Consider the following 56,301-nt stretch of genomic DNA (forward strand, 5'->3'; position numbering starts at 1 on the left):
CAACACGCGACGGGATCTGCGGCGGCGGACAAACCCGTTGGCATTGGAGGCGACACGATGAACTTGCAGGAACTGCCGGCACCCGAAATGACAGGGGCGGATCACTGGACCCGCGTAAAGAAGCGCCTTCGGGCCGAACTGGGCGAGGATGTGTTCTCGAGCTGGTTTGCCCGGGTGGATCTGGAAAACCATGCGGATGGCACGGTGCGCCTGTCGGTGCCGACCCGGTTCCTCAAGCAGTGGATCCAGTCGCATTACCACGAGCGTCTGGTCGGCCTCTGGAAGCATGAATGCGAGGATGTCCATCGCATCGAGCTGACCGTGCGCGGTGCGGTGCGGGCCCGGCCGGCGAATGCTGCAGCCGCCGCCAGGTCCCTGTCGCCGGCAGCGCGCCCGGTTGCCGGCTCCGCCTCGATGACCGTGGTCGATGGCGGCCGCTCTCAGCCCCGGCCGGTGAGCGCGGCCCGCCCGAGCCCGGCGCAGGAGACCCGTGACGGTCTGGAGGGCGCCTCGCTCGACCCCAAGTACACCTTCGCCTCCTTCGTGGAGGGCGAATCCAACGCGCTCGCCCTCGCCGCCGCCCGGCAGATCGCCACCGCCAGCGCCGTGACCTTCAATCCGCTTTACGTTCACGCCTCCGTCGGCCTCGGCAAGACCCATCTGATGCAGGCGGTCGCCGCCGAGGCAAAGGCGGCCGGACGCCGGGTCCTTTACCTCACCGCCGAGCACTTCATGTATCGCTTCGTCGCCGCGCTGAAGGCCCAGTCGGCTCTGGCGTTCAAGGAGACCCTGCGGACCATCGACCTGCTTTTGATCGATGACATGCAGTTCCTGCACGGCAAGCAGGTGCAGCAGGAATTCTGCCATACGCTCAATGCGTTGATCGATGGCGCGCGCCAGGTCGTGGTTGCCGCCGACCGTCCGCCTTCAGATCTGGAGACCCTGGACGACCGGGTGCGCTCGCGCCTGGCCGGCGGTCTTGTGGTGTCGATCACGGAACCGGATTTCGGCCTGCGCCGGGCGATTCTCGGCAACCGGGTGGAGACGGTGCGCCGCGCTCATTCCGGCTTTGCGATTCCCGAAAGCGTGCTCGATTACGTGGCGCGGCATGTGGGCAACTCCGGGCGCGACCTTGAGGGAGCCCTCAACCGGCTGATCGCCCATAACCAGCTGACCAGCCAGCCGGTCACCCAGGAGATGGCCGAGGCCACCTTGCGTGATCTGGTGCGCAACACCGAGCCGCGCCGGGTGAAGATCGAAGACATCCAGCGGGTGGTATCGAAGCACTACAATGTGTCGAAGGCGGATCTCCTGTCGGCCCGGCGCACCCGCACCATCGTGCGCCCCCGTCAGATCGCCATGTTCCTGGCGAAGATGATGACGCCGCGCTCGCTGCCGGAAATCGGCCGGCGGTTCGGCAATCGCGATCACACCACCGTGCTGCATGCGGTGCGCAAGATCGAGGAAATGAGCCGGGCCGACGCCAACCTGGCGCAGGAAATCGATCTGCTGCGGCGCATGCTTGACGCCTGACGCGCAAGACGGATGAGCGGCAGCCGGCGTGAGGTGCGAAAGCCCACGCCGGCTTGCCCTTTGTGGTGGCGGCCATGGTGTTGCAACCGCTCTTGCTTTTCCCTCAGCTTGCGGGCAGTGTCGATGCCCGTTTCGCTGTCGCGAACTCCTCCCCACATACGCGGCTTGTGAAGGCCGCCGCATCGGATGACGGACGATACAATGAAAGTGACTCTTGAGCGGACCGACCTCCTGAAGTCCCTGACCCATGTGCATCGTGTCGTCGAGCGCCGGAACACCATCCCGATCCTGTCCAACGTGCTGCTGCGCTGCGATGGTGGCCAGCTCGCCCTCAAGGCGACCGACCTCGATCTGGAGATTTCCGAGCAGATTCCGGCGCATGTGGAACAGCCGGGCGCGACCACCGTGCCCGCGCACATGATCTACGACATCGTGCGCAAGCTGCCCGAGGGCGCGCAGGTTTCGCTGGAGACCTCCGGCGACAATGCCACGCTGGAGCTGCGGGCCGGCCGCTCGCGCTTCGCCCTGCAGATGCTGCCGGAAGCCGACTTCCCGGACATCACCGCCGGGGAGTTCAGCCACGCCTTCACCCTGACCGGGCGGGATCTGCGGCTGATCATCGATTCGACCCAGTTCGCGATTTCCACCGAGGAAACCCGCTACTATCTCAACGGTATCTACATGCATACGGTGACGACCGACGCGGGAGAGCGGTTCCGCGGTGTCGCCACCGACGGACACCGGCTCGCCCGGGCCGAGGTTCCCGCGCCCGCTGGTGCGTCGGGCATGCCGGGGATCATCGTGCCGCGCAAGACCGTGGGCGAGATGCAGAAGCTGCTGGAGGATCCGGACGCCGAGGCGCAGGTGGAAATTTCCGAGGCGAAGATCCGCATCACCACCGGCAATGTGGTGCTGACCTCCAAGCTGATCGACGGAACCTTCCCCGACTACGGTCGGGTGATTCCGCAGAACAACGACAAGACGATGCTGGTCGACCGCGATGACTTCAAGGCGGCGGTCGATCGTGTCTCGACCATCTCGTCGGAGCGTGGCCGGGCCGTCAAGCTGGCGATTTCCGAAGGCCGGATGGTGCTGACCGTGATCAATCCCGATTCCGGCTCGGCGACCGAGGAACTGGCGGTCGATTATGAATCCGATCCGCTGGAGATCGGCTTCAATTCCCGCTATCTGCTTGAAATCACGGGGCAGCTTCGCGGCGACACGGCCAGCTTCTCCTTTGCCGATGCGGGCGCGCCGACCCTGATTCAGGATCAGGGCGCCGAGGACACGCTCTATGTGCTCATGCCGATGCGCGTCTGACGGCCGTTTGGCGTCGTGACGCGGCGGCCGACAGGAGGCGCGCCATGAGCGGGCCGGTCCATGTGGCGCTGCGTCGCCTCGCCCTGACGAATTTCCGCAGCTACGAGACGTTCTCGCTGACGCTGGATGCCCCGCTGGTGGCTTTCGTTGGCGAGAACGGCGCCGGCAAGACCAATCTGCTCGAAGCGGTGTCGCTGCTGACCGCCGGACGTGGCCTGCGCCGGGCGCCGCTGGGCGAGATCGCCCGCAAGGGCTCCTCCGGCGACTGGTCGGTCGCAGCGGTTGTCGATGGGCCGCAGGGCGAAACTCGCATCGGGGTCGGCCATCGGCCCGGCGAGACCGGCCGGCGTATTCGCATTGATGGGGCGGACGCGCGCAACTCCGAACAGCTTCTCGACTATCTGCGGGTTCTCTGGCTGCTGCCTTCCATGGATGGGCTGTTCACCGGCCCGGCCGGGGATCGGCGCCGATTTCTCGACCGGTTCGTGCTGGCGGTCGATCCGGGGCATGGCCGGCGCGTCGCCGATCTGGAAAAAACCCTGCGGGCCCGCAACCGGCTGCTCGATGGCAATGGTGCGCCGGAGTTTCTCGACGCGGTCGAGGCGCAGCTTGCCCCGCTGGCGGTGGCCGTGTGTTTCGCCCGGCGCGAAACCGTGGCGCTGCTCGCCGAGCGGGTCGCCGCCCAGGCGAGCCTGGGGTTGCCCTTCCCGCAGGCGGGCATCAGCCTGGATGGTCCCTTCGAAGAGGAGGCCGATGCCTGTGCCGCCGGCGATCTGGAAGACCGCTACCGCGCCCGGCTGGTCGAGACGCGCCGGCGCGATCGCGCCGCCGGTCGCACGCTCGACGGGCCGCACCGGTCGGATCTGAAGGTGCATCATCTGGCCAAGGATATGCCCGCCGGGCTTGCCTCCACCGGTGAACAGAAGGCCCTGTTGATCGGTCTGGTGCTCGCCCATGCGGAGGTGACCGCCGCCATGTCCGGAATGACGCCGCTGTTGCTGCTGGACGAGGTGGCGGCCCATCTTGACCCGAACCGGCGGGCGGCGCTGTTCGCCCGGCTTGCCGAGCTGGGGCCGCAGGTTCTGATGACCGGCACGGATCCGCTGCTTTTTTCCGCCCTGCCGCGCGAAAGCGAAGTATTTCAGGTCGCCAGCGGCAGCGTCACCCCCTATAGTCCGGGCTGAAAAATCAAGGACTGTCTCACCCCATGGATATCACCGCCCTGATCGTCTTCGCATCGGCGCTTTTCGTGGCTGCCGTCATTCCCGGACCGGGGATCGCGGCGATTGTCGCGCGCGTTCTGGCGCGTGGTCGCGATGGAGCCCTGGCCTTCTGTTTCGGTGTTGCCCTGGGGGATGTGATCTGGCTCGGCCTGGCCGTCGCGGGGCTCGCGGTGGTGGCCAACACCTTCGCCACCGTTTTTCTGGCAATCAAGTACCTGGGCGCTGCCTATCTGGTGTATCTTGCCTGGAAGATGTGGCGGGCGCCGGCCGATGCGGGCATGGCGAGCGTGGTCCGTCCGGCGAGTGAAAGCCGGCTCAATCTGGTGCTCGGCGGTCTGGCGGTCACCCTCGGGAACCCCAAGGTGATCGTGTTCTATCTGGCTCTCTTGCCGAACATCATCGCTCTGGAGACGGTGACGGTGCTCGGCTTCGTCGAGCTCAGTGCGGTCACCTTCGCGGTGTTGGCGGTGGTGCTTGGTGGCTATTGCCTGCTGGCGGAGCGGGCGCGGGGGCTGATGTCGAGCCCGTGGGCGGTCCGGCTGCTCAATCGCGTGGCAGGCTCGGTGATGGCCGGCGCGGCGGTGGCGATCGCCACCCGCTGACGCGGCGCAAGGGGCCGTCCTGCCGCCTTTGCAAAGCCCGCAGGGCGCCTTCCGGGCGCGTATCGGAAATAGCGGCGATGGTGGGCCGGGCTCGGCGAAAGCCGAGGTTGGTTGAACAGGTGTGTGAAGCCCGTATAACGGTTCTTCAACAGTGATCCAGCGAGAAACTGATTCGAATGAGTGATACCCCGATGACCGGCGATCCCGCCTCGCAGCCCGCCTCTGACGCCGATGACTATGGCGCCGGCTCGATCAAGGTTCTGAAGGGCCTTGATGCGGTGCGCAAGCGGCCGGGCATGTATATCGGTGACACCGATGACGGCTCGGGCCTGCATCACATGGTCTATGAGGTGGTGGACAACGCCATCGACGAGGCGCTGGCCGGTCATGCCGACCGGGTGACGGTGACACTCAATGCCGATGGCTCGGTCACCGTGAGCGACAATGGCCGCGGTATTCCGACGGACCTGCATCCGGAGGAAGGGGTTTCGGCGGCCGAAGTGATCATGACCCAGCTCCACGCGGGCGGGAAGTTCGACCAGAATTCCTACAAGGTTTCCGGCGGCCTGCATGGGGTGGGCGTGTCGGTGGTCAATGCCCTGTCGTCCTGGCTGGAGCTCAGGATCTGGCGCAATGGGCGCACCCATACCATGCGCTTTGAGGATGGCGAGGCGGTGGCGCCTCTGGCCGATGTCGGGCCGGCGGAGGGAAAGAAGGGCACCGAGGTGACCTTCCTGCCATCCTCGGAAACCTTCACCAGGACCGAATTCGATCTCGGCACTCTGGAACATCGCCTGCGCGAGCTGGCTTTTCTCAACTCTGGCGTTCGCATTCTGTTGACCGACCGGCGCGGGGTCGAGGAAAGCGTGGTTGAGCTCTATTACGATGGCGGTCTGGAGGCCTTCGTGCGCTATCTCGACCGGGCCAAGCACCCGCTGGTGGAGGATCCGGTGGTGATGCGGGCCGAACGCGATGGCATCACCGTGGAGGCGGCGCTGTGGTGGAACGACAGCTACCACGAGCAGGTGCTGTGCTTCACCAACAACATCCCGCAGCGCGATGGCGGCACCCATCTGGCCGGTTTCCGCGCGGCCCTGACCCGACAGATGACCGGCTATGCCGACCGTTCCGGTCTGCTGAAGAAGGAAAAGGTGTCGCTGACCGGCGACGACTGCCGCGAGGGGCTGACCTGCGTCTTGTCGGTCAAGGTGCCGGATCCGAAATTCTCCTCCCAGACCAAGGACAAGCTGGTCTCCTCCGAGGTCCGTCCGGTGGTGGAGAACGTCATCAATGCCACCTTGTCGACGTGGCTGGAGGAAAACCCCGCCCATGCCAAGACCCTGGTCTCCAAGGTGGTGGAGGCGGCCAGCGCCCGCGAGGCGGCGCGCAAGGCGCGCGAGCTGACCCGGCGCAAGGGCGCGCTCGATGTGGCCTCGTTGCCCGGCAAGCTCGCCGACTGTCAGGAGCGCGATCCCGCCAAGGCCGAATTGTTCCTGGTGGAGGGTGATTCCGCTGGCGGCTCCGCCAAGCAGGGCCGCAGCCGCGAGAATCAGGCGATTCTCCCCTTGCGCGGCAAGATCCTCAACGTGGAGCGGGCCCGGTTCGACAAGATGCTGTCGTCGAACGAGATCGGCACACTGATCACCGCGCTTGGTACCGGCATTGGCGCCGAGGAATTCAACCTCGAGAAGCTGCGCTATCACAAGATCATCATCATGACCGACGCCGACGTCGATGGCGCGCATATCCGCACGCTGCTGTTGACGTTCTTCTTCCGGCAGATGCCGGCGCTGATCGAGAACGGGCATGTGTTCATTGCCCAGCCGCCGCTCTACAAGGTCAAGCGCGGCAATTCCGAGCAGTATCTGAAGGATCAGGAGGCATTGGAAAACTACCTGATCGACGCGGGGCTTGAAGATTGCGCGCTCACCCTTGCCAATGGCGAGGTGCGCACCGGCCAGGACCTGCGCGATGTGGTGGAAAAGGCGCGGATTGTCTCCGGCATCCTCGATGGCCTGCATACGCGCTACGATCGCGGTGTCGTTGAGCAGGCGACCATTGCCGGTGCACTCAATGCCGACGTGCATCACGACCCGGAGAAGGCGCGGGAGGCGGCCGCCTATATCGCTCGGCGCCTCGATATCCTGGCCGATGAGTTCGAACGCGGCTGGGTCGGGGAAGCGCGGGAGGATGGCGATCTTGTCTTCACCCGCACCGTGCGCGGTGTGGAGGAGGTGGCGACGATCGACGCGGCGCTGCTTGGCTCCGCCGATGCCCGAAAGCTCGATGCCCGTGCCGCCCAGTTGCAGGAGGTCTTCATCAAGGCCGCCACCTTGTCGCGCAAGGGGGTGAGCCAGCCCATTCGCGGGCCCCGGGCGCTGTTGGAGGCCGTCTTCGCCCAGGGGCGCAAGGGGATCGCCCTGCAGCGGTACAAGGGCCTTGGCGAGATGAATGCCTCCCAGCTCTGGGAAACGACCCTCGACCCGAACGCCCGGTCCCTGCTGCAGGTCAAGGTGCGCGAGGCCGATGCCGCCGACGATATCTTCACCAAGCTGATGGGGGACGACGTGGATCCGCGCCGGACCTTCATTCAGGACAACGCGCTTTCGGTCGCGAATCTCGATGTCTGACCCTTTGCAGGCGAAGTTTTCGCCCGCAACGGCAAAGACCCTTTGACAAAGCCGGCCGCTGCCCCTATACGAAGCGGCCAAGACAGCAATCTCCTCAAAAACAAGCCGTATCGCACAATGCCGACAATCAATCAGTTGGTTCGCCAGAACCGCAAGCCTATCGTCAAGAAGTCCAAGACGCCCGCTCTGAACGGAAATCCGCAGAAGCGCGCCGTCTGCACTCGCGTCTACACCACGACGCCGCGTAAGCCGAACTCGGCTCTGCGTAAGGTCGCTCGTGTGCGCATGACCAATGGCAACGAAGTGACCGCCTACATTCCGGGCGAAGGTCATAACCTCCAGGAACACTCCGTCGTGCTCGTTCGCGGCGGCGGCCCGAACGACCTTCCGGGTGTGCGCTACCGCGTGATCCGCGGTGTGCTCGACACCCAGGGCGTCAAGGATCGTAAGAAGCGTCGTTCGCTCTACGGCTCCAAGCGGCCGAAGTAAGCACCAGCTTTTGTTTCTGGGTAGACCTGCTGCGATTTGCCCTCGGCTTCGGCCGGGGGTTTTTCGCGTTTGGCGGTAGCCTGTCGCGCGCTGCGTGCACAGGTTATCCGGAGCAGTGGCGGGTGAGGGGCCTTGCCGGACGTAAGGGGTCCGGAAATGCCTGGGGGGCGGGGGCAGCCTTGTCCAGCGTTAGTGGCTGTTCTCGTACTTGCGGGTGCCAGCCATCAAAAAAGCCGCCCACGCGATCCGCGGGCGGCTTTTTTGATGGTCGGTCTCGGCTTTCGGCCGAGCGCCGGAACGTCTTGTCGTCAGGCGGCGATGCGCTTCTGCGCCCGGAAGGCGACCGGGGCGTTCTCGCGATTGCGACGACGCTCTTCCGGCGAGATGTAGACAAGCGCGCGGTGCTCGTCGCAGTAGGAAACGCCCGGCTCGACGCGGTTGCTGCAGGGGAAGGAATAGTTGCCGCCGGTGCCTTCGGCCCATTTGCATTGCCCGGAGCGGGGCAGACGAAGATCGGTCATGAGTGCATCCCGTTGGTGTGGCCATCCGGCGGGGGTAAGCCCCGCGTCACGCCAACGGCGTGGGATGAGCGCTTGGACGACCGGCGAACCCTTGTGGCGCCAGTTCGAAAAAACCAGAGAGCTGTAATATAAGTGTCATGCTGCACTGCGGCAAGCTTGGCCTCGGTATAGGTGCCATGCTTGCACTGCAGTGCAACAATCCGACGGCGATGGGGAACGCCGGCAACCATAACGAGGAGCCTGGTCGGAGCCCTTCCGGCAAGATGGAAAGAACGCCAGCCCTTCTTGTTTGTGCAAGCTCCCGGGCGAAAACCGCCCAGGTTTTGCGGCGACAGGCGTCAGTCCTTGTTTTCCCGCAGGTTCGTGACCGTGCGCCGGTTCTGCGCCCGGCATTCCTGTTCGGGGCAATCCCGCACCTTGCGCTGGGTCCCATAGCCCTTGGCCCAGAGGCGGCGCGGGTCCACGCCCTTGCTGATCAGATAGGCCATGGTGGCGTTGGCCCGGCGCGTGGACAGGGCCTTGTTGTCGGCGGCGCTGCCCGGGTCGTCGGCGAAGCCCTGGATCTTGGCGTACCAGTGCCGGTTTTCCTGGAGCCACGCGGCCTGCTTGTCGAGCGTCATGCGCGCGGTGTCATCGATCTCCGCCGAGCCGGCGCTGAAATAGGTGCGCCGGCCGACGTTCAGCATGAAGGCTTCTTCGCTGCCGGGGGCGATCCTGGCGAAACCGACCGCCGGTGCGTTGGTCACATCCGGGGTCGCGACCTGCTCTGTGGTGTTGCAGCCGGCCAGCAGGGCAGCGCAAGCGGTCAGCATCAGGGCCCGTTTCACCCTGCTGGTGGCAAATGACGTCACGATGAAATGCTCCCTGAGATCGGTGGTCAGCCTTTGCTGGATTCGGGGCCGGACCCGGCGCCAAGGTGTTCCAGCACCAGAACGCGGGTGCCCAGCGGGCAGCGCTGGTACAGATCGACGATATCTTCCGGGAACATGCGAATGCAGCCGGACGAGACGTCCGAGCCGATGCTCCAGGGCTCAAGCGTGCCGTGGAGCCGGTAGCCCGTGTCGCCGCCCTTGTCGTTGTAGAGGTAAAGCGCGCGCGGCCCGAGCGGATTGTTCGGCGCGCCGCCCTTGACGAGCCGCGGCAGGTCCGGTTGACGCTTCAGCATGTCGGGTGGCGGCACCCAGCGCGGCCACAGGGCCTTGCGCTTGATCTGGGCGCGGCCGTACCATTTGAAACCGTCCCGGCCCACACCGACCCCGTAGCGCAAGGCGGTGTTGTTCTCCCAGATCCAGTAGAGATAGTGGTTGCGGGTGTCGATGACGACAGTGCCCGCCGGCTCTTCCGAATAGTATTTGACCATCTGCCGTTGCAGATGCGGCTTGATCACCTTGAAATTGGTGCGCCGGTAGGAAAAGCCGTTATCGGCAGTGGCGCCATCGAACCATTTGGACGACGCCAGTGCCGGCACCGGCAGGCTTGCCGCTGCCAGCAGGGCGCCGGTACCGGCAAGCACGCTACGTCGTGACGGATGGCTGCTCATGCCGTTCTCCCCCCTCGGCCGGATTGACTGCTCAACTCACGCGCGTCAATCGTGACCGCAATCGATCTCTGAGTCGCAGATATTACGGTTCATTCTGACGCAAAGGTCAATCCTTGGCCGTCTCCTGTCCGCCGGTTTTGGCCCCGGCCGCAGCCAGTTCGGCAGCGGTATCAAGGTCGAGCCGTGCCGGCGGGCCGATCTCCACCTCGGCGCGCTGGTCCTGGTGCCGGTCGATCAGCGCTCGGGCGCCGGTGTCGCCTTCCAGTTGCGTGAGCGCATCGAAGAAGGCGCGATCCCAGAGGACCGGATTGCCCCGTTTGCCTTCGGCGGTGGCGACCACAATGGGTTTTCCGGCCCCGGGCGCATAGGCGGCGATTATCCGGTCGATGGCCTCCGCCGTGATGCCGGGCATGTCGGCAAGCAGGATCAGCGCGGCGTCGGTGTCCGGCGGCAGCGCGGCGATACCGGTACGGATCGAGCTGGCCATGCCGTCCGCGTGATCCGGATTGTGCACGAGAATAGCGTCGAGGCCGTTCAGCGCCGCGCCCACCGCATCGGCCATATGGCCGGTAACCACGGTCAGGGAGGAAATTCCGCTGGCCAGTGCTGCCCTGGCGGCGATGCGCACCAGCGGTTCGCCATCGAGCCGGGCCAGCAGCTTGTTGGTCTCGCCGGCGCGGCTGGAGCGGCCGGCCGCAAGCAGGATCGCTGCGACCTTGCGTGGGATCGGTGCGGCGTGATCCATGGCGTTCCCGCCTGTCTCCGCTTTTGCTGCAGGCGCCGCCGCGCGCGGCTGTGGCCGGGTGCCGATCTCCATCAGCAACCCACCAACACCGAGACCGGTGATGTCCTCCGGCCGGACCGGCAGATCCGCCATCATCCGGTCGAGAACCCAGTCGAAGCCGTTTTCCCTGGGGCTGCGGGCACAGCCCGGGGCACCGAGCACCGGTAGGCCTGAGAGCGCGCCAACAAGCAGCAGGTTGCCCGGGTCCACCGGCATGCCGAAATGCACCACCGTGCCGCCGGCGGCCTCGATCGCGGCCGGGATCACGTCCTTGCGGTCGACAATGGCCGAGGCGCCGAAAACGAGCAGCATCTCCGCGCCCTGGGCGGCAAGCGCCGTGAGTGCGGCGGCGACCGCCGCCGGATCATGGGCGACGCGCTCCTCGCCGATCAGCGTCGATCCGGAAACGGCAAGCCGCGCCTCGGTGATCCGGCGGGTCTTGTCGAGAACGGAGGGCTTCAGATGCGGGAGCTGTGTGGCCACCAGCCCGACCTTGCGCGGGCGGAAGGGGGCAAGGCGCACGGCCGCTCGCGCCGCCGTCTCGGCCTGGGCGATGAGCGGTTCGGCGACGGCGAAGGGAATGATCTTGGCAGTCGCCACCATCCGTCCCCGGGTGACCCGGGCGAAGGCGGGCAGCGTGGCGAGGGTGATCGCCGGATCGATCCGGTTGGCCGCGTTGACGGCTGGGGGATCGACCAGGAGAAGGCCGTCTTCCGCCGCAAAGAGGTTGACCCGGCCGGTGAAGGGCGGGTCGAGACGCAGGCCGCCGCCATCGGCAGCCCGGGCAAGCCGCTCGGCAGCCACATCCTCGTGGCAATCGCCGGGCTCCAGCCGGGCAACGACGACCTCGGAAATGCCAGTGGCCGCGATCAGGGCGATATCGGCGTCACTCAGGCGTTGTCCTTTTCGGAAGGTGGCGCCCTCAAGGCGCAGCGAATGGGCGAGCAGCGCCCCTTCCGCCTCGATTGTCGCCACCGGACCGAATTTCACGACCCGGCCTCCGGTTCCTTGCGCAGCGCGGCGATGACATTCGCCAGCACCGCGACGGCGATTTCCGCCGGGGAGGCTGCGCCGATATCGGCACCGATCGGCGCGTCGATCCGGGCAAGGTCGGCGGCGCTGACGCCGGCCTCCGCCAGCCGTTCCGCCCGCTTGCCATGGGTCTTGCGGCTGCCGAGCGCCCCCACATAGAAGCAGCCGGCGGCAAGCGCCGCCTGAAGCGGGAAATCGTCAATCTTCGGGTCGTGGGTAAGAGCCGCCAGCGCGGTGTAGGCATCGAGCGGCCGGGTTGCCAAAACGTCTTCCGGCCAGTCGGCGCAAAGCGCTGTCCCGGGGAACCGTTCCTCGGTGGCAAACGCCGTGCGCGGATCGATCACGGTGACATCGAAGCCGGACATCGTGGCCATCGGCACCAGCGCCTGACTGATGTGCACCGCGCCGATGATGACCAGCCGGGGCGGCGGCACGCTGACCGTCAGGAACAGGCGCTGGCCATTGGCCGCCTCGATCAGCCCCGATTTTCCGGACCGGAACCGGCGCGCCAGCTCCGTTGCCAGCGGGTCGGCGGAGGGCTCTTCGCCGCGCCGGACAAGGCGCTGGGCGCCGCTGTCCAGATCGGTGACCAGAATGGCGGCACGGCGGTCCTCGCGCGCCTCGTTGAGCTGGGAGAGAAGGTGAAGATCCATGAATCAGATCCGCTCCGGCGCGTATTGCGGGTCGGGCTCGGCTGGCATTCTTGCGCCAGCGGCGGTCATGTCGGGGGAAAGGTGGGGGCGTGGCATCAGCGGCGTGGGCCGGGGGCCACCGGTTCCACATAAACGCGAATGCGTCCGCCGCAGGACAGGCCGACCCGCCAGGCGGTCTCATCGGCGACACCGAATTCCAGCACGGTCGGCGTGCCGCTCTCGATCACGTCAGCGGCTTCGGCGACCACGGCCCCCTCGACGCATCCGCCGGAGACGGATCCTTCGAAATTGCCTTCGGAATCGATAACGAGATGGGCGCCGACCGGTCGCGGGGCGGACCCCCACGTCTCGATCACGGTCGCCAGCGCAACCTTGCGCCCGGCGCGGCTCCAGCCTTCGGCGAGCAACAGCGGATCGTCAGGGGAAGAAATCTGGTCTGTCGGCATGATGGCATCCTCCACGCTCGCCAATATAGGCCGGCGTGCGCGTCGGGGACAGGGGAGAGATGCCGCAGGTTGTGAGGGCGCCCATCCGCCGAAGCCCGAGTGGGGCGGCGGATGGGCGGGGCCGATGTTACTCGGCGGCAGAGCGGATCGACGGCGCGGCGGCCAGAACGGCCTCGTCCACATGCGCCTCGAAGATCGCGAAGTTGCTGACGAACATGTCGACCAGCTTGGCTGCCTGCGCGTCATAGGCGGCCGGATCGCTCCAGGTGGAACGCGGGTCGAGGATCGCGGTGTCGACCCCCGGAACGGCGACCGGCACGGCAAAGCCGAAGTTCGGGTCCGTGCGCAGGTCCACCTTGCGCAGCGATCCGTCGAGCGCGGCGGACAGCAGCGCACGGGTCTCGCGAATCGGCATCCGGTGGCCGGTGCCATAGGCGCCGCCGGTCCAGCCGGTGTTGACCAGCCAGCAGTCGACGCCGTGGGTGGCGATCAGCTCACGCAGCAGGTTGCCGTATTCGGACGGATGGCGCGGCATGAAGGGGGCGCCGAAGCAGGTGGAGAAGGTGGCCTGCGGCTCGGTGACGCCCTTTTCCGTGCCGGCGACCTTGGCGGTGTAGCCGGAGAGGAAGTGGTACATCGCCTGGGCCGGGGTCAGCTTGGCGATCGGCGGCAACACGCCGAAGGCATCGGCCGTCAGCATGATGATGTTCTTCGGCTGCGGCGCCCGGCCCGTGGCGCTGGCGTTGGGGATGTAGTTGATCGGATAGGCGCAGCGGGTGTTCTCGGTCTTCGAGCCGTCGTCGAAGTCGGGAACATGGGTCACGTCATCGAGCACCACGTTTTCGAGCACCGTGCCGAAGCGCTGGGCGGCGGCATGGATCTCCGGCTCGGCCTCGGCCGACAGCTTGATGGTCTTGGCGTAGCAGCCGCCCTCGAAGTTGAAGACACCGTCCTTGCCCCAGCCGTGCTCGTCGTCGCCGATCAGCGTACGGGTCGGGTCGGCGGACAAGGTGGTCTTGCCGGTGCCGGACAGGCCGAAGAATACGGCGGTGTCGTCCGCGTCCCCCACATTGGCCGAGCAGTGCATCGGCATCACGCCTTCTGCCGGCAGCAGGAAGTTGAGCATGGAGAAGACCGACTTCTTCATCTCGCCCGCATAGGAGGTGCCGGCGATCAGCACGATCTTGCGGGTGAAGTCGCAGGCGATCACCGTTTCCGTGCGGCAGCCATGGCGCGCCGGATCTGCCTGGAAGCTCGGCAGGTCGATGATCGTCATCTCGGGGGCGAAATCGGCCAGCTCGCTCCGGTCGGGCCGGATCAGCAGATTACGGATGAACAGCGAGTGCCAGGCATATTCGGTGAAGACGCGCACCTTGATGCGCTGCTCGGGATCGGCGCCGCCATAAAGGTCCTGGGCAAACAGCTCCATGCCCTTGGCGTGGGCCTGCATGTCGGCCAGCAGCGTCTCGAACGCCTCGCCGCTCATCCGGGCGCTGTTGTCCCACCACACGGTGTCCCGGGTGGTGTCGTCCTCAACGACGAACTTGTCCTTGGGCGAGCGGCCGGTATGGACACCGGTCTCAACCACAAGCGCGCCCTGATCGGCAAGAACCGCCTCGCCGCGCCGGATGGCGTGCTCGTAGAGCGCAGGGGCGGTCAGATTGTGAAAAAGGCCCCCAAGCTCCTTCAGCCCGCACATGTCGTCGTGCCGCGAAGGAGACTCTACACCCTGTTCAGCCATGTTTCCGAAGTCCTTGTTTGCGTTTCACCGGCTTCGCCTGCGCTTGCGCGACATGCCCGGCCGTGGCCCGGCGCGGCGTTACCCGCTCCCCGTCCATAGGTGGATAGCCGCAGCCGGATGATCCAGCGCGGCGCCAAGTTTCGTTTTGAGCAATTCGAACCTAGAGGATGGGCCCTGCCGCAACAAGGACTACCGCGCTTTCATGCCGGAGGCTAAATCGATTAAATTTCGGGGATGATGAAATTTAGGGAGTTTACCCGGCAAACCGCCGGTTTTTGAGCCGGCGAATCCCGTCTTCGAGGGGGCTTGGGGAATGACCGGTGAGGCGGCGCCCTTGGCATGATCCATCAGTCTCAAATGGACTTGTGGGCGTTTGCGGCTTGTGGATACTGGCAGAAGCGCGGGTGGGTTGCGGGCTTGCGTTTCTTTTCTGAGGACATCCCGGGGATTGTCGGGGCGCTGGCCAAGACCGCTGACGATCTGCTGGCCGGTGTTGCCGTATCGCTTGCCCGTTTTTCCCGCCAGGTCGGCATGCGTGCCCTTTCTTCGGGCCGGTCCGGTAAGGCGGCGAGACGGGGATCGGGCGGCCTCTTGCGCAATGCGTCATAATTTGTGCGCATTTTCACCGCCAAGGCTGGTAAACCAAGACACGAATGGAACGAAGAGGATCAGGGCACCGATCATGGCGACGATCGCGCTTGTGGACGACGACCGCAATATTCTGACATCGGTCTCTATTGCTCTGGAGAGCGAAGGCTACCGGGTGCACTCCTATACGGACGGCGCGGCGGCCCTTGATCGGCTGATCAGCGAGCCGCCGGATCTGGCGATTTTCGATATCAAGATGCCGCGTATGGACGGGATGGAGCTGCTCAGGCGGCTGCGCCAGAAGTCCGACCTGCCGGTGATCTTTCTCACCTCCAAGGACGATGAGATCGACGAGCTGTTCGGCCTGAAGATGGGCGCCGACGATTTCATCCGCAAACCCTTCTCCCAGCGTCTCCTGGTGGAGCGGGTCAAGGCGGTGCTGCGCCGGGTGCAGCCGCGTGATGCCACCGCGGCCAAGCCGGAGAGCGACAAGCTCTTGGAGCGCGGCGATCTGGTGATGGATCAGGAGCGGCACACATCGACCTGGAAGGGAATGCCGGTTACGCTGACGGTGACCGAATTCCTGATCCTTTACGCGCTGGCGCATCGCCCGGGCGTGGTCAAGAGCCGCAATGCGCTGATGGACGCGGCCTATGACGATCAGGTCTATGTCGACGACCGGACCATCGACAGCCACATCAAGCGTTTGCGCAAGAAATTCAAGCTGGTCGATGACAGTTTCGATATGATCGAGACCCTTTACGGCGTCGGCTACCGGTTCCGGGAAAGCTGAGCAATCGCGTGTTTCCCCGTTTGGGGAAGGCGCGGGAGATCGTGAATGGCCATCGAGGCGCAGACAGGCGAAATGGACGGGACGCCCGGCCCTGACCTCAAGCGCGCGGATCAGCTTGACCGTGCTGCCGGGGGCGAGGCGGCGAGGCCGGCTGCCGAAGAGGCCGTGCCCACGGACGAGCGGCCGGCCGAAGCGGGCGCGCGCGCGCCCGGTGAGCGGTCCGGTCGCTTCCGCACCCTGGGCAATCGCCGGATCCGCCGCCGCTTGCTGAAGCGGACCGGCGGGCTGCTCGGGCCGTACCTGACCTCCTCGCTGACCCGCCGCATCGTCGTGCTCAACCTTGCCGGTCTGTGCGCGCTGCTCGTTGGCATCCTCTATCTCAACCAGTTCCGCGCCGGGCTGATCGACGCCAGGGTGCAGAGCCTTCTGACCCAGGGCGAGATCATCGCCGGGGCCATTGCCGCCTCCGCCACGGTGGAGACCGACGTCTTGATGGTCGATCCGGAGCAACTCCTGCAGCTTCAGGCCGGGGAGAGCCTGTCGCCGGCCGATGGCGCACGCCTGCTCGATTTTCCGATCAATCCGGAACGGGTGGCGCCGGTGCTGCGGCGGCTGATCTCGCCGACCAAGACCCGCGCCCGGATCTACGATCCGGAAGGCATTCTGATTCTCGATTCGCGCCACCTTTATGCGCGCGGCCAGATCCTGCGGTTCGATCTGCCGCCGCCGACGGCGGAGGAGCCGGGCCTTTGGGAAAAGGTCTGGGCCGATATCAAGCTGTGGTTCCGGCGCGGCGACCTGCCGCTTTACGAGGAAATCGGCGCCGGCAACGGGCGCGCCTATCCGGAGGTGGAGGCCGCGCTCGCCGGCTCGCCGGCCAGCGTGGTGCGGGTGTCGCCGCGCGGGGAACTGATTGTGTCGGTCGCCGTCCCGGTGCAGCGCTTCCGGGCCGTGCTCGGCTCGCTGCTCTTGTCGACCCAGGGCGGCGATATCGATGCCATCGTTCGCGCCGAACGCATGGCGATCATGCGGGTGTTCCTCGTCGCTGCCGGCGTCACCGTGATGCTGTCGATCCTGCTGGCGGGTACCATCGCCGGGCCGGTGCGCCGTCTGGCCGCCGCCGCCGAGCGGGTGCGTCGGGGCATCAAATCGCGCGAGGAGATTCCGCAGTTCTCTGATCGTCAGGATGAGATCGGCCATCTGGCGCGGGCGCTGCGGGAGATGACCAACGCGCTCTATAACCGGATGGACGCGATCGAGACCTTCGCCGCCGACGTGGCCCATGAGCTGAAGAATCCGCTGACCTCCCTGCGCAGTGCGGTGGAGACCCTGCCGCTGGCGCGCAATCCAAACTCCCAGGCCCGGTTGATGGAGGTGATCCAGCATGACGTGCGCCGTCTCGACCGGCTGATTACCGATATTTCCGATGCCTCGCGGCTCGATGCGGAACTGGCGCGTGCCGATGCCGGGCTCGTCGATGTCGCCGTGCTGCTGCGTGGTGTCTGCGATCTGGCCAACGAGCGCGGCGGGCCGGAGGCCGTGCCGGTGGAGGTGCACATCACGCCCTCGCGCCGCGACCACCCCTATCGCATTCTCGGGCATGACAGCCGGCTTGCACAGGTGATCAACAACCTGATCGACAATGCCCGCTCCTTCTCGCCGGAAGGGGCAAGCGTGCGGATCACCGCCAGCCGGGCGGCGGATGCGGTGGTGATCATGGTCGATGACGACGGGCCAGGCGTGAAGCCCGATCTTCAGGACCGGATTTTCGAGCGTTTCTATACCGACCGGCCCGAGTATGAGGAGTTCGGCAACAATTCCGGCCTTGGCCTGTCGATCTCGCGCCAGATCGTGGAAGCCCATCGCGGCACCATCATGGTGCGCAACCGGGAAGAGGTGGATCCGCGCACCGGCGAACGGCGGGTCTGCGGCGCCCAGTTCGTGATCCGCCTGCCGGCGGAGGACAAGTCATGAGGCCCACGGTCCATGCTTCTTGTGTGCTGGTCGGGGCGGCCGGGGTGCTGCTGCGCGGCGCCTCGGGCGGCGGCAAGTCCCGGCTGGGCGATGAACTGGTGTCACAAGCCGCCTTGTGGGGGTTGTTCGCCCGTCACGTTGCCGATGACCGGGTGATCCTGACCTGCCATGCGGGGCGGCTCTGCGCCGAGGTGCCCCCGCCGATCGCCGGGCGGTGGGAGCGACGCGGCGAGGGAGTCGCCAGGGTGGAGCATGAGCCCCGGGCGGTGGTGCGGCTGATTGTCGATCTGCGCGCGGGCGCGGATATTGACCGGTTTCCGGAGGCGGCGGCACGCACGGAACGGCTGTGCGGTGTGTCGGTGCCGCGTCTGGAACTTCCGCATGAGGATATTCCGCTGGCTGCCTCGCGCATTCTTGGCCACCTGCTGCGCGGCGGTGACGCTTCCTGGTCCGGATCGGCGGTCTAAGCGGCCCGTCCGGCCTCACGATGGCGGATAAACCGACATGAGGTGCCGATTTTCCTTGCACTGCGCGGCGGCCTTGCGGAAATTGGTCGCCCGGTGCACAAGGGCCCGGATGGCAATGACGGTCCCGCTTGGGACCCCAAAACGGACAGGGCATGATCGGTCTCGTACTCGTCACGCACGGACGGTTGGCGGAAGAATTCAAGTCAGCGCTGGAACATGTGGTCGGCCCCCAGGAACGGGTGGAAACGATCTGCATCGGTCCGGACGATGACATGGAGCGGCGCCGTCAGGATATTCTGGCCGCGGTTGAGGCGGTCAACGATGGCGCCGGAGTGGTGCTGCTCACGGACATGTTCGGCGGCACGCCGTCCAACCTTGCGATTTCCGTCATGGACGGGCTGAACATCGAGGTGATCGCCGGCGTCAATCTGCCCATGCTGATCAAGCTTGCCAGCGTGCGCGCCGATGTCGGTGTCGCCGAGGCGGTGGATGAAGCGCGCAAGGCGGGGCAGAAGTACATTTCCGTCGCAAGCCAGGTGCTCTCCGGACAAGGATGATCGCAACGCCATGACCCAGGTGGATACCCAGCCCGGCCTTCATCGCGAGCTTACCATCGTCAACCGCCGCGGCCTGCATGCCCGGGCCTCGGCCAAGCTCGTCAAGCTGGTCGAAGGGTTCCAGGCGGATGTGGTCGTCACCAAGGATGGCCAGTCGGTTGGTGGCACCTCGATCATGGGTCTGATGATGCTGGCGGCCTCGCCGGGTTGCTGCATCCACGTCTCCGCCACTGGCGCCGAAGCCGAACCGGCGCTGGCGGCGATCACCGAGCTGGTGGAAAGCGGTTTCGGCGAGACCGACTGAACGGATCGGCTTTCGCTGTTCATATAAAGAAATCTTTATATCATTATTGCTTTGTGTCGCCCCGGGGATTATAACCCGGCGGCAGGGTGCGCTTGCGCGCGCCTGTTGCCGTTTCATCGCATGTCCGGCCCGCCTCGGGTTCGGCGTGGGCAGGCTGGTCGCGACAACGGCGCGACCCAATTTCGAACCGAACGAGCGGATAAGACCTCATGACCACCGCAACTGACTATCTCGTGAAGGATATCTCCCTGGCCGACTTCGGCCGCAAGGAGATTGAGATCGCCGAAACCGAAATGCCGGGCCTGATGGCTTGCCGCGAGGAGTTCGGCGAGAGCAAGCCGCTCAAGGGCGCGCGCATTGCCGGCTCGCTGCACATGACCATCCAGACGGCGGTGCTGATCGAGACGCTGGTACATCTGGGCGCGGAAGTGCGCTGGGCCTCCTGCAACATCTTCTCCACTCAGGATCATGCGGCTGCGGCGATCGCCGCCAGCGGCGTGCCGGTGTTCGCTGTCAAGGGTGAGACCCTGGAGGAGTACTGGGACTACTGCGATCGGATCTTCTTCTTCCCCGAAGGTACGGCCAACATGATCCTCGATGATGGCGGCGACGCCAGCATGTACATCCTGCTTGGCGCGCGCGCCGAGGCGGGCGAGGACGTTCTGTCCAATCCGTCTTCCGAGGAAGAGACCGTCCTGTTCGCGCAGATCCGCAAGCGGATGGAGGCGAGCCCGGGCTGGTTCACCCGTCAGCGCGATGAGATCCGCGGTGTGTCGGAAGAGACCACCACGGGCGTCAATCGGTTGTATCAGCTCAAGGCCAAGGGTCTGCTGCCGTTCCCGGCGATCAACGTCAACGACAGCGTCACCAAGTCGAAGTTCGACAACAAGTACGGCTGCAAGGAAAGCCTCGTGGATGGCATCCGTCGCGGCACCGATGTGATGATGGCCGGCAAGACCGCCGTTGTCTGCGGCTATGGCGATGTGGGCAAGGGCTCGGCCGCCTCGCTGCGTGGTGCCGGTGCCCGGGTCAAGGTGACGGAAGTCGACCCGATCTGCGCCCTGCAGGCCGCCATGGACGGCTTCGAGGTGGTGAAGCTGGAGACTGCCGCACCGACCGCCGATATCGTCATCACCACCACCGGCAACAAGGATGTGATCACCCTCGATCACATGCGTGCGCTGAAGGACATGGCGATCATTGGCAACATTGGCCACTTCGACAACGAGATCCAGGTCGAGGCGCTGCGCAATTACAAGTGGACCAACATCAAGCCGCAGGTGGACCTGATCGAGTTCCCGGATGGGAAGCGTATGATCCTGCTGTCGGAAGGCCGCTTGCTGAACCTTGGCAACGCCACCGGCCATCCGAGCTTCGTCATGTCCGCCAGCTTCACCAATCAGGTGCTGGCGCAGATCGAGCTGTGGACCCGTCCGGATGCCTATGACAAGGACGTCTACGTTCTGCCGAAGCACCTCGACGAGCGGGTTGCCCGCCTGCATCTGGGCAAGCTCGGGGTCGAGCTGACCGAGCTGACCGAAGAGCAGGCCGCCTATATCGGCGTTGAGACCACCGGCCCCTACAAGCCGGAACATTACCGCTACTGATCGTTAACCGATCACGGTGAACATGGGCGGGCGCTTCGGCGCCCGTCCGCATTTTGATCCCCGATATCGGCGGATCGCAGCCCTCCGGTCCGTGGTGCAAGCGGGCTGTGGATGACGCACGTTCCGTTTACTTTTCGTCAACAGACTCTTCTTCGCGATTCTCAACTGAGTTATGGTCTTTGCGAATCGGTCAGTTCGTGAGGCAGAACTGAACCGGCGGGCTCCCTCGGGCTCGATGCGGCGGTAGAGGATCGAACGGATGCCGGGGAACGGCTTGGAACATGGACGCGGTGGCGTCACATGGCGGGGCGTGAGTCTCAAGGCCATGGTTCGCACCGGGACAAGCTGTCTGGCACTTTTGTCCGCATCGGGAATGGGACTGGCCGAGGAAGCCGGCGCGGCGCTGGCGCCTGTCCCTGCCGGGCATGTCGACCCGCTGATGGTCGTCTGGATCGCCGCTGTCGGCGGGACGGTCGCCTTTGCGGTCACCGCAGCCGTTGCGTCCATGCGCGGCAAAAGCGCCGCAAGCGGGGCTCTGGCCCGGGCGCGGGAAAAGGCCGCTGCCCTGACCGCCCGTCTTGATCGTCTCGAAAGCCTGATCGATTCCGATGATCAGCGGCTTGTCGTCTGGCATGGCGGCGAGGAGCAGCCGATGGTCACCGGCATGCTTGATGAGGCCTCCGGCGTACCGCGCTCTCCGGTCAGGTTGCTGGCCTTCGGAACATGGCTGGACCCGGATCAGGCAAGCGCGCTGGAGCGCGCGGTCGATGCGCTGCGCAGCAGGGGCGAGGCCTTTCACCTGACCTTGCCGACCCTTGGCGGCGGTCGGGTCGAGGCGCGCGGGCGGATCGCCGCCAGCGCCGCCGTGCTGCGGCTGCGCGATCTCACTGGCGAACGCCGCGCGCATGCGCTGCTGTCGGAGAAGCATGAAACCCTCACGGCGGAGCTGGACGCCCTGCGCGGATTGCTCAATGCGGTGCCCGCCCCGGCGTGGCTGCGCGATGGTGCCGGAAAGCTGATCTGGACCAATGCGGCCTATGATGCCGCCGTCGAAGCCAATGGTGGCGGGGCGCCGAGCGAGACCGGCGCTGAATTCCTCGATGCCAAGGGGCGGCGGTTGATCGCGCGCGATGCGGAAAGCCAGGGCGGGGTGGGGCAGATGCGCCTGCCGGCGGTCTCCGCGGGGGCGCGGCGGATCTTCGATGTTACGCAGGTCGCGCTCCCGCAGGGGAGTGCGGGCATCGCCATCGACGTCAACGAGCTGGAAAACATTCGTCAGGAGCTGGGACGAACCATCGACTTTCACGCCCGCACCCTCGATCAGTTGGCGACGGCGGTGGCGATCTTCGGCGCCGATCAGCGGCTGCAGTTCTACAATGCCGCGTTCCGCGGGCTGTGGGATCTCGACACGACTTTCCTCGAAAGCCAGCCGACCGACGGGGCGTTGCTCGATACCTTGCGCGCCGCGCGCAAGCTGCCCGAGCAGGCCGACTATCGCGGCTGGCGCAACAAGCTGCTTGAGACCTATACCTCCCTCGACGCTCGCGAGTTCTGGTGGTATCTGCCGGACGGCCGGACCTTGCGGGTGATCGCCAACCCGCATCCGCAGGGCGGCGTGACCTATATCTACGAGAACGTGACCGAGCGGCTGGATCTGGAAAGCCGCTACAACTCGCTGATCCGGGTGCAGGGCGAGACCCTCGACAATCTGTCCGAGGCGGTTGCGGTGTTCGGCTCCAACGGCCGGTTGCGGCTGTGGAACACGGCGTTCGAGACCATGTGGTCGCTATCCGGCGACCGGCTGGGCGACAGCCCGCACATCACCGATGTGGTCGACAGCGAGGGGCTTGAGCCGGGCGAGCGGGCCACCTGGAGGCAACTGGTGACGGTGGTCACCAGCCTTGCCGAGAACCGCGAGCCGGTGTCCGGCCGGCTTGAGCGCGCCATCGGCGAGGCAATCGATTTCGCGACCGTGCCGCTGCCCGATGGCGGCACGCTGGTGACCTTCGTCAATGTCACCGATACGGTGAACGTGGAACGGGCGCTCCTGGACAAGAACGAGGCGCTGGAGCAGGCCGATCAGCTCAAGAACGCCTTCATCCAGCATGTCTCCTACGAGCTGCGCTCGCCGCTGACCAACATCATCGGTTTTGCCCAGTTGTTGTCCGACCCGAAATTCGGGCCGTTGACGGCCAAGCAGGGCGAGTATGTGGACTACATCCTGTCCTCCTCCTCGGCCTTGCTGGCGATCATCAACGACATTCTCGATCTGGCGACCATCGACGCCGGCATCATGGAGCTGGACATCTCGGCGGTCGATGTCGCCCGCACCGTGCAAGCGGCGGTCGAGGGGCTGAAGGATCGGCTTGCCGACAGCGGCGTTTCGCTGAAGCTCGACATGTCCGAGGACGTCGGCATGATCGAGGCGGACGAGCGCCGGCTGCGCCAGGTGCTGTTCAACCTGATTTCCAACGCCTTGCGCTTCTCCGATGTGGGCGGAGTGATCGACGTCTCCTGCCAGCGCACCCGCGATTCGATCGAGTTCCATGTGCGCGATCACGGCTGCGGCATTCCTCAGGACATGCTTGATCAGGTGTTCGCCCGGTTTGTCGGTCGCGATGCCGGTGTGCGCCGGCGCGGTGCTGGCCTCGGCCTGTCGATCGTCAAGAGCTTCGTCGAATTGCACGGCGGCACGGTATCCATCGAATCCGAAGAGGGGGTCGGCACGCATGTCGTCTGCCGATTTCCCTTCTCGCCAGATGCCATCAAGCACGCTGCCGAGTAGTGTCGCCTCATGACCCGCACGCCGATTTCCGGGGCGCCGGCCGGCACCAAGCCTGAGCTGCTTCTCGATCTGACCCTGAAGGACGAGGCCGAGACCCGGCGTCTGGCCGAAGATATCGCCATGATCCTGCATCCGGGCGATTGCGTGCTGTTGTCCGGCGATCTCGGGGCGGGCAAGTCGGCCTTCGCCCGCGCGGTGCTGCGCACCCTCGCCGACGATCCGGAGCTTGAGGTGCCGAGCCCGACCTTCACTCTTGTCCAGACCTATGAGCTTGCGCGCTTTCCTGTCTCGCACCTCGACCTTTACCGGCTGGAGGACGAGGAGGAGCTGGCCGAGCTCGCGCTTGACGATCTGCTGGAGGAAGGCGCGGCGCTGATCGAGTGGCCGGAACGGGCCGGCGGCTTGCTGCCGGCGAACTGGCTGGGTCTGACCATCGAGTCTGGCGCCGACCCGGCCGCCCGGCGGGTCCGGCTCTCCGCCAAGGGGAGCGATTGGCCCGAGCGGCTCGCCCGCACCCGGCTGGTCAGGGCGTTTCTGGAACAGCATGGCAAGGGAACGGCGAGCCGGCGCTACCTGCAGGGCGATGCCTCGCCGCGCGGCTTCGAAACGATCCGCGACGCTGCGGGCTCCCTGATCCTGATGAACGCGCCACCAGTGCCCGGCGGGCCGATGATCCGCGATGGCCTGACTTATCGCGAAATCGTCCATCTGGCCGATGGGGTCCGGGCGGTGGTGGCCATCGGCGAGGAGCTGCGCCGGCGCGGCTTCCATGCCCCGGCGCTCCATGCCGTCGATCTGAAGGCCGGGCTGGTGCTGCAGGAGGATCTCGGCGCCGATCCGGTGGTGCGCGATGGTGCGCCGATTGCCGAGCGCTACCGGGCCGCCGTCGACCTGTTGGCCGATCTGCACAGCACCCCGCCGCCACGGACCTTCGCCCTCCCTGATGGCGGGGCGTACCAGCTTCCGCCCTATGACCCGCGAGCGCTGCTGGTGGAGGCGGAGCTGTTTTCCGACTGGTTCCTGCCGCACGTCGGTGCGCCAGTGGACGACGAGGGCCGGGCGCTGTTCGCCCGGGAATGGACCCGCCTGTTCGAGCTGGCCTGGCAACAGCCGCCGACCTGGGTTCTGCGCGATTTTCATTCGCCCAACCTGATCTGGCGCGAGGGCGCCAGCGGGCATGAGCGGATCGGCCTGATCGACTATCAGGATGCCATGTATGGCCCCGCCGGCTATGACCTTGCATCGCTGGCGATGGACGCCCGGGTGTCCGTTCTGCCCGCGCTGGAAGCGGAGCTGGTGGCGCGCTATATCGCCCGCCGAACCCTGCATGATGCTGGCTTCGACGAGGCGGTGTTCCGGCGCGACTATGCGATCCTCGCCGCGCAGCGCGCCACCAAGATCCTCGGGATCTTCACCCGTTTGGCGATACGCGACGGCAAGCCGGACTATCTGGCGCATCTGCCGCGCGTCCATGCCTATCTGTACCGGGCGTTGGCGCATCCTGTGCTGTCTGGCATGAAAGAGTGGTTCGAGACCTATGGAGCGCTCGAAAAGGGGATCGGCGGCGCGCGTGATGTCGCCTGGCCCGATGAAATCGCCTGAACGTCGTGTGATGGGGTGAGGCCCGGGAAACGGGTATGAGGACATGAACGAAGCAATGACGAACGGCAACGGCAACATGCCCCGCAACGCGATGATCCTGGCCGCCGGCATGGGCAAGCGGATGCGGCCGGTGACGGCGACGACGCCCAAGCCCCTGATCCATGTGGGTGGCAAGGCGCTGATCGACCGGGCGATGGACAAGCTGGAAGCGGCGGGCGTGGAGAGCTGCGTCGTCAACGTGCACTATCTGGCGGATCTGGTTGAGGTGCACGTCTCGCGCCGTGCGCGGCCGCCGGTGAAGATTTCCGATGAGCGCGACCAGTTGCTCGAAACCGGCGGTGGCATTGCCCGGGCCTTGCCGATGCTTGGCGAGGCGCCGTTCTTTCTCCTGAATTCCGACAGCACCTGGATCGAGGGCGTCACCCCCAATCTGGAGCTGATGGCGCGCAGCTGGGATCCGGAGCGGATGGATGCGCTGCTGCTGATTTCCGAATATGTCGACAGCGTTGGCTATGAGGGGCGCGGCGATTTCCGGATGGATGTCGATGGCCGGCTGGAGCGGCGGGCCGAACGCACCGTCGCCCCCTTTGCCTATGCGGGCGCGGCGATCCTGCATCCGCGCTTGTTCGAGGCGGCGCCGGAGGGGGCGTTTTCCCTGAATGTGCTGTTCGACGTGGCGATCGAGCGGGGCAGCCTTTACGGCGTGCGGATGGAGGGGCTTTGGCTCCATGTCGGCACACCGCCCGCGATCGAGGCGGCGGAAAAGGCGATTCGCGACAGCGTCGACTAGGGTCCCGACCCTTGGCCCCCATCGCAAGCGAATCGCTGGCGCCGGGCGGCGCATCCATGAAATGCTGCTCCGGTCAGGGGACCGGGAAGGGGGAGGCATGAGCGAACGCCGCCGCAAGGCCGTCTATACGATCCCGCCGGCAACGCCGTTTCTGCCGGCGCTGGTCGACGGGTTGATCAGCGGCGATCTGATTGCCGATCATGACCTGTCCGCCGATCCGCTGGCCCTTGCCGGCGTCACGCTCTACCTGCCGACCCGCCGCGCCGCTCGGGTGCTGCCAGGACTGTTTCAGGCCCGGCTTGGCACGCGCGCCAGCCTGTTGCCGGTGATCCGTCCGCTCGGCGATGTGGACGAGGATGAACACCTGCTCAATGCCGCCGCACCGGTGGATGGGCTGCCGCCCGCCTTGCCGGACATGCAGCGGCGCATGGCGATGACCCGGCTGGTACATCTGTGGGAAGGAGCGCTGCGGCGCGAGGTGCTGGAGCTGGCCGCCGATGCGCCGCTGCACGCGCCGGCTTCCGCCGCCGATGCGGCCTGGCTCGCCGGCGATCTGATCGCCCTGATGGACGAGATCGAAACCGAGGAGGTCGGCTGGGCCGGGCTCGCCGATCTGGTGCCGGAGGATCACGCCCGCTACTGGCAGATCACCCTCGATTTCCTGAAAATCGCCATGGCGCAATGGCCGGCCTACCTGGCCGAGGTTGGCGCGGTCGATCCCAAGGCACGGCGCTCGGCGCTAATCCGCCGCGAGGCTGCACGACTGCGGGCGAACCCGCCTGAAGGGCCGGTGATCGTCGCCGGGGCCACCGGCTCCGTGCCGGCCACCGCCGACCTTCTCGCCGCCGTTGCCGATCTGCCGCAAGGCTGCATCGTGCTGCCGGGCTTCGATGGCAGCCTCGATCAACGCAGCTGGCAGGCGCTGATTGGCGTCGGGGAAGGACATGGGGAGGGGCAGGGCGCCCCCAGCCACCCGCAATATGGCATGGCCCGGCTGGTCCGGCATTTGGGGCTGGGGCGCGGCGAGGTGCGCGAGCTTGCGGCCGCTGCCGATCCGGCGCGGCGCTTGCGCGATCGGCTGGTCGGTGAGGCCCTGCGGCCGGCCGAGACCACCGATGCCTGGCCCCGGACCATGGCCGGCGTGCCGGTGCCGGACCGGCTGGCGGCCTTTGCGGGCGTTGATCTGCTCACCGCCCGCAACGAGGCCGAAGAGGCGCTTGCCGTGGCGTTGGTGCTGCGCCGGGCGGTGGCGGAAGGGCAGAGCGCGGCGCTGATTTCGCCGGACCGGACCCTGGGGCGGCGGGTCGCCGTGGAGTTGACCCGCTGGGGCCTGCAGGTCGATGACAGCGCCGGCCGGCCGCTCGACCAGACCCCGCCAGGGGTGCTGGCCCGGCTGGCCGCCGGGCTTGCTCTTGGCGGGCTGGAGCCGGTGGCGCTGCTGGCGCTTCTCAAGCACCCGCTGGTGCGTCTTGGCCTGCCGGCGCGTGAGATCCGTGCCGCCGCGCGCGCCCTTGAACGTGGCCTGCTGCGCGGTCCGCGCCCGCGTGCCGGCAGCGCCGGGCTGTTGGCGGCGATAACAGTGGCCCGCGCTTTGGCCGAGGAGCCCGGCGCCACCCGGCGCATGCCGCGCTGGAAAAAGCTGCATCCGGCGGACTGGGATGCGATGGAGGATCTGGCGCGGCGGCTGGCTGAGGCGCTGGAGCCGCTGGAACGGCTTGTCACCGCCGAGGGCGAGGGCGAAGAGGCGTGCGATGCTGCCGATCTTGTTGCCGCCCATGAGGCGGTGCTGGTGGCACTGGTGCGCGACGAGACCGGCGCGAGCGATGAGCTTTATGCTGGCGAGGCGGGCGAGGGATTGGCGGCAACCTTCGCCGATATGCTGGCGGCGCGCTCGGTCGGGCTGGAGGTGGCCGCGCGCGATTGGCCCGACGTCTTCGCCGCGCTGATCTCCGGCATCAACGTCCGCCGCCGTCTGCCGGGCGATCCCCGGATCGCCATCTTCGGCCCGATGGAGGCCCGGCTGCAGCATTTCGACGTGGTGGTGCTCGGCGCTCTCAACGAGGGCACCTGGCCGCAGCGCACCCGCAACGACCCCTGGCTCAACCGGCCGATGAAACAGGGCATTGGCCTTGATCCTCCGGAGCGGCGGATCGGCGCGGCCGCCCATGATTTCGTGCAAGGGCTTGGCGCTGCAAAGGTGGTGCTGTCGCGGTCCGAGCGGTCGGGCGGGGCGCCCGCCGTTGCCTCGCGCTGGCTGTTGCGGCTGGTGACCTTGCTCGGCAAGGAGACCGCCGAGGCGATGCGCGCGCGGGGGCGGGCGATCCTGGCGATTGCCGCACGGATGGACCAGACCGACGGGCCGCCACGGCCCGCACCGCGACCGGAACCCGCCCCGCCGGTCGCCGCCCGGCCCGATCGTCTGTCGGTGACCGCCGTCGAAACCCTGATCCGTGACCCTTATGCCATTTACGCCCAGAAGGTCCTTGGACTTGATCCGGTCGAGCCGATCGGCGGCGATCCGGGAGCGGCGGAAAAGGGCACGCTCATCCACGATTGCCTTGCGGTGTTTCTGGAAAGCTGGACCGGCGATTTCGGCCCGGCGGCACTGGAACGCCTTTTGGAGATTGGCCGCGAGCGGTTCGCGCCGCTCGATGCCTTTCCCGCCGTCCGCGCGCTGTGGTGGCTGCGGTTCGAGCGGATCGCCGAGGCCTTCATCGGCTATGAAGCGACCAGGGCGCCGGATGTCGACCGCCGCTTCCTGGAAGTGGATGGCCGGCTGGAGCTCGACCTCGTTCCCGGACGCAAGGTGGCGTTGACCGCCCGCGCCGACCGGCTCGACCTTGGCCGCGACGGAACGCTGACGATCATCGATTACAAGACCGGCCAGGCTCCGAGCGCCAAGGAAGTTGCCGCGTTGCTGGCGCCGCAATTGCCGCTGGAGGCGGCGTTGGTCGCCGCTGGCGGCTTTGCCGATGTCGATCCGGGCGCCTTGGTGACCGATCTGCTCTACCTGCGTCTGTCCGGCGGCCGCACGGCTCTGGAGGTGCTGCCCCGCGCGCCCAAGGACCGGGAGGTGGCGGATCTGGCCGAGGAAGCCTTGCAGCGTACGAAGGCGCTGTTTGCCGGCTATGAGAACCCCGCCAAGGGCTATCTGTCGCGGGCGCGGGTGATGAAGGAGCGGGCGCGCGGTGGCCCGTATGACCATCTGGCCCGGGTGCCGGAATGGTCGCTGGGCGGGGATGAGGACACATGACGGTCATGCAGATACCCGCCGCCACCCGCGAGCGCCAGGCGCTCGCCGCCGATCCGCTGCGCTCCGCCTGGGTCAGTGCCAATGCCGGCTCGGGCAAGACCTTCGTTCTCGCCCGGCGGGTGATCCGCCTGCTGCTGGCCGGAACGCCGCCCTCGCGCATCCTCTGCCTGACCTTCACCAAGGCAGCGGCCTCGGAGATGGCGACCCGGGTGTTCGAGACGTTGGGCACCTGGACCGCGCTCGATGACGCGGCGCTGGCGGCGGAGCTGCGGGAGGTTGAAGGCCGGCCTTCTACGGCGGAGGGGCTGTCCCGCGCCCGGCACCTCTTCGCCACCGCGCTGGAAACCCCCGGCGGGCTGAAGATCCAGACGATCCACGCCTTCTGCGAGGCGCTGCTGCATCAGTTCCCGCTGGAAGCGAATGTGGCCGGGCATTTCTCCGTGCTCGATGACCGCCAGACTGCCGATCTTCTCGCTTCCGCTCGTGCCCTTGTGCTGCGCCGGGCGGAACGGGACCCGGCGAGCGCCATGGGGCGGGCGCTGGCCTTCCTGATCCGCGAGATGCCGGACAAGAGCGTCGAGGATGCGCTGGCCGAGCTGGTGGCGAAGCGGGAGGCCTTGCGGGCCTGGATCGTCGATGCCGGCTCGCTCGATGCGGCGCTGGCGGAGCTGCGGCAGAGCTTCGATCTGACCGAGGAGGACCGGCCGGACCGCATCGACGCGCGCCTGTCCGGAGAAACCCTGATCGATGCGCAGCGAGCGCTGGCCATTGCCGAGGCGCTCGACACCGGATCGAAGACCGACAAGGACAGGGCGGTGCTGCTGCGGGCCGCCGCCGCCGAGCAAAACCCGGCCGCCTGGCGCGAGCTGTGGTTTCGGGTGTTCCTGACCAAGCAACTGGAACCGGCGAAGCGGCTGGCCACCAAGGGCGTTGCCGAGGCCTATCCAGAGGTGATGGAGCGGCTGTTCGACGAACAGGCACGGCTTCTCGATCTGCTGGAGCGGCGCCGCGCGGCGCATACGCTGGAGGGGACGGAGGCGGCGCTGCGGCTCGCCGATGCCATGCTCGGCGCCTATGAGCGCGACAAGATCCGGCGCGGCTTCCTCGACTTCGAGGATCTGATCGTGCGTGCCTCCAACCTTCTCGCCCGCTCCGATGCGGCGCTCTGGGTGCAGTACAAGCTCGATCAGGGGCTCGATCATATTCTCGTCGATGAGGCGCAGGACACCAGCCCGCATCAGTGGCGGGTGGTCAAGGCACTGGCCGAGGAGTTCTTTACCGGCGCCTCCGCCAACCCGCGCACCCGCACGTTGTTCGCCGTTGGCGACGAAAAGCAGTCGATTTATTCGTTTCAAGGCGCCGTGCCGGCTTATTTCGCCGAGATGCGTCGGCATTTCGAAGAGCGCGCCAGCGAGGCCGGCAACGCCTTCTCCCGGGTCGATCTCACCTTGTCGTTCCGCTCCACCCCGGATGTGCTGTCGGCGGTCGACACGGTGTTTTCCGATCCGGCCGCCTATCGCGGACTGTCGCAAGGCGCTGAACCGCCGGTGCACGAGGCGGTGCGGCGCAACGATCCGGGCCGGGTGGAACTCTGGCCGCTGGAAGAGGTGGCCGAGGTCGAGGCGCCGGAGGACTGGACCGCGCCGATCGATCGCATGTCCGCCGACAGCCCGATGCTGCGGCTGGCGCGCAAGATCGCGGCGGAGGTCCGTGTCTGGTGGCGTGCCGGCAGCGCCGATCCGGAGGATGTCCTCGTTCTGGTGCGCAAGCGCGGCGCCTTTGTCGAGGCGCTGACCCGGGCACTGAAACAGGCCGGGGTGCCGGTTGCCGGCAGCGACCGGCTGGTGCTCAACGATCATATCGCCATTGCCGACCTGATCGCCCTAGGGCGGTTTCTCCTGCTGCCGGAGGATGATCTGTCCCTGGCCTCTGTGCTGAAAAGCCCGTTGTTTGCGCTCACCGATGCGGATCTTTACCAGCTTGCGCGCGAGGACGACGACCGGTTGCGGGCGGGCACCCTGTGGCAGGCGCTCACCAGGGCGGCGGAACAGGATGAGGTCTGGGACGCGGTGCGCCGGCGCATCGAAACCTGGCGTGCCCGGGCCGACTTCATGCCGCCGTTCGAGTTCTTTTCCCGGCTGCTGTCCGCCGATGGCGGACGTCAGCAGTTCCGCGCCCGGCTCGGCAGCGAGGTGGATGACATCCTCGATGAATTCCTGGCGCTGACCCTGACCTTCGAGCAGACCGGCACACCGGGGATGGAAGGGTTCCTGGCCTGGTTCGCGGCGGCGCCGACCGAGATCAAGCGCGAGCTCAATGCCGCGCGCGGGGTGGTCCGGATCATGACGGTGCATGGGGCCAAGGGGCTGGAGGCACCGTTGGTGATTCTGGTCGATACCGGCGCCGCGCCGGTGTCCGCGCATCATGATCCCGGTTTCGTCAAACGGCCACGCGGTCAGGATGAGGGCACGCCGCCGGCGCTGGTCTGGCTGCCGGTGAAGGCCTCCCGCACCGGCTGGCATGGCGAGGCGTTGGAGGAGCTGCGCGCGGCCGCGGCAGAGGAATACCGCCGCCTGCTCTATGTGGCGATGACCCGCGCCAAGGACCGGCTGGTGGTCTGCGGCTGGGCTCCGGTGCGCGGTGCCGATCCGGAGTGCTGGTATTCTCTCGTTTCCCGCGCGCTCGATCCGGATGCGCGCGACGAAGAGGCGCCCGGCGGGGATGTCCACCGGGTGTGGCAGCGCCCCGGCATCGTCTCGCCGCCGCCGGCGCTTGGGGGGCGCGCGGCGGTGGCCGCCGGTCCGCAGGAGGAGGCAGCGCCGCGCCCTGACTGGCTCGACAAGCCGGCGCCGGGGGTAAGGCGCACACCCCGGCTGCAGCCCTCGGCGGCGTTTGAGGAGATGGAAGGCAAGGACGGCGTTGCCGATGTGCCGGCGCGTGACCGGTTGGCCGATGCCCGGGCTACGCCGAGCTATCCCCGGGAGCGGGGCCGGCATCTGCACCGGCTGTTGCAGGCCCTGCCGGACCTGCCGGCGGAGGAGCGGCGTGCGGCGGCGGGCCGCTACCTGGCGGTGAACCTGCCACAAGACTTTGCCGATAGGGCCGAGCAGCTGGCGGAGGAAGCCTGCGCGGTGCTGGAGGATGCCCGCTTCGCGGCGGTGTTTTCCGAGCGGGCGCGGGCGGAGGTGCCGGTGGTCGGCCGGATTTCGCTGGCTGATGGCACCGAAGTGGAGGTGAACGGGCAGATCGACCGTCTGTGCGTCACCGATGACGATGTGTTGATCGTCGACTTCAAGACCAACCGGGAGGTGCTGGCCGATTCGAGCGCCGCGCCGCTGGCCTATTTGACGCAGCTCGCGGTTTACCGGGCGCTGTTGCGGGAGATCTATCCGGACAAGGCGGTGCGGGCGGCGCTGTTGTGGACCGCCGGACCTTGTCTGATGGACGTGCCCGCATCGCAACTTGATGCGATTTTCGCCAATCTGCGCAAGGGCGGAGACCATGCGATTGCTTGACGTGGGGCGGCCGGGTTCCTACCTTCCGTGCGACGTGAGAACGCTAGGCGTTCCTGAACCGGAAAGGACATGAGATGGCGACCGCTGTCGTGACTGACGAAACTTTCGAAGCCGAGGTTCTGAAGGCTTCCGGCCCTGTCGTCGTTGATTTCTGGGCGGAATGGTGCGGTCCGTGCAAGATGATTGCGCCGGCGCTTGAGGAAATCTCCGAGGAGATGGATGGCGCTGTGACCATCGCCAAGCTCAACATCGACCAGAATCAGAACGTTGCCATCAAGTATGGCGTGCGCTCGATCCCGACCCTGATCATGTTCAAGGATGGCGAGCCGGTGGCGACCCAGGTCGGCGCTGCACCGAAGAACAAGCTGGCGGACTGGATCAAGACCGCGTCCTGAGCCGGACTTTCATGACCGCTGGTGGTTGCCCCGTCGCTCTTCCTCTCGATGTCAGGGGGCGGGGCAATCCCTGCTTCACAGCTTTCCGTTCACCTGCCGGACGAGACCGGCGTGATGACACAACCCAAGAAGTTCCCAGACAGACTATGAGCGATAGCAACGACACTCCGCGTAACACTCCCGAGACCGCGGCGCCCGAGGCGGCGAACGAGACTCCGGAGATCGAGGGCGCCGAGGAGGCCGAGGCGACCGATCCGGTCGAGGCGCTCAAGGCCGAGAATACGGAACTGAAGGACCGTGTCCTGCGGGCCATGGCGGACATGGAGAACCTGCGCCGCCGGACCGAAAAGGAAGTCCGTGACAGCCGTCAGTACTCGGTGGCGAATTTCGCCCGCGACATGCTGGCCGTCAGCGACAACCTGCGCCGGGCGCTTGAAGCGATCTCCGAGGAGGCCCGCGCCGAGGCCGGCGAGGCCATGCGCGGCCTGATCGAAGGCGTTGAGATGACCGAGCGGGAGATGCTCAACCAGCTCGAAAAGCATGGGGTCAAGAAGCTCGACCCCGCCGGAGAGAAGTTCGACCCGAACTTCCATCAGGCGATGTTCGAAGTGCCCAATCCGGACGTGCCGAACAACACCGTCGTTCAGGTGGTGCAGGCCGGCTATGTGATCGGCGAACGGGTCCTGCGCCCGGCCATGGTCGGTGTGTCGAAGGGCGGACCGAAGGACGCAAAGCCCGCTGGTACCGCTGCCGAGCCCGGGGCGAGCGTCGACAAGACCGCCTAGGAGCTTTCCGTTCTCTTTGAAAAACGGGAGAGCTCGTCAGCTCCAGCGTGTCACCTTTTCTGTAAGGCGGATGACAAGCGGCGCGCCCGATGGTGCGCCGCAATTGCGTTTGTCGCGCCGAAAACGGTGCCGCCATGTGGCGTCCCGGGGATCGCGGCTCTCGCCCGAACATGCAAAAAGCTGATGGCCCGCCCTGTCTCGCGCCCCTTTGGCGCAAGAATGCTCTAGCATGGGATCATGCAGTCGATGCTCCAGATCCTCGATTTCCTCGGCGTGGCGGTGTTTTGCGTCTCCGGTGCGCTGGTCGCCTCGCGCCTGCGGCTGGATATCGTCGCCTTCCTGTTTTTCGGTGTGTTCACCGGCATCGGCGGCGGCACCTTGCGTGACCTGTTGCTGGATGCACCGGTCTTCTGGGTGGTCGATCAGGCCTATCTGGTGGTGTGCATCGTCATCTCGTTGCTGATGTGGTTTCTGGCTGGACAGGTGGAGCGGCTCGGGAGCCCCTTGCGCTGGGCCGACGCGGTGGGCGTTGCAGCCTATTCGGTGATGGGAGCGGCCAAAACCCTGTCACTCGCCGATGCACCGGTCGTGGCGGTAATGATGGGGGTGGCGACGGCAACCTTTGGCGGTATCATTCGCGATACGGTTGCCGGGCAGCCGAACGCACTGGTCAAGCCGGAGATCTATCTGACCTCTGCCTTTGCCGGCGCCGGCGTCTATGTGACGCTGGCGGAATTCGGGGTCCCGGCCTGGCCGGCGGCGATCGCGGGCGGGTGTGCGGCGCTGCTCTTGCGCGGTGGCGCGATTCAGTGGGGCTGGTCCTTGCCGGCCTATCGCCCTCCGTCGGACCGCGCCGACCGCAAGCCGTGACGCGACGCGCCCATGCGGGCGCGATGCTGCGACAGGGAGGACAGGCGATGAGCGAGCATGGGCACTTTTACTGGAATGAACTGATGACCCGGGATGTGGAGGCGGCGAAGGCCTTCTACGGATCGGCGCTCGACTGGACCTTTTCCGGAATGGATATGCCGGGGGGCACATACTGGCTGGCGATGCAGGGGGAAAAGCCGGTCGGCGGCATCTTCCAGATGACGGGACCCGAGTTCGATGGCGTCCCGGACCACTGGATGTCCTATTTGGCGGTCGATGACATCGATGCCCGGTTGGACAAGGCGGTCGACGCGGGGGCGACCCTGATGCGTCCGGCCTTTGATGTGGAAGGGGTGGGGCGGATCGGTATTCTCAAAGATCCGGGCGGCGCGGTGATGGGCTGGATGACGCCCGTGCCGATGGATGCGCCGGCATAGTGGTAAGAGCCCACGCAAGGCCCTGACGGGCCTCGCTGCGGCACCCTGGCATCAGCAGGCGTCAGGCCGCGTTCCGGGACGAGGGTGCGCTCAGCGCCGTCGTCTGCGGCTCCTGGACGGCCTTCAGCCGGTCGGCTTCCTGATGCCAGCGATCAGCTTCCCGCCGCTTGACCCGGGCCTCCCGGCGCCATTTGCCCTGCGCTGCCCAGGAGGCGACGCCGCCGATGAACACACCGAAAGCCACCGCCCCGAACAGGATCCAGAACAGCGGCGCGGTCACCGTCAGGGCCGGGTCGGCGCGGGAAAACGGATCAAGTGACAGGGTGACCTCGTGGCGATTGGCCACGGCGAGCGCGATCAGCACGATGGCGATCGGCAGCAGGACGAGGTTTTTCAAGAGCCGTGTCACGCGGGTTTCTCCATCTTGCCCGGACGTCTTCTTCGCGAAACCGTCGGCCGCACGGGCCGACGCTTCAAATCATCATAGCCGGTTGGAGCGCGGCATGCCATGTCCGCCGCCAATTGGGACGAGACGCCCAAGGGCTTGGCCCGCTATCCCGCCGGCAAGGGCGTGAGGCAATCCGCTCTGATGCCGATCAGTCTTCCGATCCGTCGCCGTCGTTCAGGCGCTCGCGCATTTCCTTGCCGGTCTTGAAGAAGGGCACAAATTTCTCGTCCACCTCGACCTTCTGCCCGGTGCGGGGATTGCGGCCGGTGCGTGCCGGACGGTTCTTGACGGAAAAGGCGCCAAAGCCGCGCAGCTCGACCCGGTTGCCGTTTTTCAGGGCGTCCGTCACCTCATCGAGGATGGCGTTGACGATGTTTTCGACATCACGCTGGTAGAGGTGCGGATTCTGCTCCGCGATCCGTTGTACCAATTCAGATTTTATCATTATTGCCCCCCAGGACCGTCGGTTGGCTCCGCCGCTTGGCGAGCGTGCCAAACAGATACGAGACCGTCAAGCGTCACGCCATCGGGAAGAAGTGTCGTGGCGTCATTGAGCGAGGTGCCGAGCCCCTTGGCAAGTCCGCTGCCGAAGGCCGAGGCGATCCGGGCGGAGAAGGGAAGGCCGTCGATCTCGCTGCGTGCCGCCCAGGTGATGACCGGCAGTTTCTCCGGCAGGCCGCGTTCCTTTTCGAGCCAGGCCACGGCCTGTTTCTCGCCGCCGAGCGCATCCACCAGCCCGAGCGATTGCGCACTCTCGCCGGAGTAGATGCCGCCGGTCGCGACCTTGCGCACCTCCGCGTCCGTCATGTTCCGCCGCTCGGCAACCCGCGCGACGAACCAGTCGTAGCTGTCGTTGATCACCGCCTGAAGATTGTCGCGCACCGCCTGCGGTGTTTCGGAGAAGAAGTTGGGCTCCGCCTTCAGCGGACCGGAGCGCACCACGTCGAACTCGACGCCGAGGGTATCGAGCAGCCCCTTGAAGTTGCCGTACTGGATATAGACGCCGATCGAACCGGTCAGCGAGGTGTGCCGGGCGATCACGTGATCGGCGGCAATCGCCGCCATATAGCCTGCCGACGCGCCGAGGGTGCCGATATGGGCGACCACCGGCTTCTTATCGGCAATCTCGCGCAGGGCCTGGTAAAGGCTTTCGCCGCCCACCGTGGAGCCGCCGGGAGAGTTGATGTCGAGGATCACCGCCTTGACCGCGTCGCTTTCGGCGAGCTTGTGCAGCATTTCCAGCCGCTTGCGGTCGTTGAGGATCACACCGTTGATTTCCACCCGGGCGATGTGCGCCGCCCCCTTGCCGAGCGGGGAGCCGCCAGCAAGCCAGGCCAGCAGGAGGAGAACCGCCGCGCCGGTGACGAGAAACGCCGCCACGCGCCAGAAGGTAAGCTTCCGCCGCAATCGCCGACGGTCGACAATCGCATCCGCATCAAGGGACATGAACAACGGGCCTTTCGCAAATGTCGTTGTGGTTCCTATCGCTACATGGCAGCGGCCCGATTGAAAAGCCCTGAGATGGACTTGGCCGAAATTCGCGCGCATCGCGGTGCTACAAATCCGGCGCGGAACGCGCTATCCATCTGTGCCTGCGATATCGGGCCTTGCAACAACCTTTTCGAGCAACGGGACAAGAGACAGCCATGCCGCAGATCAGCCTTGCCACCCTCGATCGCCTGAAGGCCAAGGGAAAGCGCTTTGCCATGCTGACCGCCTATGACGCGGGCTTCGCCGGGTTGATGGGGGAGGCCGGGGTCGCCTCGGTGCTGGTTGGCGACAGCCTCGGCATGGTGGTCCAGGGGGCCGGATCGACGGCGGCGGTGACCATGGAGGACATGGTCTATCACACCGGCTGTGTCGCCCGGGGCGTGGCCGCGGGCGAGGGCGATGTGCCGCTGATCGTCGCCGACATGCCGCTCGGCAGCTACTATACGCCCGAGGATGCGGCCCGCAATGCCGCCCGATTGCTGGGGGCCGGAGCGAATGTGGTCAAGCTGGAGGGGGGCGCCTGGCTGGCGGACACCGTTCGTTTCCTTACCGAACGTGGCCTGCCGGTGTGCGCCCATCTCGGCCTGACACCGCAGACCGCCGACATGCTCGGCGGCTACAAGGTGCAGGGGCGGGACGCGGCGGCGGCCAAGCGGATTGTCGACGATAGCCTGGCGCTCGATGCGGCCGGGGCGCGGCTCTTGCTGCTGGAATGCGTGCCGGACGCGGTGGGAGCGGCGGTGCGCGAGGGCGCGCGCGTGCCGGTGATCGGCATTGGTGCCGGCCCGGGGACCGATGGTCAGGTGCTGGTGCTGCATGACATGCTGAATGTCACGCGCGGGCGCAAGGCCCGGTTCGTCAAGAACTACATGGCCGGGCGCGACAGCGTTGCGGCGGCCTTCCGCGCCTTTGCCGAGGAGGTCGAAAGCGGGGCCTATCCAGCGCCGGAACACTGTTACGGCTGAGACCTGGCGGGGCGGGCAGCGGCCCTTCCGCCTTGCCGATGCCTGCCGGTGAGGTCCCTGTGCGGTGCCGGCATGATCTGAAATGCAAAGAGCCCCGCCGTTGCCGGCGGGGCTCTTCTTCATTTTGGGATCGAAGGATCCGGATCAATCGTCGGTTTCGCGGGCCTTCAGAGCCGCACCGAGAATGTCGCCGAGCGATGCGCCGGAGTCCGACGAACCGTACTGGGCAACAGCTTCCTTCTCTTCGGCGATTTCCAGCGCCTTGATGGAGACCGAAACCCGACGGGTCTTCTTGTCGAACTGGGTGATGCGGGCGTCGAACTTCTCACCAACCGAGAAACGCTCCGGACGCTGGTCCGCACGGTCACGGGCCAGATCGGCGCGACGCACGAAGGTCGTCAGGTCGGAATCGGTGATCTTGGCTTCAAGACCGCCTTCCTTGACCTCGAGCACTTCGCAGGTCACCACCGCGCCCTTGCGCAGTTCGCCAGCGGCAGCCGTGTCGAACGGATCACCGCCGAGCTGCTTGATGCCGAGCGAGATCCGCTCCTTGTCCATGTCGACGTCGAGCACGACGGCGCGAACCATGTCGCCCTTCTTGTACTCTTCGATGACCTGCTCGCCCGGACGGTTCCAGTCGAGATCGGACAGGTGAACCATGCCGTCCACGTCGCCATCGAGACCGATGAACAGACCGAACTCGGTCTTGTTCTTGACCTCGCCCTCGACCTCGGTGCCGGTCGGGAACTTGTCGGCGAAGGCTTCCCACGGGTTCTGGAGCGTCTGCTTCAGGCCGAGCGAGATGCGGCGCTTCACCGGGTCGACCTCGAGGATCATCACTTCCACTTCCTGCGAGGTGGAAACGATCTTGCCCGGATGGACGTTCTTCTTGGTCCAGGACATCTCCGACACGTGGATCAGGCCTTCGATGCCCGGCTCCAGTTCGACGAATGCGCCGTAGTCGGTGATGTTGGTCACGCGGCCGGTGAACTTGGCGTCGACCGGGTACTTGGCCTCGATGCCATCCCACGGATCGGCTTCCAGCTGCTTCATGCCCAGGGAGATGCGGTGCGTCTCCTGGTTGACGCGGATAATCTGCACCTTGACGGTCTGGCCGATGGCCAGCACTTCGCTCGGGTGGTTGATCCGGCGCCATGCAATGTCGGTGACATGCAGCAGGCCGTCGATGCCGCCAAGGTCGACGAACGCACCGTAATCGGTGATGTTCTTGACCACGCCTTCCATGACCTGGCCTTCCTCGAGGCTCTGCACCAGCTCCGAACGCTGTTCGGCGCGGGTTTCCTCCAGAACGACACGGCGCGAGACAACGATGTTGCCGCGGCGCTTGTCCATCTTCAGGATCTGGAACGGCTGCGGGGTGTGCATCAGCGGCGCGACGTCGCGCACCGGACGGATGTCCACCTGGCTGCGCGGCAGGAAGGCCACGGCGCCGTCGAGGTCGACGGTGAAGCCACCCTTGACCTGGTTGAAGATCTGGCCGGTGACCTTCTCGTTCGCCTCGAAGGCGACTTCGAGACGGATCCAGCTCTCTTCACGGCGAGCCTTGTCACGGGACAGGACGGCCTCGCCGAGGGCGTTTTCCACGCGCTCCAGATAGACCTCGACCTTGTCGCCGACGGACACGCCGGCGTCTTCGCCGTCACGTCCCTTGACGCCGAATTCCTTCAGCGCGATGCGGCCTTCGACCTTCAGGCCGACGTCGATCACCGCGAGATCTTTCTCGATAGCAATGACCGTGCCGGTGACCACGGAGCCTTCGGACTGCTCCTGCTCTTCGAAGCTCTGCTCCAGAAGGGCGGCAAATTCATCGCGTGTCGGGTTCAAACTGCTCATTGAAACTCCTGGCAGCCAATACTGGCTTGTCGCCGGCGGGTTCGTGTTGTGGTCGGTTTCCTGGCGCGTCCGGCGGTTCGCTCCATTGGCGAACTGCTTCCAGGCCATCGGTGCCGATGGCGGGGGCCGGCGAGGCGAACGGCGAAAAAACCAGCTATTTCAGTTCCGTGCTGCTGGCTTGAAGCCTGTGGCGGCACATGTCCAATGCGCCGATCCGAGGATCGGCGCGTCTGTCACGGTATGCGAAAAGCGCCGGCACCATGCCCGCTTCATGCAGCGCGCACGCTATCGACGATATCCACAGCCGCTTTGAACGCCGTTTCTATATCCATTTCTGACGTGTCGAGCAAGTGCGCATCTTCCGCCGGCTTCAGCGGAGCGACGCTACGTGAGCTGTCGCGCGCATCGCGCCGCTGCAGATCGGCGAGCACCGTCTCCAGATCGGCCTCCTTGCCCTTCGACAGCAATTCGGCGGTCCGCCGCTTTGCGCGCTCGGTCGGCGAGGCGGTCGCGTAAAGTTTCACCGCCGCATCGGGGCAGACCACCGTGCCGATGTCCCGGCCATCGAGAACCGCGCCCGGTGGCTCGCTGGCGAAGGCCCGTTGCAGCCGCACCAACTCCTCGCGCAGGCCCGGCAGGACGGCAATGCGCGAGGCGGCTTCGCCGATCTCATGGGAGGACAGCAGTTCGCGGTCGAGATGGCCAAGGTCGAGATTGCGGGCGGTGGCGATCGCCACCGCCTCGTCGCCAAGGGGCATGCCGCGGGCGAGGAGCGCTGCCGCGACGGCGCGGTAGGTCAGTCCGGTATCGAGGTGGCGCAGGCCGTAATGGGCGGCGATGCGCCGGGCGAGGGTGCCCTTGCCCGAGGCGGCGGGTCCGTCAATTGCAATGATCATGCGGCTTGTTCTCCGCTTGCGTCGATCACGCCGCCAAGATCGCGGATGATGTCCTGAAAGGTGGGAAAGCTGGTGGCGATCACCGAGCCGTCGTCGACGGTCACCGGCCGGTCGCTGGCAAGGCCGAGAACGAGGAAGGCCATGGCGATGCGGTGATCGAGATGGGTGGTGACCGTTCCGCCGCCGATCTGGCCGCTGCGGCCTTCCACGACAAGCGTGTCTTCGCCAGCTTCATGGGCGATGCCATTGGCGGCGAGGCCGGCGGCCACCGCCGCGAGCCGGTCGGATTCCTTGACCCGCAACTCCTCCAGCCCCTGCATCACCGTGCGCCCGCTGGCGAAGGCGGCGGCGATTGCCAGAACCGGATACTCATCGATCATCGACGGCGCCCGCTCCGCCGGCACGGTCACGCCCTTCAGCGCCGAATGACGCACGTGGATGTCGCCGAGCCGCTCGCCGCCGGTCTCGCGAATGTTGTCGATGGTCAGGTCCGCGCCCATTTCCTGCAAGGTCAGGAACAGGCCGGTGCGGTGCTCGTTGAGCAGCACATCCGCCACGGTGATCTCGGAGCCCGGGACGATCAGGGCGGCGATGATCGGGAAGGCGGCGGAAGAGGGGTCGCCAGGCACCTGCACCGTTTGGGCGCTGAGCTCCCGCTGTCCTGTCAGCCGAATGATGCGGGCGCCGGCGTCATCGACCTCGACCGACAGCTCGGCGCCGAAGCCCGACAGCATCCGTTCGGTGTGGTCGCGAGTGGCGATGGGCTCGATCACCGTGGTCACGCCCGGGGTGTTCAGGCCGGCAAGCAGCACCGCCGACTTGACCTGGGCGGAGGGCACCGGAACCCGATAGGTGATCGGCGCCGGGGCCGCCGATCCGCGGATCGACAGCGGCAGCCGGTCTCCGGCGCGGGCGACGACCTCCGCGCCCATCAGGCGGAGCGGCTCCAGCACCCGGCCCATCGGCCGGCGGGACAGGGAGGCGTCTCCGGTGAAGGTGGTGGCGATCGGATGCGTGCCGGCCAGGCCAAGGGCAAGGCGCACGCCGGTGCCGGCGTTGCCGTAGTCGATGGCCTCTTCCGGCTCCAGCAGGCTGCCAAGGCCGGCGCCGTCCACGGTCCAGCCGCCATCGTCGTCCCGCGCAATGCGGGCGCCATAGGCGCGCATGGCCTTGGCGGTGTTGAGCACGTCTTCGGATTCCAGCAGGCCGGTCACATGGCTACGGCCGATGGCGAGGCTGCCAAGCATCAGGGCCCGGTGCGAGATCGACTTGTCGCCCGGGACCGCAACCCGGCCCTTGAGGGCCGCTCCCGCCCGGGAAGTGAGGGGAACCGGGGGAGACGTGTGTGACATCGCGGGATCCAGTGTTTCCTTTAGAGACGAAGACCGCATCTCCTATCATGCCGAAAGCCATTCGTCACCGGCCCAGCGGTCGTGGGTGCCGGCGCGATTCGTTGCGCCTTTGCCGTTCGTGGAAAAAGGGTTTGACGACGCGGGGGGCATTAGGCTTTGACAGGAGGCGGGACAGCATTTATGCGAACGCCCGATTGTCAGAAAAACAAGGGTTATCACCGTGGCAAAACCCGAATTAGGCACCAAGCGGCTGTGCGGCGGTTGCGGCGCGAAATATTACGACTTGAACCGCAACCCCATTACCTGTCCGAAGTGCGGCGCGGTGTTCCAGCTCGCGCAGTCCGTGCGTCCGGCGAAGGCATCCAAGGCCGCGGCGACGGAGGAGGACGAGGATCTGGAGACCGAGGAGGATGGCGCCGAGCTGGTCAGCCTCGAGGAAGCGGATGCCGAGGCGGAAGGCGATTCGGCCGTCACCCTCGACGGCGACGATGACGACGAGATTGCCGACAATGCGGCCGATGACGACGTTTTCATCGATGATGAGGACGACGACGAGGACGTTCCGGGGATCGTGGTCGAGCGCGACGACGAGGACACGGACCGCTAGCGAATAACGCGCCCGCCGGCGTCCCGCGATCGGGATACCGGCGGGCGGCCCTGCTCGATTGTCCACAGGGCTTGTGGAGTAAATCGGGCGAAGCGAAACAAGATGGATTATTCCTCTTGACTTGACCGGCGGAAGACGTATTTTCCGCCTCCATCGACAGGGCGAACCCAAACGCCGCTGCCGAATGACAAGCCCTCCGGCATCCCAATAGGGGCATCTGACGGCTTGCATGAACGACTGGTTTTAAGGGGCTATAGCTCAGTTGGGAGAGCGCTTGAATGGCATTCAAGAGGTCAGCGGTTCGATTCCGCTTAGCTCCACCAGTCCTCTCTCACCGCTCCGGTGAGGTCTCCCCCCAAGCTTGAAATAATGGCATGCCGCGTTCGCGGCGGTGCATTGCGCGATCCAATGTGGCTCGCGACGCGCGGGCCCAGTATCGCGCGCCGCTTTCGGTCGGGGTTCAGCGCTCTGGCGCGCCGCGCGTCTCGCCGGCGAGCAAAATGCGCGCCATCGTGCTGACGTGAAACGTCGTCCAGCAGAAGATGCCGATGAACTTGGCGCCATCCTCCAGGTAGACCAGGTGCGCATCCAGGCTGTGAAAAATGGTGTCGACGGCCATGCTGGTGGCAAGGGCTGCGCCCGCAGTAAGAAACAGCAGCGGATCGGAGGCCATAACCCGGCGCCAGGCGACCAGTGCATAGCCCATTGCGAACAGGGCGATGGTGGCCAGCACCACATTTTGCGGAATGCCGAACTCCGGCAGGATCACCTCATGCAGCAGGAAGGCGTCATCAAGCGCCAGCCAGCCGGTGAACAGGCCGGCGAACAGCGCGAACAGGGTCGTTCCCCGCCGGGCGCCAGTGCACAATAGGATCAGCGCGCTGAACAGGCAGACGGCGGCGGTGATCACCCACAGCATGATGCCCAGCATCGACACGAAGCCAAAATAGGGGCGGCAGCAGGCGGGGGCGAATTCGGCCGCCGCCAGCGCGTCGAGGAACATCAGTTTCGGGTCGGCATAGGGCTGCAGCAGCACAGCGGCGATGAGCGCGCCAGGAAAAAGCAGGCTGGCGATGCGAATGCTCCAGACTGGCCAGGCATCCGGTGTGATGGCGGTGTGAGGGGGCGGGGAGGCGGGGGAGGAGGCGTGGGACATGATCTGCCTGTGTGGTGGCCGGCCTTGCGGACGCCCGCACTGTGCTGCCGGATGGATGGGCCGCCGGTGAGGGGCGGCATCGGATGCAATGCGGCGCCGTTTTTATCCGCTCTTCCTGAAAAATGGATTGAACGGAGATGGGCCGAGGCTGCCGTCGCGGTGGCCTTTTCTTGAATCTGAGTCGGCAAGTCGCCATATAAGAACGCGACAGGGCATGATGCCCTCCCCCGGATGCCATGATGGGTCCGGGCCGTTGGGAGCGTGCGATCAGGTTTTGGCCAAGGCGGCGAAAACGTGAGATTGGCGCTTCCCGGTTGAAAGGCCGCTTTTGAAAAGGGCTTTGACATATGACGCGAATGTCGACGTTCTCCAGTCCGCTTCTCCTTGGCTTTGAGGATATCGAGCGGGTTCTGGACCGGGTCAGCAAGGCAGCCAATGACGGTTATCCGCCGTACAATATCGAGCGCATGCCGAAGACCGAAACCCATGGCGATATCATCCGGATCACCTTGGCGGTGGCCGGGTTCACCCGCGATCAGCTCGACGTCAGCGTCGAGGAAAGCCAGTTGGTGATTCGCGGGCGTCAGGAAGACGACAAGACGCGCCAGTTCCTGCATCGTGGGATCGCCGCCCGCCAGTTCCAGCGGGCCTTCGTTCTGGCCGAGGGGATCGAGATCCTCGGGGCGGAATTGAAGGACGGCCTCCTGTCGATCGATCTGGTCCGCCCCGAACCGGAGCGCGTGGTGCGCCGGATCGAAATCGAGGCAAGGGACTAGACAGTCCGCGCAGGGCACGGAATGGACGCATCGCGCATGGCGCGAGGAACCGTTCCGCCTTTTCAAACGCTGTTCAACACATCTGCCAGCCGCTCGCCGGAAAGGGGGCGGCGATCCCTATCGGCTGCGTATCGGCCGAAAGGGAGCAAGTGGTAAGGAGTACTGCGATGACGATGCGCGACACACAGCCCATGGTGATGGAAAACGAGGCCTTGCAGGCGCTCGGCTCCGGACAGATCGCCTATGTCCGGTCCATGACTTCCGATGATCTCCTGACGCTGTTTCCCGAGGTGCCGAAGCTGGAGAGCGGCTTGCATCTGTGGGTCCTGCTCAATGCCGATGGCACGCCGATCATGCTGGCCGACAGCCGCGAGGCCGTTCTGGCCAATGCGGCGGAGCAGCGTTTGCAGACCGTCTGGCTGCATTGAGTGCTGGCGGGAGAGGATAGTGCGAAAAAGGGCCATGGACAGCCTGACGGTCGTCCATGGCCCTTTTGCATGGGCATCGCGCCGCCGGGGAGCCTGCCCCGGCGTTTACGTGTCTGATCGGCGCTGTTGCGGGATCAGGCGGCGTTGGTCGCGGCGGTTTGGGTGAGAATGGTGTAAAGCGCGTCGGAATCGGTCGTGGCGCGCAGCTTGGCGGCGGTGCCGGGGTCGCGCATGCGCCGGGCGATCCGTGCCAGCGCCTTCAAGTGATCCGCTCCGGCGCCTTCCGGAGCCAGCAGGACGAACATCAGGTCGACCGGCTGATCGTCGAGCGCATCGAAGTCGATCGGCTTTTCGAGCCGGGCGAAAAGGCCGACGAGCTTGTCCAGGGCATTGAGTTTGCCGTGGGGAATGGCGATGCCGTTGCCCACGCCCGTGGAGCCCAGGCGTTCACGCTGCAACAGCGTATCGAAGATATCGCGCTCCGGCAGGCCGGTCACCGCCGCTGCCTTGAGCGCCAGTTCCTGCAAGGCCTGCTTCTTGCTGTTCGCTTTCAGGCTCGGAACGATCGCCTTCGACGTGATGAGATCGTTGAGATCCATGATGCGGCCTGTGTCTGGGGTTTAAAGAGCAATGCAAGGCTTCCCGCCCGAAAAGGGCGGGAAGCTCAAGGATTATTGAGCTGCGTGCTCGGGGTCGATCCAGCCGAAGTTCCCGTCGGCGCGCCGATACACCACATTCACCGAACCGCTGCCGGCGTTGCGGAACACCACCAGCGGGGCCTCGGCCAGGTCAAGCTGCATCACCGCCATGCCGACGGTCATGGTCTTCACCTTGGCGGCGGTTTCGGCAACGATGATCGGAGTGAAGTCGGCGGGGACCTCTTCCTCGTCCTCGACGGGGGCCAGCACGTAGGACGCTGCATCGAGCGCCTCGCGGCCATTGGCACCGTGATTGTGATGGTCCTTGAGCTTGCGCTTGTAGCGCCGCAGGCGCTTGTCGATACGCTCGGCGGCGGCATCGAAGCACTGGCGCGGATCGGCGTTGTCGGCCGAAACCTGCAGGTCGATTCCCGTGTCGAGATGCAGCAGGCATTCCGACCGGAAACCGGAGCCCTCGCGGCCGATGGTGACATGCCCGGTGTAGCCGCCATCGAAGTACTTCGAAACGATTTCCTCGATCCGGTCCTCGATATGCGTCCTCAGGGCATCGCCCACATCGACGTTCTTCCCGGATACCCGCAGAGTCATGGGAACCTCTTCTTTTTCTGGATGGCCGATCGGCACAGCCGCGGTACATCGGCGGCTTGCGAACCGGAGGGGCGCTTTCGCCTCACGCCCGGTCTTTGCCAATGCCAGGCGTCCGCGATCACGCGGTCGCGCCCGACATGCTTTGAGGGCGGTGCTATAAGCGTCCGCCATCGTGAAGTCAAATGAACTCGCCCTTCCGTCTCCGGCGGCATTTGGCCACGGAGCGCAAGCATCTGGGCAATCGCAAGAAACGTCATTGATCACCTGTAGCCCTTGCCCCCGGGGGCGTTCCCGGTCCGGATCCTTGTTGCCTCGGGCTGAGGCCTTTGGGGAGTGCATCATCGCCAGCTTAGCCCATTCGTGCCCGCTTTTCCCGTCGTCTTTGTACGGATGACGCAATCCTCAAGGATTCCCTATATTTAGCGACTGTCCGCCGGGCAATGTCGATGCCTTCGCCGTTCAGAAGCTTGACAATTGTATCATCGGAAAGGATCGCGTCGGGTTTTTCCGCATCGATCAACTGACGGATCCGGTGACGCACCGCCTCGGCGGAATGGGCATCGCCGCCGCCAGACGCGGGGATGGCCGCTGAAAAGAAGAATTTCAGCTCGAAGATGCCGCGCGGTGTCGCCATGTATTTGTTGGACGTCACCCGGCTGACCGTGGATTCGTGCATGGAAATCGCATCGGCGATGGTACGCAGGTTGAGCGGTCGCAGGTGCTGGACGCCCTGGCTGAGGAAGGCGTCCTGCTGGCGGACGATCTCCGTGGCCACCTTCAGGATGGTGCGCGCCCGCTGGTCGAGGCTCTTGGTCAGCCAGTTGGCGGTCTGCAGGCAGTCGGTGAGAAACGCCTTCTCGGTTTCGTTGCGGGCCGATTGGGCGACCGTCGCGTAATAGGTCTGATTGACCAGCACCTTGGGGAGGGTGTCGCTGTTCAGCTCCACCTGCCAGCCGCCGTCGCGCGCCGGCCGGACGATCACATCGGGCACCACCGGCTGGATCAGCGTGTCGCCGAAGGAGCTGCCGGGCTTCGGATCGAGCGCCTTCAGCTCGCCGATCATCTCGGCCAGATCCTCGTCATCGACACCGCAGGCGGATTTCAGCGCGGGGAAGTCATGGCGCGCCAGCAACTCGATGTTGTCGATCAGCCGTGCCATGGCCGGATCGTAGCGGTTTTTCTCCGCCAGTTGCAGCGCCAGGCATTCGCCAAGGGATGTGGCGAACACCCCGGTCGGCTCCAGGGTCTTGAGCATGCCATGCACCCGGTCGAGCCGGGCCCGGTCGATGCCCATCCGCTCCGCCGCCTCATCGAGGTCGATGCGCAGATATCCCGCTTCATCCAGGCTGTCGATCAGTTGCTGGGCGATCATCCGGTCCGCCGGATCGGTCAGCGCCAACACCATCTGGTCGCCGAGATGGCTGGCAAGCGTGGTGTCGGAGGCAACGAACGCCTCCAGATTGTAGTCTTCCCCGCTGCCGGACCCGGCGCCCGCGCCGCGCCCGGAAAGGCCCGTCTGCCAAGGGTCGGGCTGACGCGGATCGGATGCGGTGGCGGCGGGTTTCGTTCCCGGGTCGTCCGGGAAGACATTGCCGAGGTCGGTGTCGAGCCGCGCGGCGATCTCTTCGGCGCCGGTGTTCAGCTCGGTGTGCAGCCACTCGCTGTCGCCATCGGCAGAGCCTGCGCGGCCGTCCTCGCCGCCCTCTCCCGGATCGGCGTCGCGACGATCGTCGCTGCCCGAGGCGGTGAACGCCTCTTCCGCGGGGCGCTCGTCGGTGGTGGGGCCGTCCGTCTCGACGGCCTCCAGCAGCGGGTTGCGCTCCAGTTCCGCGTCCACATAGCTGGTGAGGTCAAGGCTCGACATCTGCAGCAGCTTGATGGCTTGCATCAACTGCGGCGTCATAACCAGGGATTGTCCCTGGCGGATCTCAAGCTTTGGCGATAGGGCCATGAGGCTCCCGGAAAGGCTCGGCGGAAGAATGCGGCGGATCGTCGGTCGGTTCCGTTTGGTCCGCTTCTTGCATTCTACCTCAACGCCACGCCCGCTTCAAAGCGTAAACTGTTCGCCAAGGTAAAGACGGCGCACGTCCGGGTTGGCGACGATATCGTAGGGCGAGCCTTCGGTCAGCACCTCGCCGGCGGCGATGATATAGGCCCGGTCGATCAGGCCGAGCGTCTCGCGCACGTTGTGGTCGGTGATCAGCACGCCGATGCCGCGCTTGGTGAGGTGGCGCACCAGATGCTGGATGTCGCCGACGGCGATCGGGTCGATGCCGGCAAACGGTTCGTCAAGCAGCATGAAGGCCGGCCGGCTGGCCAGCGCGCGGGCGATTTCCACCCGTCGGCGTTCACCGCCGGACAGGGCGATGGCCGGCGATTTGCGCAGATGGCTGACGCCGAACTCCTCCAGCAGGGATTCCAGATCCTGCGCCCGCTGCCGCTTGTCCGGCTCCACCACCTCCAGAACGGCGCGGATGTTGTCTTCCACCGACAGGCCGCGAAAGATCGAGGCTTCCTGTGGCAGGTAGCCGATGCCGAGCCGCGCGCGCCGATACATGGGCAGGCGCGTGATGTCGAAGCCATCAAGGCGAATGGTGCCATGGTCCGGCTGGATCAGCCCGGTGATCATGTAAAAACAGGTGGTCTTGCCGGCGCCATTCGGCCCGAGCAGGCCGACCGCCTCGCCCCGGCGCACATGCAGGCCCACGTGGCGCACCACCTGGCGGCGCTTGTAGCTCTTGCCGATGCCGTCGACGACCAGAAGGCCGGCTTCCGCTTCCGGGGCCTCCGCTGCCCCGTTCGGTGCAGGTGCGCCCGCCTCGCCATTGGTCCTTGATCCATGCAGGAAGGAAAACAGTTTCACGGGTCGGTCCAGCGGTCTCGGGGCCAAAGGGATCAGTCGAGCTTGCGGCCAGATTTAGGTGTCGCCGGCCGCCCTGTCGAGGGGTCAGTTCCTTGGTGCGCCCTCGTTGAGGCTTTTCGGCTGGATCAGCACCTTGACCCGGCCGCTCTTCGGCGCCTCCAGATCGGCCTGCCCGGTCTTGAGGTTGACCGTCAGCCGGTTGCCGACCACCACGTTGGGTCCCTGGGACAGCACCACTTCCTTACCGGTCATCACCATCAGTTGGCGGTTCATGTCGAAGGTGGCGTTCTCTCCGGTCGCCGTCTGGTCCTTGGAGGCGATGTAGACGCGCCCGCTGGCCTCCAGCCGGGAAATGCGCTGGTTGACCCCGCCCGCGGCCGATCCGTCGTAATGAACGATCAGCCTTTGTGTCTTCAGCGTGGCCTCGCCCTGGGTCACCACCACATCGCCGGAGAACACCGCGCTCTGGCTCTTGTCCTGAACCTTCAGTTCCTTGGCCTCGATCTGGATCGGTTCGCGATCGTTGGAGCCGAAGCCGGCGAAGGCATCGGAAAAGGTCTGGGCGCTCGCGGCCGGGGCGGCGGCAATGAGGCCGATCACGCCAAGGGCACGGAGGGCGGCCCGCATGCGCTGGATGGGGATCATCGTTTGCTCTCCTGATTGGGCGGAATGACGGTCATGGAGATGCCATCCGAAAAGGTCAGTGTACCCGTCTTCTGATTGAAGCGCATCCGCGCTGCACGCAGCGAGCCGAAAGAGGAGGTGAAGGTCGCGGCGTCATCGGTGTCGATGCGGCCGCTGTCCAGAAAGACGCGCAACGAACCGAAGCGGGCCTTCTCGCCGGTGTTGGTCTCCACATCGATGCCATCGGCAAGATCGAGCGTTTCCGCCCCGCTGTTGTAGGTGCCACGTACCGCGCGCAGGGAGACCTGTTGGTCGGCGGACAGGCGCAGGTCGGCGACGATCCGTTCAAGGTCGATCATCCGGGGATCACTGATGCGCTGGATCGCCCGATCCGCCGACACCCGGTAGGAGCGGTCCCCATCGTGACCGGACAATTCCGGATTGTCCATGACGAGACCGTCGGCGGTCAGGCTGATGGGGCCGAAGCCCAGGCTGGACAGGTAGCTGTTGACGGCGACCGCGCCGATGATGGCCAGAAGCAGAAGGCCGCCGAGCCCCGGGATGAGAAGCCGCAGCAGCCGCACCCGCCGGCTGTGGCGCCGCGCCGCCCGCTGGGCGCTCGCCATCTCACCGGCCCGGCGGGGATCCGCGTCGGGGGCAGGGCCGGGTGCCGGCGCGTGAAGCGATGAGGCGTGCTGGTCCATGGTCACCAAGGCTGGTGCGGGCGCGCCCCCATGGCGCGGCCCCCTGTCTGTATACCCCGGACGGCGGCCCGTGTCTGCGTGGCGCGGGGGCGCCGGAGCGGTCGACCCGCACCGGGCGTGCCGATCAGGAATGGGCGAAGATATCCGTGTCGTCCCAGGCGGCGAGATCGAGCCGGGCGCGGGTCGGCAGGAACTCATAGCAGGCAGCCGCCAGGTCCGTGCGTTCCTCGCGTGCCAGCCGCTCTTCCAGCCGGGCCTTCAGCCGGTGCAGGTAAAGCACGTCCGAGGCGGCATAGGCGAGCTGCGCTTCCGTCAGGGTCTCGGCGGCCCAGTCCGAGCTTTGCTGCTGCTTCGACAGGTCGACGCCGAGCAACTCGCGGGTCAGGTCCTTCAGCCCATGCCGGTCGGTGTAGGTCCGCACCAGCTTGGAGGCGATCTTGGTGCACCAGACCGGGGTGCACATCACGCCGAGATATTGCTGCAGCACGGCCAGATCGAAGCGGGCGAAGTGGAATATCTTGGTTTTCGACGCATCGGACAGCAGCCGGACGAGATTCGGTGCCTCGGTCTGGCCGCGCTCGATCTGCACTACATCCGCCGTTCCGTCGCCAGGGGAAAGCTGCACCACGCACAGCCGGTCGCGATGCGGCTTCAGGCCGAGGGTTTCCGTATCGATGGCGACGGCATCGACGCCCTCGTAGGCGCTGAGATCGGCAAGGTCCTTGCGGTGCAGGCGAATGGTCATGGGGCATCCTTTCTTCGGCCGGCCCCTAGATAGTGCCCTTTGCCGGATGCGTCCATCACTTGCGGAAGGGGGGGCGGAGCGGGGCAGCGGAAAACCGCGCCGGACCCCGGAAACGAAAAAAGGCCCGGCAGAGCCGGACCTTTTTGTCGAATTTCAGGCCGAATTGGAAAACCTGAAATCGGAATTTGGTGCCCAGGAGAGGACTCGAACCTCCACGCCCTTTCGAGCACTAGCACCTGAAGCTAGCGCGTCTACCAATTCCGCCACCTGGGCCGTTGAGAGCGCTTCTAAGGGTCGTTCGCGGGCTTGTCAACGGCCCTTTTGCGATCAAATGCAGTTCATACACAACTGCCCTTCACAGACGCCGGCGCAAGGGCTATGAGACCTGCAGAAACCCGCGCGATAATGCGTGCGGAAAAAAATTCACTGCGGCAGGGGAGCGACAGGCATGACCGCGCTCAATGGCAAACTGGTTACCGTTTTTGGCGGGTCGGGCTTTCTTGGACGCCATGTGGTGCGCGCGCTCGCGCGTCGGGGCTATCGGGTGCGCGTCGCCGTGCGCCGGCCCGATCTGGCCGAACATGTGCAGCCGCTTGGCGCCGTCGGGCAGATCATGCCCGTCCAGGCCAACCTGCGCCATCGCTGGTCCGTCGACCGGGCGGTGCTTGGCGCGGATGCGGTCGTCAATCTGGTGGGCATCCTGCATGAGGCAGGGTCCCAGTCCTTCGATGCGGTGCAGGCCTTCGGTCCGCGCGCGATCGCCGAGGCGGCCCGTGCCGAGGGCATCGACCGGGTGGTGCATATCTCGGCAATCGGCGCCGACCCGGAAAGCCCCTCCGCCTATGGCCGCTCCAAGGCGGCGGGCGAAGTCGGGATGTTCGAGGTCCAGCCGCAGGCGGTGATTCTGCGCCCTTCCATTCTCTTTGGCCCCGAGGATGATTTCTTCAACCGATTCGCGGCAATGGCGCGGCTCTCGCCGGTGCTGCCGCTGATCGGTGGGGAGACCAAGTTCCAGCCGGTGTTCGTTGGCGATGTTGCCGAGGCCGTGGCCCGTGCCGTCGAGGGCGAGGCTAGGACCGGCGCGATTTACGAACTCGGCGGCCCGGAAGTGAAGAGCTTCCGCGCCTGCATGGAGCTGATGCTTCAGGTGATTCGTCGCAAGCGGCTGCTCTTGCCGATTCCCTTCGGTGTGGCGCGGTTGCAGGCTTATTTGCTCCAGCTTCTGCCGGGGGCGCCGCTCACCGTCGATCAGGTGGAGCTCCTGAAGATCGACAATGTGGTCGATGAAGTGGCGGCAGAGGACGGCCGTACGCTTCAGGGGCTCGGTATCGAACCGCGCACGCTGGCGGCGATCCTGCCGACCTATCTGGACCGCTTCCGCGAACACGGCCAGTACGACGCCCACCGCGAGGAGCCCTGACCCCGTCCGTCCTTCTCTGAAGGCAAGAGACAATTCCCGGCCGGTCGCGCTTGATTGCGCGGCCGGTCGATTTTTTATTGGAGGGGCGAATCAGCGCCCATCTCGTGGCCAGGCGCCATAGGCCTGCCCCAAGGCCCGTAGCAGCCTGGGGTCACGGTCCGGCCGGGCGTGCAACATGTCATAGCGGTCCGCATGACGGCAAAGGCCGATATCCTGCAACGCGCGCGCGTCGAGCCTGTCGAGAAGGCGCCGTGTCTTGTGTAGCCTGCGTTGCAGGCGTAGCCAGGCGACAAGGGCGTGGATCAGCCGAACGGGTGCCGATCGGCGGCGGCGCTGTGAAGCGGCGGCGGTTTGTGCGCAGGACATGTTCCCGGTCTCCGGATGTGGACAAGTGGCATCCTCCACATGCTCGCGGATCAATCCTGACAGCAGGGAGTCAGGTTTGATCATGGTATGTTCGCTTTTCCGGCGAGAGCGCGGGGCTGGTGCCGGACTGGCGCCCTGACGGGCCATGGGCCGCCGGCGGGCGAGGAGGAGCGGACGATGAACCCGATCGAGCGGGCGCTTGCCATCTTGATGCTTTTGACTGGAGGGCGCCTGCGCACCGCGAGCGAACTGGCCGAGCGATTCGGTGTATCGCTACGCACGATCTATCGCGATGTCGATCGGCTGCTGGCCCTGGGCATTCCGGTGGAGGCGGCGCGCGGCGCGGAGGGCGGCTACCGGCTGGCGCAGGACTATATTCAGCCGCCGATTGCCCTCAGCCGGGGGGAAACCGCGGCGCTGCTGGTGGCGCTGGCGCTGGTGCGCGGCCTGAAGGCGACACCGCTGCTTCAGGAACTGGATGCGGCGGAGGGCAAGCTGCTGGCCTCGTTGCCCCGCGCTGCGCGGGAGCTGTTCGCGCAAGGCGAACGCATCGTCGGCATCGAATGCCCGCCGCCGGATATCTTTCATCCCGAACCGGACATGTTCGGCTCCGGCGACATGCAAGGCGCGGTCGATGGGTTCATGCAAGGACTGCTGGCCGGGCGCAGGGTGCGGCTTGTTCACGAGAACCCCTATCGTGAGCGGCGGCGGGCCTATGATCTGGAGCCGCGCGGCATCCTGTTCGACCGCGATCGCTGGTATCTGATCGGCTGGGACGTGGATCTGGCGGCGGAACGATTCCTGCGGGCCGACCGGGTGCGGGAGATTGAGGTGAGCGGCATGGCTGCCCGTATCGATCCGGAGTTCTCCGTCACCCATCACACCGGCCGGAAATGGCTGTCGCGGGCCATGCGGCGCTGGGAGGAGGAAGGCGAAATATCGACGATCAGCATCACCGATGCGCAGGCGAGCCTGTTGATGCGGGACTGGTATCTCCGCCATGCCGCTTTCACGCGGGAAGCGGACGGACGGGTGACCGTCCGCCTGCCGAGCATCAACCCTGAGATGGTTCTGCCGCTGGTGCGCTGGCTGGGGCCGGGTGCCGACCTCAAGGCGCCGGAAGCCTTGCGCCGGCAGCTCGCGCGGGAACTGGCGGCGATGGCCGGGGCGCCGGGCTAAGAGCCCGATGCCGTCGCGTCGGGGTCAGCCGACGAGATAAAGGCCCGCGAAGCCGGCAAGGCCGACCAGAATGCGCCACCAGGCGAAGGGCGCGAACCCATGCTTGCTGACGAAGTCGAGCAGCCCGCGCACCACGAACACCGCCGTCACAAAGGCGGCAACGAAGCCGACGGTGATCACCGTCGCATCGTCCATCGACAGAACGTCGCGATTCTTGAACAGGTCATAGGCGAAGGCGCCGGCCATGGTCGGCATGGCCAGGAAGAAGGAAAACTCCGCCGCCGAGCGCTTGTCGGTGCCCAGCAGCAGCGCCCCGGCAATGGTTGCGCCCGAGCGGGAGACACCGGGAACCATCGCCAGCGTCTGGCAGAAGCCGATGGCGAGGCACAGCCACAGCGGATAGTCCATGGCATCGTGATAGCGCGGTTTCAGCGGCATCCGGTCGATCGCCAGAAGAACGATGCCGCCGACCAGCAGCGTGGTGCAGATCAGCGCCGGTGAATAGAACAGTACGGTCTTGATGTACCCATGGGCTATCACGCCGATGACGGCGGCGGGCAGGAAGGCGAGCAGGATGCCGATGACGAAGCGCCGCGCCGCCGGGCTGGTCGGCAGGTCGGCGGCGATGGTCAGGAGCCGGCTGGCATAGACTGTCAGGATCGCCAGGATCGCACCGAGCTGGATCAATACCTCGAAGGTCTTGCCGGTGCTGTTGAAGCCGATGAAGTGACCGAGCAGCAGGATATGCCCTGTGGAGGAAACCGGAATGAACTCCGTCAGCCCTTCGACCAGACCGAGGATCAGGGCTCCGACGAGGGTCTCCGTTTGCATGGGCATTTCTCTCTGGTTTCAGGATCCGGCCGGGGGAAGGACGCGGACGAGATACGACATCCGTTGTGCATTGTCGCGCGCCGGCCTATATGGGCGCGTGCCGGCTGTTCATACAGGCCGCCAACCGGCGCGTCATGCATCGTTTGATTAACCGCAACCGGTTACGATCCTCTTATGCTCACCCTGTATCATCACCCCTTCTCCCCTGCGTCTCGATTCATCCGCCTTGTGCTGGCGGAATACGGCGCCAAGGTGGAGCTGGTCGCCGAGCGACCCTGGGAGCGGCGACGCGGCTTCCTGATGCTGAATGCCGCCGGCACCGTGCCGGTTCTTCAGGAATACGAGGGGCCGCCGATCTGCGGGGCCTATGCGATCATGGAGTATCTGGATGAGACCCGCGGCTATGCGGTCGGCGACCGCCGCTTGATGCCGGACCATCCGGAAGCGCGGGCGGAAACCCGGCGGCTGGTCGACTGGGCCCTGAACAAGCTCGATGGCGAGGTGGTCGGCCCGTTCGTGCGCGAGCGGATCTACAAGCAGGAAATGCCCGCCTCCATGGGCGGCGGTTCGCCTGATTCGGCAAGCCTCAGGGCGGCGCGGGCAAATATCGGCCATCACCTGCGGTATTTCGGTTATCTTGCAGCGGCGCGGAACTGGCTCGCCGGCGAGAAGCTGACCTTTGCCGATCTCGCGGTGGCGGCCGAATTGTCCTGCGCCGACTATCTGGGCGAGGTGACATGGGCGACCGAAGAGAACATGAAGGCGTGGTACGCGCGGGTCAAATCGCGCCCGTCCTTCCGTCCGCTTCTGTCGGAAAAGATGCTGGGCATGCCTCCGGCGCCCAGCTACGCGGATCTGGACTTCTAGGCCCGGTGCGCGGCGAGAGACTGAAACGGGCGCTGCTGGAAAAAGCCCAGGCCCTGGGGTTCGACGATTGCCGGGTGACGGCCGCCGATGCCCTTGACGAGATCGGCACCGGTGAGCGGCTTGCCCGCTTCCTGAGCGATGGTCATCACGGTTCCATGGTGTGGATGGACGAGACGGCCGAGCGGCGGGCCGATCCGCGCGGCCTCTGGCCCGAGGTGCGCAGCGTCATTTCGCTCGGCCTGTCCT

General features: G+C 66.0%; 52 protein-coding genes, 2 tRNA genes and 1 pseudogene (1 of these 55 cut by a window edge). 31 read left to right on the plus strand and 24 right to left on the minus strand.

The genetic code is table 11. The features are described 5' to 3' along the window. Positions 1–87: 87 nt before the first annotated feature. The 6 genes from dnaA to rpsL all read left to right on the plus strand — a co-directional run bounded on the left by dnaA (position 88) and on the right by rpsL (position 7,797). On the plus strand, positions 88–1,533 hold the full coding sequence (dnaA, locus tag IEV83_RS16130; RefSeq protein ID WP_209003213.1) for a chromosomal replication initiator protein DnaA: 1,446 nt from the start codon (positions 88–90) through the stop codon (positions 1,531–1,533). Between the two features lie 201 nt (positions 1,534–1,734). Continuing rightward, positions 1,735–2,853, plus strand: coding sequence for a DNA polymerase III subunit beta (gene dnaN / locus IEV83_RS16135; RefSeq protein WP_181761623.1), 1,119 nt, complete (start codon positions 1,735–1,737; stop codon positions 2,851–2,853). A 44-nt stretch (positions 2,854–2,897) separates the two neighbouring features. Beyond that, complete coding sequence (recF, locus tag IEV83_RS16140) at positions 2,898–4,037, plus strand: DNA replication/repair protein RecF (protein ID WP_181761624.1); 1,140 nt, start codon at positions 2,898–2,900, stop codon at positions 4,035–4,037. A gap of 23 nt (positions 4,038–4,060) precedes the next feature. Further along, positions 4,061–4,678 (plus strand): LysE family translocator, encoded by a 618-nt coding sequence (locus IEV83_RS16145; RefSeq protein ID WP_181761625.1) that lies wholly within the window; start codon positions 4,061–4,063, stop codon positions 4,676–4,678. Between the two features lie 176 nt (positions 4,679–4,854). Then, complete coding sequence (gene gyrB, locus IEV83_RS16150) at positions 4,855–7,308, plus strand: DNA topoisomerase (ATP-hydrolyzing) subunit B (RefSeq protein ID WP_181761626.1); 2,454 nt, start codon at positions 4,855–4,857, stop codon at positions 7,306–7,308. Positions 7,309–7,425: 117 nt separating this feature from the next. Next, the gene (gene rpsL, locus IEV83_RS16155) at positions 7,426–7,797 is read left to right on the plus strand and encodes a 30S ribosomal protein S12 (protein WP_181761627.1); all 372 of its coding nucleotides are present in this window, start codon (positions 7,426–7,428) and stop codon (positions 7,795–7,797) included. 308 nt (positions 7,798–8,105) lie between these two features. Here rpsL and IEV83_RS16160 read toward each other — a convergent pair whose 3' ends face one another. The 7 genes from IEV83_RS16160 to IEV83_RS16190 form a co-directional block, all read right to left on the minus strand. Next, positions 8,106–8,318: a hypothetical protein gene (locus IEV83_RS16160; RefSeq protein WP_181761628.1), complete on the minus strand. Its 213-nt coding sequence runs from the start codon at positions 8,316–8,318 to the stop codon at positions 8,106–8,108. Positions 8,319–8,656: 338 nt separating this feature from the next. Then, positions 8,657–9,130, minus strand: coding sequence for an OmpA family protein (locus IEV83_RS16165; RefSeq protein WP_181761687.1), 474 nt, complete (start codon positions 9,128–9,130; stop codon positions 8,657–8,659). A 65-nt stretch (positions 9,131–9,195) separates the two neighbouring features. Then, positions 9,196–9,858: a L,D-transpeptidase gene (locus IEV83_RS16170; protein WP_181761629.1), complete on the minus strand. Its 663-nt coding sequence runs from the start codon at positions 9,856–9,858 to the stop codon at positions 9,196–9,198. Positions 9,859–9,964: 106 nt separating this feature from the next. Further along, positions 9,965–11,632 carry an NTP transferase domain-containing protein gene (locus IEV83_RS16175; protein ID WP_181761630.1) on the minus strand — a complete coding sequence of 556 codons (1,668 nt, stop codon included), beginning with the start codon at positions 11,630–11,632 and terminating at the stop codon, positions 9,965–9,967. Then, on the minus strand, positions 11,629–12,327 hold the full coding sequence (locus IEV83_RS16180) for an XdhC family protein (protein ID WP_181761631.1): 699 nt from the start codon (positions 12,325–12,327) through the stop codon (positions 11,629–11,631). Before IEV83_RS16180 ends, IEV83_RS16175 begins: the two co-directional genes overlap by 4 nt. 95 nt (positions 12,328–12,422) lie before the next feature. Continuing rightward, on the minus strand, positions 12,423–12,773 hold the full coding sequence (locus IEV83_RS16185) for an XdhC family protein (RefSeq protein WP_181761632.1): 351 nt from the start codon (positions 12,771–12,773) through the stop codon (positions 12,423–12,425). 127 nt (positions 12,774–12,900) lie between these two features. Beyond that, the gene (locus IEV83_RS16190; RefSeq protein ID WP_181761633.1) at positions 12,901–14,514 is read right to left on the minus strand and encodes a phosphoenolpyruvate carboxykinase; all 1,614 of its coding nucleotides are present in this window, start codon (positions 14,512–14,514) and stop codon (positions 12,901–12,903) included. 339 nt (positions 14,515–14,853) lie between these two features. Between IEV83_RS16190 and IEV83_RS16195 the strand changes: the two genes are divergently transcribed. The 16 genes and pseudogenes from IEV83_RS16195 (at position 14,854) to IEV83_RS16270 (ending at position 35,236) form a co-directional block, all read left to right on the plus strand. Beyond that, entirely contained in the window at positions 14,854–15,123 is a 270-nt protein-coding gene (locus IEV83_RS16195; protein WP_181761634.1) for a hypothetical protein, read from the plus strand. Between the two features lie 73 nt (positions 15,124–15,196). After that, a complete protein-coding gene (locus IEV83_RS16200; RefSeq protein ID WP_181761635.1) occupies positions 15,197–15,895 on the plus strand; it encodes a response regulator transcription factor in 699 nt (232 codons plus the stop codon). Between the two features lie 45 nt (positions 15,896–15,940). After that, the gene (locus IEV83_RS16205) at positions 15,941–17,869 is read left to right on the plus strand and encodes a sensor histidine kinase (RefSeq protein WP_244628213.1); all 1,929 of its coding nucleotides are present in this window, start codon (positions 15,941–15,943) and stop codon (positions 17,867–17,869) included. Then, a complete protein-coding gene (locus IEV83_RS16210) occupies positions 17,866–18,336 on the plus strand; it encodes an HPr kinase/phosphorylase (RefSeq protein WP_181761636.1) in 471 nt (156 codons plus the stop codon). Before IEV83_RS16205 ends, IEV83_RS16210 begins: the two co-directional genes overlap by 4 nt. Positions 18,337–18,488: 152 nt before the next feature. Beyond that, on the plus strand, positions 18,489–18,893 hold the full coding sequence (locus IEV83_RS16215) for a PTS sugar transporter subunit IIA (RefSeq protein ID WP_181761637.1): 405 nt from the start codon (positions 18,489–18,491) through the stop codon (positions 18,891–18,893). A gap of 10 nt (positions 18,894–18,903) precedes the next feature. Further along, positions 18,904–19,197 (plus strand): HPr family phosphocarrier protein, encoded by a 294-nt coding sequence (locus IEV83_RS16220; protein ID WP_181761638.1) that lies wholly within the window; start codon positions 18,904–18,906, stop codon positions 19,195–19,197. 209 nt (positions 19,198–19,406) lie between these two features. Then, the gene (ahcY, locus tag IEV83_RS16225; protein WP_181761639.1) at positions 19,407–20,804 is read left to right on the plus strand and encodes an adenosylhomocysteinase; all 1,398 of its coding nucleotides are present in this window, start codon (positions 19,407–19,409) and stop codon (positions 20,802–20,804) included. Positions 20,805–21,177: 373 nt separating this feature from the next. Beyond that, a complete protein-coding gene (locus IEV83_RS16230) occupies positions 21,178–23,589 on the plus strand; it encodes a sensor histidine kinase (RefSeq protein WP_209003205.1) in 2,412 nt (803 codons plus the stop codon). A gap of 9 nt (positions 23,590–23,598) precedes the next feature. Then, on the plus strand, positions 23,599–25,191 hold the full coding sequence (gene tsaE / locus IEV83_RS16235) for a tRNA (adenosine(37)-N6)-threonylcarbamoyltransferase complex ATPase subunit type 1 TsaE (protein WP_181761641.1): 1,593 nt from the start codon (positions 23,599–23,601) through the stop codon (positions 25,189–25,191). Between the two features lie 55 nt (positions 25,192–25,246). Continuing rightward, positions 25,247–25,981 (plus strand): nucleotidyltransferase family protein, encoded by a 735-nt coding sequence (locus IEV83_RS16240; protein WP_209003206.1) that lies wholly within the window; start codon positions 25,247–25,249, stop codon positions 25,979–25,981. Between the two features lie 97 nt (positions 25,982–26,078). Then, the gene (gene addB / locus IEV83_RS16245; protein ID WP_181761642.1) at positions 26,079–29,234 is read left to right on the plus strand and encodes a double-strand break repair protein AddB; all 3,156 of its coding nucleotides are present in this window, start codon (positions 26,079–26,081) and stop codon (positions 29,232–29,234) included. Between the two features lie 5 nt (positions 29,235–29,239). Beyond that, positions 29,240–32,749: a double-strand break repair helicase AddA gene (gene addA, locus IEV83_RS16250; RefSeq protein ID WP_209003207.1), complete on the plus strand. Its 3,510-nt coding sequence runs from the start codon at positions 29,240–29,242 to the stop codon at positions 32,747–32,749. 74 nt (positions 32,750–32,823) lie between these two features. Then, positions 32,824–33,144, plus strand: a complete 321-nt coding sequence (gene trxA / locus IEV83_RS16255) for a thioredoxin (RefSeq protein ID WP_181761644.1) — start codon at positions 32,824–32,826, stop codon at positions 33,142–33,144. Between the two features lie 92 nt (positions 33,145–33,236). After that, a pseudogene (gene grpE / locus IEV83_RS16260) lies at positions 33,237–33,929 on the plus strand (nucleotide exchange factor GrpE); the annotation flags it as partial. 237 nt (positions 33,930–34,166) lie between these two features. Next, positions 34,167–34,799, plus strand: coding sequence for a trimeric intracellular cation channel family protein (locus IEV83_RS16265; RefSeq protein ID WP_181761646.1), 633 nt, complete (start codon positions 34,167–34,169; stop codon positions 34,797–34,799). 47 nt (positions 34,800–34,846) lie between these two features. Next, positions 34,847–35,236 (plus strand): VOC family protein, encoded by a 390-nt coding sequence (locus IEV83_RS16270; RefSeq protein WP_181761647.1) that lies wholly within the window; start codon positions 34,847–34,849, stop codon positions 35,234–35,236. Between the two features lie 61 nt (positions 35,237–35,297). Here IEV83_RS16270 and IEV83_RS16275 read toward each other — a convergent pair whose 3' ends face one another. From IEV83_RS16275 to sppA, 3 genes are all read right to left on the minus strand, one after another. Next, positions 35,298–35,645, minus strand: coding sequence for a lipopolysaccharide assembly protein LapA domain-containing protein (locus tag IEV83_RS16275; RefSeq protein WP_181761648.1), 348 nt, complete (start codon positions 35,643–35,645; stop codon positions 35,298–35,300). A gap of 187 nt (positions 35,646–35,832) precedes the next feature. Beyond that, positions 35,833–36,129: an integration host factor subunit beta gene (locus IEV83_RS16280; RefSeq protein WP_181761649.1), complete on the minus strand. Its 297-nt coding sequence runs from the start codon at positions 36,127–36,129 to the stop codon at positions 35,833–35,835. After that, positions 36,129–37,130: a signal peptide peptidase SppA gene (gene sppA / locus IEV83_RS16285; RefSeq protein ID WP_181761650.1), complete on the minus strand. Its 1,002-nt coding sequence runs from the start codon at positions 37,128–37,130 to the stop codon at positions 36,129–36,131. Before sppA ends, IEV83_RS16280 begins: the two co-directional genes overlap by 1 nt. A 200-nt stretch (positions 37,131–37,330) precedes the next feature. Here sppA and panB point away from each other — a divergent pair, with 200 nt between their 5' ends. After that, the gene (gene panB / locus IEV83_RS16290; protein WP_181761651.1) at positions 37,331–38,140 is read left to right on the plus strand and encodes a 3-methyl-2-oxobutanoate hydroxymethyltransferase; all 810 of its coding nucleotides are present in this window, start codon (positions 37,331–37,333) and stop codon (positions 38,138–38,140) included. Between the two features lie 144 nt (positions 38,141–38,284). On the opposite strand, the gene rpsA is transcribed toward panB, so the two are convergent. From rpsA to aroA, 3 genes are all read right to left on the minus strand, one after another. Further along, positions 38,285–39,994: a 30S ribosomal protein S1 gene (gene rpsA, locus IEV83_RS16295; protein ID WP_181761652.1), complete on the minus strand. Its 1,710-nt coding sequence runs from the start codon at positions 39,992–39,994 to the stop codon at positions 38,285–38,287. A gap of 269 nt (positions 39,995–40,263) precedes the next feature. After that, entirely contained in the window at positions 40,264–40,890 is a 627-nt protein-coding gene (gene cmk / locus IEV83_RS16300; protein WP_181761653.1) for a (d)CMP kinase, read from the minus strand. Then, positions 40,887–42,242 carry a 3-phosphoshikimate 1-carboxyvinyltransferase gene (gene aroA / locus IEV83_RS16305; protein ID WP_181761654.1) on the minus strand — a complete coding sequence of 452 codons (1,356 nt, stop codon included), beginning with the start codon at positions 42,240–42,242 and terminating at the stop codon, positions 40,887–40,889. Before aroA ends, cmk begins: the two co-directional genes overlap by 4 nt. Positions 42,243–42,462: 220 nt before the next feature. Between aroA and IEV83_RS16310 the strand changes: the two genes are divergently transcribed. Both IEV83_RS16310 and IEV83_RS16315 read left to right on the plus strand, forming a co-directional pair. Further along, positions 42,463–42,849 (plus strand): TIGR02300 family protein, encoded by a 387-nt coding sequence (locus IEV83_RS16310; RefSeq protein ID WP_181761655.1) that lies wholly within the window; start codon positions 42,463–42,465, stop codon positions 42,847–42,849. 247 nt (positions 42,850–43,096) lie between these two features. Then, positions 43,097–43,172, plus strand: a tRNA-Ala gene (locus tag IEV83_RS16315). A 137-nt stretch (positions 43,173–43,309) separates the two neighbouring features. Here the strand turns inward: IEV83_RS16315 and IEV83_RS16320 are convergent. Further along, on the minus strand, positions 43,310–44,005 hold the full coding sequence (locus IEV83_RS16320) for a DUF8692 domain-containing protein (protein ID WP_181761656.1): 696 nt from the start codon (positions 44,003–44,005) through the stop codon (positions 43,310–43,312). A gap of 347 nt (positions 44,006–44,352) precedes the next feature. Between IEV83_RS16320 and IEV83_RS16325 the strand changes: the two genes are divergently transcribed. Together IEV83_RS16325 and IEV83_RS16330 are read left to right on the plus strand one after the other, a co-directional pair. After that, positions 44,353–44,781 (plus strand): Hsp20 family protein, encoded by a 429-nt coding sequence (locus IEV83_RS16325; RefSeq protein ID WP_181761657.1) that lies wholly within the window; start codon positions 44,353–44,355, stop codon positions 44,779–44,781. Positions 44,782–44,948: 167 nt separating this feature from the next. Beyond that, positions 44,949–45,209, plus strand: coding sequence for a BQ00720 family protein (locus IEV83_RS16330; RefSeq protein WP_181761658.1), 261 nt, complete (start codon positions 44,949–44,951; stop codon positions 45,207–45,209). A gap of 134 nt (positions 45,210–45,343) precedes the next feature. Here the strand turns inward: IEV83_RS16330 and ptsN are convergent, their stop codons facing one another. From ptsN to IEV83_RS16370, 8 genes are all read right to left on the minus strand, one after another. Further along, positions 45,344–45,808, minus strand: a complete 465-nt coding sequence (gene ptsN / locus IEV83_RS16335) for a PTS IIA-like nitrogen regulatory protein PtsN (protein ID WP_181761659.1) — start codon at positions 45,806–45,808, stop codon at positions 45,344–45,346. A 72-nt stretch (positions 45,809–45,880) separates the two neighbouring features. Beyond that, positions 45,881–46,456: a ribosome hibernation-promoting factor, HPF/YfiA family gene (gene hpf, locus IEV83_RS16340; protein ID WP_181761660.1), complete on the minus strand. Its 576-nt coding sequence runs from the start codon at positions 46,454–46,456 to the stop codon at positions 45,881–45,883. A 349-nt stretch (positions 46,457–46,805) separates the two neighbouring features. Next, positions 46,806–48,407 carry an RNA polymerase factor sigma-54 gene (gene rpoN, locus IEV83_RS16345; RefSeq protein ID WP_181761661.1) on the minus strand — a complete coding sequence of 534 codons (1,602 nt, stop codon included), beginning with the start codon at positions 48,405–48,407 and terminating at the stop codon, positions 46,806–46,808. A 96-nt stretch (positions 48,408–48,503) separates the two neighbouring features. Continuing rightward, a complete protein-coding gene (gene lptB, locus IEV83_RS16350) occupies positions 48,504–49,319 on the minus strand; it encodes an LPS export ABC transporter ATP-binding protein (RefSeq protein WP_209003208.1) in 816 nt (271 codons plus the stop codon). Positions 49,320–49,403: 84 nt separating this feature from the next. Then, positions 49,404–49,964, minus strand: coding sequence for a lipopolysaccharide transport periplasmic protein LptA (gene lptA, locus IEV83_RS16355; protein WP_209003209.1), 561 nt, complete (start codon positions 49,962–49,964; stop codon positions 49,404–49,406). Further along, entirely contained in the window at positions 49,961–50,569 is a 609-nt protein-coding gene (lptC, locus tag IEV83_RS16360; RefSeq protein ID WP_181761662.1) for an LPS export ABC transporter periplasmic protein LptC, read from the minus strand. Before lptC ends, lptA begins: the two co-directional genes overlap by 4 nt. A gap of 202 nt (positions 50,570–50,771) precedes the next feature. After that, positions 50,772–51,392, minus strand: a complete 621-nt coding sequence (locus IEV83_RS16365) for a ribonuclease D (protein ID WP_181761663.1) — start codon at positions 51,390–51,392, stop codon at positions 50,772–50,774. A gap of 186 nt (positions 51,393–51,578) precedes the next feature. Then, positions 51,579–51,665: transfer RNA gene (locus tag IEV83_RS16370), tRNA-Leu, on the minus strand. 175 nt (positions 51,666–51,840) lie between these two features. Between IEV83_RS16370 and IEV83_RS16375 the strand changes: the two genes are divergently transcribed. Beyond that, a complete protein-coding gene (locus IEV83_RS16375; protein WP_181761664.1) occupies positions 51,841–52,812 on the plus strand; it encodes a complex I NDUFA9 subunit family protein in 972 nt (323 codons plus the stop codon). Between the two features lie 90 nt (positions 52,813–52,902). Here IEV83_RS16375 and IEV83_RS16380 read toward each other — a convergent pair whose 3' ends face one another. Beyond that, positions 52,903–53,262: a YjiS-like domain-containing protein gene (locus IEV83_RS16380; RefSeq protein WP_188478617.1), complete on the minus strand. Its 360-nt coding sequence runs from the start codon at positions 53,260–53,262 to the stop codon at positions 52,903–52,905. Between the two features lie 93 nt (positions 53,263–53,355). Between IEV83_RS16380 and IEV83_RS16385 the strand changes: the two genes are divergently transcribed. After that, complete coding sequence (locus IEV83_RS16385; RefSeq protein ID WP_181761666.1) at positions 53,356–54,357, plus strand: helix-turn-helix transcriptional regulator; 1,002 nt, start codon at positions 53,356–53,358, stop codon at positions 54,355–54,357. Positions 54,358–54,381: 24 nt separating this feature from the next. On the opposite strand, the gene IEV83_RS16390 is transcribed toward IEV83_RS16385, so the two are convergent. Further along, on the minus strand, positions 54,382–55,188 hold the full coding sequence (locus IEV83_RS16390) for an undecaprenyl-diphosphate phosphatase (protein WP_181761667.1): 807 nt from the start codon (positions 55,186–55,188) through the stop codon (positions 54,382–54,384). A 174-nt stretch (positions 55,189–55,362) separates the two neighbouring features. Between IEV83_RS16390 and IEV83_RS16395 the strand changes: the two genes are divergently transcribed. After that, complete coding sequence (locus IEV83_RS16395) at positions 55,363–56,055, plus strand: glutathione S-transferase family protein (protein WP_181761668.1); 693 nt, start codon at positions 55,363–55,365, stop codon at positions 56,053–56,055. A gap of 5 nt (positions 56,056–56,060) precedes the next feature. Next, positions 56,061–56,301, plus strand: the 5' end (the start) of a protein-coding gene (gene queG / locus IEV83_RS16400) for a tRNA epoxyqueuosine(34) reductase QueG (RefSeq protein ID WP_181761669.1). Its footprint extends 914 nt past the window's final position; only the first 241 of its 1,155 coding nucleotides appear in the window; it begins with the start codon at positions 56,061–56,063; its stop codon lies beyond the right edge, outside the window.

Source organism: Stappia taiwanensis (assembly GCF_014635285.1).
In the GTDB taxonomy this organism is placed as follows: domain Bacteria; phylum Pseudomonadota; class Alphaproteobacteria; order Rhizobiales; family Stappiaceae; genus Stappia; species Stappia taiwanensis.

What these genes read in the sequence shown, in the direction of transcription:
- cmk (WP_181761653.1), bottom strand. Translation starts at nt 40,890, where the DNA reads ATGATCATTGCAATTGACGGACCCGCCGCCTCGGGCAAGGGCACCCTC.
- IEV83_RS16180 (WP_181761631.1), bottom strand. Translation starts at nt 12,327, where the DNA reads ATGGATCTTCACCTTCTCTCCCAGCTCAACGAGGCGCGCGAGGACCGC.
- lptC (WP_181761662.1), bottom strand. Translation starts at nt 50,569, where the DNA reads ATGGCGAGCGCCCAGCGGGCGGCGCGGCGCCACAGCCGGCGGGTGCGG.
- rpsL (WP_181761627.1), top strand. Translation starts at nt 7,426, where the DNA reads ATGCCGACAATCAATCAGTTGGTTCGCCAGAACCGCAAGCCTATCGTC.
- sppA (WP_181761650.1), bottom strand. Translation starts at nt 37,130, where the DNA reads ATGTCCCTTGATGCGGATGCGATTGTCGACCGTCGGCGATTGCGGCGG.
- aroA (WP_181761654.1), bottom strand. Translation starts at nt 42,242, where the DNA reads ATGTCACACACGTCTCCCCCGGTTCCCCTCACTTCCCGGGCGGGAGCG.
- IEV83_RS16240 (WP_209003206.1), top strand. Translation starts at nt 25,247, where the DNA reads ATGACGAACGGCAACGGCAACATGCCCCGCAACGCGATGATCCTGGCC.
- ptsN (WP_181761659.1), bottom strand. Translation starts at nt 45,808, where the DNA reads ATGGATCTCAACGATCTCATCACGTCGAAGGCGATCGTTCCGAGCCTG.
- trxA (WP_181761644.1), top strand. Translation starts at nt 32,824, where the DNA reads ATGGCGACCGCTGTCGTGACTGACGAAACTTTCGAAGCCGAGGTTCTG.
- panB (WP_181761651.1), top strand. Translation starts at nt 37,331, where the DNA reads ATGCCGCAGATCAGCCTTGCCACCCTCGATCGCCTGAAGGCCAAGGGA.
- IEV83_RS16365 (WP_181761663.1), bottom strand. Translation starts at nt 51,392, where the DNA reads ATGACCATTCGCCTGCACCGCAAGGACCTTGCCGATCTCAGCGCCTAC.
- IEV83_RS16205 (WP_244628213.1), top strand. Translation starts at nt 15,941, where the DNA reads ATGGCCATCGAGGCGCAGACAGGCGAAATGGACGGGACGCCCGGCCCT.
- IEV83_RS16170 (WP_181761629.1), bottom strand. Translation starts at nt 9,858, where the DNA reads ATGAGCAGCCATCCGTCACGACGTAGCGTGCTTGCCGGTACCGGCGCC.
- tsaE (WP_181761641.1), top strand. Translation starts at nt 23,599, where the DNA reads ATGACCCGCACGCCGATTTCCGGGGCGCCGGCCGGCACCAAGCCTGAG.
- IEV83_RS16220 (WP_181761638.1), top strand. Translation starts at nt 18,904, where the DNA reads ATGACCCAGGTGGATACCCAGCCCGGCCTTCATCGCGAGCTTACCATC.
- IEV83_RS16280 (WP_181761649.1), bottom strand. Translation starts at nt 36,129, where the DNA reads ATGATAAAATCTGAATTGGTACAACGGATCGCGGAGCAGAATCCGCAC.
- IEV83_RS16185 (WP_181761632.1), bottom strand. Translation starts at nt 12,773, where the DNA reads ATGCCGACAGACCAGATTTCTTCCCCTGACGATCCGCTGTTGCTCGCC.
- IEV83_RS16165 (WP_181761687.1), bottom strand. Translation starts at nt 9,130, where the DNA reads ATGCTGACCGCTTGCGCTGCCCTGCTGGCCGGCTGCAACACCACAGAG.
- addB (WP_181761642.1), top strand. Translation starts at nt 26,079, where the DNA reads ATGAGCGAACGCCGCCGCAAGGCCGTCTATACGATCCCGCCGGCAACG.
- addA (WP_209003207.1), top strand. Translation starts at nt 29,240, where the DNA reads ATGCAGATACCCGCCGCCACCCGCGAGCGCCAGGCGCTCGCCGCCGAT.
- lptA (WP_209003209.1), bottom strand. Translation starts at nt 49,964, where the DNA reads ATGATCCCCATCCAGCGCATGCGGGCCGCCCTCCGTGCCCTTGGCGTG.
- IEV83_RS16190 (WP_181761633.1), bottom strand. Translation starts at nt 14,514, where the DNA reads ATGGCTGAACAGGGTGTAGAGTCTCCTTCGCGGCACGACGACATGTGC.
- IEV83_RS16325 (WP_181761657.1), top strand. Translation starts at nt 44,353, where the DNA reads ATGACGCGAATGTCGACGTTCTCCAGTCCGCTTCTCCTTGGCTTTGAG.
- dnaA (WP_209003213.1), top strand. Translation starts at nt 88, where the DNA reads ATGACAGGGGCGGATCACTGGACCCGCGTAAAGAAGCGCCTTCGGGCC.
- IEV83_RS16380 (WP_188478617.1), bottom strand. Translation starts at nt 53,262, where the DNA reads ATGATCAAACCTGACTCCCTGCTGTCAGGATTGATCCGCGAGCATGTG.
- IEV83_RS16265 (WP_181761646.1), top strand. Translation starts at nt 34,167, where the DNA reads ATGCAGTCGATGCTCCAGATCCTCGATTTCCTCGGCGTGGCGGTGTTT.
- IEV83_RS16195 (WP_181761634.1), top strand. Translation starts at nt 14,854, where the DNA reads ATGATCCATCAGTCTCAAATGGACTTGTGGGCGTTTGCGGCTTGTGGA.
- IEV83_RS16215 (WP_181761637.1), top strand. Translation starts at nt 18,489, where the DNA reads ATGATCGGTCTCGTACTCGTCACGCACGGACGGTTGGCGGAAGAATTC.
- IEV83_RS16160 (WP_181761628.1), bottom strand. Translation starts at nt 8,318, where the DNA reads ATGACCGATCTTCGTCTGCCCCGCTCCGGGCAATGCAAATGGGCCGAA.
- IEV83_RS16330 (WP_181761658.1), top strand. Translation starts at nt 44,949, where the DNA reads ATGACGATGCGCGACACACAGCCCATGGTGATGGAAAACGAGGCCTTG.
- IEV83_RS16145 (WP_181761625.1), top strand. Translation starts at nt 4,061, where the DNA reads ATGGATATCACCGCCCTGATCGTCTTCGCATCGGCGCTTTTCGTGGCT.
- recF (WP_181761624.1), top strand. Translation starts at nt 2,898, where the DNA reads ATGAGCGGGCCGGTCCATGTGGCGCTGCGTCGCCTCGCCCTGACGAAT.
- IEV83_RS16385 (WP_181761666.1), top strand. Translation starts at nt 53,356, where the DNA reads ATGAACCCGATCGAGCGGGCGCTTGCCATCTTGATGCTTTTGACTGGA.
- dnaN (WP_181761623.1), top strand. Translation starts at nt 1,735, where the DNA reads ATGAAAGTGACTCTTGAGCGGACCGACCTCCTGAAGTCCCTGACCCAT.
- IEV83_RS16395 (WP_181761668.1), top strand. Translation starts at nt 55,363, where the DNA reads ATGCTCACCCTGTATCATCACCCCTTCTCCCCTGCGTCTCGATTCATC.
- IEV83_RS16320 (WP_181761656.1), bottom strand. Translation starts at nt 44,005, where the DNA reads ATGTCCCACGCCTCCTCCCCCGCCTCCCCGCCCCCTCACACCGCCATC.
- IEV83_RS16390 (WP_181761667.1), bottom strand. Translation starts at nt 55,188, where the DNA reads ATGCAAACGGAGACCCTCGTCGGAGCCCTGATCCTCGGTCTGGTCGAA.
- rpsA (WP_181761652.1), bottom strand. Translation starts at nt 39,994, where the DNA reads ATGAGCAGTTTGAACCCGACACGCGATGAATTTGCCGCCCTTCTGGAG.
- IEV83_RS16200 (WP_181761635.1), top strand. Translation starts at nt 15,197, where the DNA reads ATGGCGACGATCGCGCTTGTGGACGACGACCGCAATATTCTGACATCG.
- hpf (WP_181761660.1), bottom strand. Translation starts at nt 46,456, where the DNA reads ATGACTCTGCGGGTATCCGGGAAGAACGTCGATGTGGGCGATGCCCTG.
- rpoN (WP_181761661.1), bottom strand. Translation starts at nt 48,407, where the DNA reads ATGGCCCTATCGCCAAAGCTTGAGATCCGCCAGGGACAATCCCTGGTT.
- ahcY (WP_181761639.1), top strand. Translation starts at nt 19,407, where the DNA reads ATGACCACCGCAACTGACTATCTCGTGAAGGATATCTCCCTGGCCGAC.
- IEV83_RS16230 (WP_209003205.1), top strand. Translation starts at nt 21,178, where the DNA reads ATGGGACTGGCCGAGGAAGCCGGCGCGGCGCTGGCGCCTGTCCCTGCC.
- IEV83_RS16375 (WP_181761664.1), top strand. Translation starts at nt 51,841, where the DNA reads ATGACCGCGCTCAATGGCAAACTGGTTACCGTTTTTGGCGGGTCGGGC.
- IEV83_RS16210 (WP_181761636.1), top strand. Translation starts at nt 17,866, where the DNA reads ATGAGGCCCACGGTCCATGCTTCTTGTGTGCTGGTCGGGGCGGCCGGG.
- IEV83_RS16270 (WP_181761647.1), top strand. Translation starts at nt 34,847, where the DNA reads ATGAGCGAGCATGGGCACTTTTACTGGAATGAACTGATGACCCGGGAT.
- gyrB (WP_181761626.1), top strand. Translation starts at nt 4,855, where the DNA reads ATGAGTGATACCCCGATGACCGGCGATCCCGCCTCGCAGCCCGCCTCT.